The sequence below is a fragment of the Ochrobactrum sp. AN78 genome, assembly GCF_029909885.1.
In the GTDB taxonomy this organism is placed as follows: domain Bacteria; phylum Pseudomonadota; class Alphaproteobacteria; order Rhizobiales; family Rhizobiaceae; genus Brucella; species Brucella quorumnocens.
Window position 1 is genome coordinate 1 of sequence record NZ_JASAMU010000018.1, and the last position, 56,777, is coordinate 56,777.

Below are 56,777 nucleotides of genomic sequence, written 5' to 3' on the forward strand. Positions count from 1 at the left end.
CGATCAAAGGCTGTGGTTCCGTCATTGGCGACATCGCCGATGATCCAGCCCTGGCGCCCGCCATTGCCAATCTGCAGCGTGGCACCGGCATGGGTCTCGGAGCCGGCCTTATAGCTGTTATCGGCCGTGAGGATCGTGCGTCCGGCCACCACATTGACATGGGTCTGGTTGAGAATGGTCGGGTCAAACGCATAATCATTCTGCGTGTGGTTGAACACCAGATCAATCTGGCCCCCCGGACCACCGTCGGTATAGGTGCGCGCGTATGTATTGCCATGGGTGGTCAGCGTCGTATTGATGGCTGCGACATCCAGCGTTCCGGCCGCCTGCGCTGCATCACCCGCCGCAGCGCCGATATTGATGGTGGCTTTGACGCGGCTGGCGTTTTTTTCATTATTGGTGGTGACAAATTCACGGGCCTTGATGCTGCCACCATTTGACACCGTGATCGTATTGTTGGGTGACGCGGCGATACCAGCCTGCTCAAAGACAATTGCACCGGCCTTTACGCCGCTGGGGTTCCAGTTGCTATTGCGAATGTCGAGAATGGATCCCGGTCCATCAATGGTAAGCCTCGCATTGCCCACCATGGTAAAATTGCCGGCACCCACCTCAGGAAGTCTCGAGGAGAGGAGCGCCGTGCCATCGAGATTGAGCGCGCCCCCATTGCTGATTGTGATGATCTGCGGGACTGCTCCGACATGAGTATTGCCCAGGGCGGCATAGCTGGCATTATAGCTCGAGCCCGCGCCATCAATGGTCAAACTGCCGCTGGCCGGGCTACCCGTACGGGTAAAGCTCATGCCAAGGACAGTATCCTTTACCGTCGCACCGCCGTCGATCAATAGGGATCCCGCGTTGCCGTCGTCGTCGCCGACGATCTCGGTAAATGATGCGAAGGTATCATCGCCTGCCCATCGCACCACGGTCTGGGCACCGGTGACATGGATATTGCCGCCTTCAATGTGAAACAAGCTGACCGGAGTCAATCCAGCTTGAATACCCTTCGTCTCCACCTGCGCGCCGTCGGCAATGGTGATGCTGCTGCCGTGAAACACCGACAGCGCTCCGAGCGTGCCGGTGGTCTGCGCACCGGTGATCAATGCCGTCGATCCGAAATCAGCGACCAGGCCGCCGTTTCGCTGCGGACGGGTATTGTCCTCGTCGGTAAAGGCCGAGGTGATATTGCCACCATCCGAAACGGTGAGATCAGCATTGTTGAGCACGAAGCCGCCGTAATGAACAAGATCACTGACATGGCCGTTAAACTCTGTCTCTATGCTCGAGCCCATGCCGGAGACATCAATCGTCATGCGACCGCCTTCTCGCGAACCGAGATTATAGGTCGACGATTGAAGCGTGTTAAATTCATTGTCTGTCACAAAGACGAGCTTCGAGCCATTGCGGACTTCAATCGAGCCGGTGCCGGCACCGGTGCCGATCGCTTGCGGGATCCTGCGTGTTCCATCATCGAAATTAACGCGCAGGGTGCTGCCATTGTCCAGCTTGATCTGGCCGCTTGAACCGGCATTCTTGCCAAGCGTGAAATCCGACAGAACCATGATATCTACAGTCTGGCCGTCGGTGCGCTGATAGATGCCGGCGCCACTCTCGCCAATGGTCAGCGTATCATAGTCACCATCCACCGCCGTAAACGGCGAATTGGCGAGCGCCGGATCCACCACCAGATCGTCGGCCAAGACCGGGGCCAGATTGACCAGCAAAGCAACAATCGAGGCGCCGCTCAACAAGGCGAATTTGTGCAGTTGGCGCCTGTGATCGGAACCGGCAGTGTTGGGAAGCAGTGTGATTGACGATGGGCGCGTGTGCAGCATGAAATGTCCGTTGTCGGTTCTGAGAAAAACGGGTCAGGGTAAACTGGAAAAGGCTCAGCAGCTTATGCAAATATTAAGAGCGGGCAGTAAATGTTAGCCATAGTTAATATATATATGGCGATTCGTAAAGAAATAGCATATTTTACACTGTTTAAAAGTGAAAAAGTAGGATTAAGATTTTACTAAAGCGGCCTTCGTAAAGTATATATTACATATATATAATGTAATATTTTTGACTGATACGCCAACCCATAGATTTCGTGGTGCATTGCTCTGCGCGTTTGAGCCAGAGCAACCGAATTCCGTCGAGGAAATCCCCTCCCCGTGATCCCGGTGCAACGCGCTTCCTCGCCGCGAAAACTCCGCCTTCAATGCAGAACTGTAGAGGCGTGTCGTGGTCGCCGCCTGCTTTCCGCGAGGATGCTCCGCTCGGAATAGGCTTCCAATGAGGTGATTTACCTGACACTTTGGCGTGTCGCGCTTGATTGATGCTGTTTTAAAGTAATGACTAAAATATAAAAAGCATCAATATTATACAATAGGCCAATTTCCTGCGCCTTTATAGGGTTTATGCTTGTAGAATAAAATCTAAAGATCAGAAATTTAAAAAAGCCATGTTTATGACTTATTAAAATTACTTTCTCAAGCGAGGCTCTGCGCATTGGTCTAAGGATCGAGGGTATATTTAAAGTTATTTTACAAGGTTTCAGTGAGAGGCCGGTTGCAGTGTTGAAAAATTGTCAGTGCGAGCATTATATCTTTCATGTCGTGCGTCAGTGCGATTCCAATTATTGCTGCAGGAAGACCGAGGGAGCCGCCAAATCGGGCGACATCTTTGTTGAACTCAAGCAGGCCGCGCCGTATCATCGTGTCGAACCCTTATGGATCGACGGCATATCTATCCCGCGTGTCACCATCGAGAGATCGATCGCCCAAGGAAATCTGGACGGGTTGCTTCTTTCGGGAGAATGGGCCATCACCAAGCTGATGATCGTCTATCTTGAAGGCGTTATCGCCTTCGCCCAGGATGCCTGCGAGCAGCAGAGCCAGGCTATTGAGGCAGGATTCTTGCGTCTGCTCGCGGCAGCGGTGGGACGCCCGTCAACAGCACCGGTTCACTGATCATTCAAGCGGTCTTTGCAGCTCTGTTTCGCCGTGTGTCGACAGGGTGAACAATGTCGCGCCTAGTGGTGGCAAGTGCGTGAAAGTCAATGAGCTGACTGCAACTCCATTACAGCTCGCAGCTATTTTTGAGTGGATGCGGTATTGATAATCTGGGCCGCGTTCAGGACCTGCTCACGCATATGATCCTGCAGGTCAAACCCGCTCTTTACCGAAAGTCGCATCAACTCGCCGGATCGCACCAGTTCCTTGGGGCTCATGCCAAATTTTTCCCGAAACAGACGATTGAGGAGCTCGGGTGATTTGAATCCGCTGATATGGGCCAGTTGCTTGGCGGTAACATTGCTGTATTGCCCCTTCATCAGGCTCCGCAGCGCGAAATCGAGCCTCTTTTCCTTGATAAGGCTGGCTATGCCGTGATCCGCGCCGAAGATCCTGTAAAGATGGGCGCGGGAAATATGGAACCGTTTCTGGATCATCGCGACGCTGAGGCTGGTCGAGGCAATATTATTCTCAATGAAGCGGATGATCTGCTCTTTCATATCAACATTGACTGCATCGGCACCCATGGTTTGTTCCACGATGTCGGGGCTGCTGCGCAACGCAAGAGCAATCAGGTTGATGATTGCGTCCTGAGTTGAGGCGCCTTCTTCAGCGGAGAGTTCTGGCGCAATGTTGAGGACCCCCTGAAGGAAATGTGTAATGAGCCGGGTGGCGGGCGCATCCGCGCTCAAAACGATCCCGTGCAGGCTGCGCCAGTTTGCGTTTCGGTTGAACGCGTCCCGCGCCAGGATCGTTGTAATCCGTTGTCCGGCACTTGCGTGGCTATGGACGGATTGCGTGAGATCGATGATGACGACATCGCCAGCCGCAGCCGCAACCGACCGCCCCTCGAAATCGCCGCTCAGATCGCCCGAAGTGATAAATTGGATAAGGTAGAAATCGGAATTCTCGCGATCGATCTGATGTTTGTCGCGTTGATAGCTCTGTTCACTGAAGCTGGTGGTGCCAATGGTCAGGGGACCGGCACTATAAGAGAGGATTTCACCCCGCAGTGTCTCTGACGGATCGCCATTGGGCGTTGCGATCTCATAAATTGGGCGAATAACTGTTCGCCAGAAGTCATTTCTGGCTTCAGGAGCGATATCCGAGGTTGATAAATGAATCTTGGACATGCGACAACTCCCAACGACGAGAAAATAAAAGCGCTTTACCCAATTTTACATGGGAAAAGAATAAGTAATCCTATGTTTATAGTAGGGGAGCGATCCGTATATTGGCAAGTTATACATGCGTGATAGAGTAAATAATTAGTTGTGAGTTAAATATGGTAGCTTAATAAGCAATTTAGTTTTTCAGTATTAAATCTTACTAAATAAAGATATTATGATTTATAGCCGCATCATCTGATTTTCGTGTTGTTTTTCAAGGCTGTAGTTCAAGGGCTTGGTTCTTCTTTTTCTGGGCGGCGGTGGGGCGTCGCAATCTGTCGATTGCGACTCTCGGAGTTTCCCATACAGCATATGAGCATACTCTAATATCCGTATCGCGGATATTATGGCCAAATCATGGGGTTGCAACCACTTCTGTAAACAAAGCGGATCGTTAAAGCATCAATGTGCGTCAGACTCATGTGGCAGTTTGATATCATCCTGAAAGAAGCTGCGACCAATCACCCGCATATGCGGATCGACAACATAATCATGCTCGGGTTGCGACGCCACGGGTGGAGGTGATGATTTGGCAGCTGTGACCTCCGTTGGTTTGCCGAGAGCCTGGGTTGTTTTGGGTGCCTCTGCGATGACCGGTGCAGACGTTATCGGCTGCTCGGCTTGTTTCACCGCATGCAGGACGGCGGGGTGGGCTTTGTGACGAGAATGGGTCCGCGCTGGGGGCTGCTTGTCGTGATGGGAACGTTTGTTGCGATGGATGACAGGGGCGTGCTTGAGCGTTGGAGCGGGGGGTAAAAGACACGAGGCCTGCTTGCCAAACAGGCTTTGCCGATCATCGTCGGTTTTGAGCAAAACTTGGAGTTGGATTTCCTCTTGATGGATCCGTGCCGCCAATGAATGTTTGCGCCGCTGCAAGATCAGGCAGGATGCGGAAGGGTGCGTCGTATCGATATGCTGTTTTTGGCAGTTCAGCGCTGTTGACTTGACTTCACTTGCGACCAGGGCTCGGCGTCGCTTATTGATGCTGCCGCGCAGCACCTGTTCCTGACGAAGTCTGGCGAGGCGGTGTGGTGTTGAACAGGGTGGAACGGCTGCGGTGACGCAGCCTGTGAGCACCATCGTCAAACCAAGGATCGGCCAGTATCGCCAGGTCTTCTCCCTTTTCAAAATTGGCGTCACAGCATCCTCCTCCTTCAATGGGACGCACCGTCAAACAACCGTGCCGATGGGACACATGCCGCATGCAAGGGCGCTTCTCAAATTGGTTCCAAAGGCTGTCTCAACTCCTGCCGCGCCGCCGCGCAACTGCGTGACATTCCTGATCAGCAAACAGCGCGAAACCGCCAAGCCGCAGAGGCGTGCTGCACATCACACCAGAGAACGCTGAGTTGGACGGGTCAATGTCTAATCAAATCCTTGGCACCAATAAAAATGGGTCATGAAAAATTCGAGCATTACCGAATAGAGCGCGATACTATTCAGACAAAGCGGATTGCTGCAAGTTAAAAATGCCATGATATTCAATATAGGTTATAAAATCTTCTTTCAACGGAAGTATAAATTAGCCATTCTTGATATCCGGCTGATGAAGTTTAAGCTAGAATGAAAAGAGTGCATCCACGCTTTGCCGGGCATTTTCGTTCTGATCGACCTTGAAGGGGCGCGCTGGCGGCGAATGCCCGGCACGGGCCAGAAAACACGGGCCAGAAAACACGGGCCACAAAACCTGGGCCAGAAAAACATGTGGTCACCGAAAGGGGGAGAACCTTACGATGACCACATGCCTATGGAGGTCAAAAAACGAATGAAAGAACTAAAACAGCATAACCTTCGTACGTGGTTTGCACCCTGCGAAGATTGCGTCCTATTAATGCATGCTTGATAAAAACCAGTATTGATGACGCCTAGACAAGTTAACAGGAAATAGCCGATGATTTAAGTGGTAGGTTATATTAAAATGTCTCATTTAATACCCATATTTGTTGCAGGTGTTGGCTTTTGGGGTAGAAATCATCTGTGCCCTGACGGGGCGAACGCCTCACCATCTCTCCATCTCTCCATCTCTCCATCTCACCATGACACCGGCAGACCAAGGTCTCGGTGCGCCCGGACAGACGGCGGGGCGCGATGCTAACCCAGGCTCCGTATTGAGCAGGGAATTGGGAGATGTGGCACAGTCGGTGCCCATACGAAGGATGGCAAGTTCTCAACCTCGCCCGCCTGGGATTGCGCTCCTATTACAGGCTCGTCTCGGAGCGACTTCAAGTGAAACATCGGGGCAGGGCCAATCAATCGCAACTGTATGGGAGCCGATCACTCCTCTCGGATCAACGAGCGGAAACCCTGCGCAACTGCTTCATTGCACAGCTGACCCGATCAAGGACGGGCTTGCTTTGCCGTCTTTTGCAAAGGCGAGGCCAAATCTCCGGCCACAGACATTGCCTGGAAAACGACAACAGCGCTGAGAGGCCTCATCACCGTTCGATCAAGGTTTTGCGAGTTTGCCGTGAAGCACTTTATCTATCTTGACAGAAATAGGGCGCCGTCTTATTTGCAAGTCAGTCATCTATATCGTGATTGCTTGCATTTATTAGTCAAACGTAAATTAAATATATCTCGAATACTTCATTAATATTCCGATAAGCAAAGTCGAATTGTGCGACCGTGGCGATCCTTCATTGTGATCCAGTTGCCGCCTCCATTTGCGAATGATTTGAGATGAGCCTGCGAGGCAGATCCATGCGCCAGAGATCCTCTTTGGTTTTCAGAAAAACGTGGTGTTCGACGAGGCTGGCGCCGCTTGTCGTGATTTTGACGGTCAACGCCGGCATTGCCGCGCAGGCGCCGTCTCTTCAAAGTGCTGCCACGCCCGGCAATATTCCTGTTGCGGTGACGATCGCTGAAAGCAGTGCTTACCATCCCCCGCTCGCGTTTTCGGGCGCAATCGCGGCGCGCCAGCTGATCAATCTGTCGTTCCGCGTCAACGGCTTGATCCGGGAGCGCCGTGCCGAGGTTGGTCAGCATGTGGAAAAAGGACAAGTGCTGGCAATTGTCGATGCCTCTGAACAGCAGGCTGCTCTCAAGGTCGCGCAGGCGGGAAAAGTCGCGGCGGAGGCCAAGCTGGTTGAGGCGAAGGCGCGCTTTATCCGTCAGAAGCGTTTGCTGCAGCAAGGCTTCACCAGGCGCAGCGACTATGATCAGGCAGACCAGCAGCGCCAGACAGCGCAGAACATGCTCAGCAGTGCCAATGCCGCGCTGGAAAGCGCCAGACAACAGCTTTCCTATACGCAACTTGTTGCGCCGCAGTCCGGGATCATTACAACCCGCAATATAGAAACCGGACAAGTGGTTGCGGCGGCGCAGGCGGCGTTCGTCATTGCCATGGACGGGCCGCGTGATGCCGTGTTCGATGTGCAGGAAACGCTGATCCATCAAACGGATGTGGGCATGGCAGTGGGCCTGTCCTTGTTGTCTGATCCAACTGTGACCGCCCAAGGTCATATCCGGGAAATTGCGCCGATTATCGATAGCAAGGCGCAGACGGTTCGGGTCAAGGTCGAGATCCCCGCTTCTATGTCAAGAATGGCGCTTGGGGCCTCTGTTACCGGACGGATTGCGGTCGCGACGTCGCAGGTGGTGATGATGCCCTGGACGGCGATGACAAGTGATGGCGGAAAGACCGCCGTTTGGAAAATCGATCCGGAAAAAGACGTGGCCAACCTCGTGCCTGTCACGGTGCTTGCCTATGAGAAGGGGCGGTTTGCGGTCTCCGACGGGATTGCAGCGGGGGACAGGGTTGTGAGTGGCGGCGCGCAATTGCTGCGACCGGGCGCTGCTGTCACCATCATGGAGACCAATGAGCAGGGATCGGCACCACAATGAAATCGACAACGGCAGTCACTCAGGCTCAGGTGTTCGGCACACTGATGCTCGCCACCACTTTGATAGTGGGCGGTTGCGGGCGCAATGAGGCCGCAGATCGCAAAACTGACGTCGCACGTCCCGTAATTTATACGGTTGCAGCGGCAACGCCGGTCGCTGAAGCGGGGTTTTCGGGAACCATCGAACCGCGCTACGCCACCGATATGGCTTTTCGGGTGCTGGGGCGGGTTGTCAGCCGTCCGGCAATGGTCGGGGATCGCGTTCAGAAGGGGCAGGTCATGGCGACGCTTGATCCAACCCAGCTGGATCTTGCGGTACAGTCCGCGCAAGCCGATCTGCAAACTGCGAAGGCGCAATATACCAATGCGCTTGCCAACGAGAAACGCCAGGCCGCGCTACTTAAAAGCAGGAACGTGGCTCAGGCCGATTATGACGCCGCGCGTCAGGCCCGGGACAGTGGCGGGGCCGGTGTCGAAAAAGCCAAGGCGAGCCTGAAGAAAGCCCAGGACCAACGCAACTATGCCGTGCTGCGCCCCGATTATGATGGGGTGGTTTCGGCTACACAGGCCGAAATTGGCCAGGTGGTCGCTGCGGGGCAGACCGTGGTGACCATTGCTCGCCCGGATGTCCGGGAAGCGGTTATCGATATTCCCGATCATCTTGATCAGTATCTTGCAGTGGGGACCCGGTTTCAGGTTACACTTGAAGCCGACCCAGCCGTCACGGGCGAGGGGACGGTGCGCGAGGTGGCACCTGAGGCGGATGCTCAAACCCGCAGCCGTCGCGTCAAGCTGAAACTCGATCAACCGCCACAGGGGTTTCGCCTTGGCGCGATGATAAACGCACGGGCGGTGATGCCGGCCCAGCGGGCGGTGACACTGCCGCTTTCGGCGCTTGTCGACGAGGGCGGGAAGACCAGTGTCTATGTGATCGATCCGCACAGCAAGCTTGTGTCGCGAAAGATCGTTTTGGTGGATGGACGCGATGAACAAAGTTTCACCACCAGCGGGATCGCCGCGGGCAGCTATATCGCCATTGCCGGTGTTCATGCGCTCAAAGAGGGCCAGACAGTGATGCTCAGTGAAAAAGGATCCGCGCGGTGAAGAAAGGTTTCAATCTCTCTGACTGGGCGCTTAATCATCGCTCTTTGGTCTGGTATTTCATGCTGGTCTTCCTGGTGGCGGGCTTGGTGTCCTATTTGCATCTGGGGCGCCAGGAGGATCCGGATTTCACCGTCAAGACCATGGTCGTTCAGGCCAACTGGCCGGGGGCCTCGGTGGACGAAACCCTCAACCAGGTCACGGACCGCCTGGAAAAGAAGCTGCAGGAACTCGACACGCTCGATTATACGCGATCGGTGACAACGGCCGGGAAGTCGGTGGTGTTTGTGTTTCTCAAGGAGACAACGCGCGCCAAGGCGGTCGACAAGGCCTGGACTGAGGTGCGTCATCTGTTGACCGATATTCAGAACACGCTTCCCCAGGGCGTGATGGGTCCCTATTTCAATGATCAGTTCGGCGATGTTTACGGCAATATTTACGCGTTTAGCGGTGACGGGTTCAGCATGCGACAGCTGCGTGATTACGCCGAAAATGCCCGGAGCCAGATTCTCACTCTGCCCAATGCGGGCAAGGTTGAGCTGATCGGTGCGCAGGACGAAGCAATCTATCTGGAATTCTCGACCCACCAGATGGCGGCACTCGGTCTTGACAAGCAGGCTGTGATGAAGGCGCTGCAGGACCAGAATGCAATCACCCCATCGGGGGTTGTGGAAGCCGGGGCTGAACGCATCAGTGTGCGTGTCGGCGGTCAGTTTAATTCGGAAGCCGACCTGCGCGCGGTCAATCTGCGCGTGAATGACCGTTTCTTTCGCCTCTCCGATGTCGCGACGATCACCCGCGGCTATATTGACCCGCCGCGTTCGATATTCCGCGTCAACGGCCAGGATGCGATCGGGCTTGGCATCGGCATGAAACCCAATGGCAACCTGCTGGAATTTGGCGCCTCGCTGGACAAGATGATGACGCAGGTGACCGGTGAACTGCCGATCGGCGTGACGGTGACGCGGATCGCCGATCAGCCGCAGGTCGTCAAGGAAGCGGTTTCCGGCTTCACTGAGGCGTTGTTTGAGGCGGTGGTGATTGTTCTTGCCGTCAGTTTCATTTCGCTCGGCATGAGGGCGGGTTTTGTCGTCTCGCTTTCGATCCCGCTGGTGCTGGCGATTACCTTTTTGACGATGCAGATCATGGATATCTCGCTGCAGCGCGTGTCACTGGGGGCACTGATCATTGCCTTGGGTCTTTTGGTTGATGATGCCATGATCGCTGTCGAGATGATGGTGGCGCGCCTGGAACATGGTGATCCCATCCACAAGGCTGCGACCTATGTCTATTCCCACACGGCCTTTCCGATGCTGACAGGCACGCTTGTGACCATTGCCGGGTTCATACCGATTGGCCTCAACAATTCGCAGGCCGGTGAATATACCTATACATTGTTTGTGGTCATTGCGGTGTCGCTGCTGGTGTCCTGGATTGTGGCGGTTCTGTTCGCCCCCTTGCTGGGTGTCACGTTCCTACCGAAGAAAATGCAGGCGCATGCCGCAAAGCCGAGCAAGGCATTCGAGGCTTTTTCGACGGTGCTGTTGGCGGCGATGCGGCATAAATGGGTGACAATCGCCACCACCATTGCGCTGTTTGTGGTCTCGGTCGTGGGGATGGGATTCATCCAGCGCCAGTTCTTTCCGCAATCTGACCGGCCGGAGTTGGTGTTGGATTGGACCTTGCCACAGAACAGTTCTGTCACCGAGACCAGGCGACAGATGCAGCGCTTTGAGCAGACGATGCTCAAGGATAATCCCGATATCGATCATTGGAGTACCTATATCGGTCAGGGTGCCATCCGCTTCATTTTGTCATTCGATGTCCAGCCCGCCAATCCCTATTTCGGTGAAATGGTCGTGGTGGCCAAGGATCTTGAGGCCCGTGATCGTCTGAGGGAGAAATTCAACGCCATATTGCACCGGGATTATGTCGGCACCGATGTCTATGTGAAATTCCTCGAACTGGGACCGCCGGTTGGCCGGCCGGTGCAATATCGCGTATCGGGTCCCGACATTCAGAAATTGCGGGCGATCAGCCAGCAATTTGCCTCCGTTCTGGGCGAAGACAAGCGTCTGGATGTGGTTACTTATAATTGGAACGAGCCCGGACGGGTAGTCCGTGTCGATGTCCTGCAGGACAAGGCGCGCAAGCTCGGAATATCCTCCAAGGATATTGCCACCACGCTCAACGGCATCGTTGGCGGTGTCGCCATCACGCAGGTGCGTGACTCGATCTATCTTGTCGATGTGGTTGCGCGCGCACAGCAGCAGGAACGCGATTCCATTGACACACTGCAAGGGTTGCAGATTGCGACCGGTCAGGGAACCTCGGTGCCGTTGGCGGCGATTGCCAATTTCCGTTACGCGCTGGAACAGCCTCTGGTTTATCGGCGATCGCGCATTCCGACCATTACAGTGGCGGCGGCGATTGCCGATGCCACCATGCCCGATACAATCGTCAAGGATCTGGCGCCGAAAGTGCGGGCGTTCACAGCGAAGCTTCCTGTCGGTTACGCGATCGCCACCGCAGGAACCGTGGAAGCGAGCGGCAAGGGACAAGGGCCGATTGCGGCGGTGATTCCACTGATGCTGTTTGTCATGGCCACCGTGTTGATGGTGCAGCTGCAAAGTTTCCAGCGTCTTTTTCTTGTGGTGGCGGTGGCTCCGCTTGGCTTGATCGGAGTGGTTGCCGCGCTGTTGCCGAGTGGCAAGCCGCTGGGATTTGTGGCGATTCTGGGTGTTCTGGCGCTGATTGGTATTCTCATCCGCAATTCGGTTATTCTCATTGTCCAGGTCGAGGAGGATATCCATGGCGGCTTGCATCCGTGGGACGCGGTCATGAAGGCCAGCCAGCATCGCATGCGCCCGATTGCCCTGACTGCCGCTGCGGCCAGCCTGGCGCTGATACCCATCGCGCGTGAAGTCTTCTGGGGGCCGATGGCCTATGCCATGATGGGCGGCATCATCGCCGGAACAGCGATCACGCTATTGTTTCTGCCAGCCCTTTATGTTGCTTGGTTCCGCATCAAGGAACCGGTCGCCGCGCAATCAGAGGACATTGCGCGTCACCCAGCTGTTTAATGCAGACGAGACGATCCATGAGCAAGACGAAGAACAGAATGAAGTAAAATAACGTTATTTAGAAATATATATTATGCTAGCAATAATGTAAGTTAAATGTATAGTTGTTAATAGTTCTCGTTGTTGCATATGTGCTACATACTTTGTTGTGAATCAGTCATATAACTGCGCTGCAAATTCGAATACTTAAGGAGTGATTTGATGATTAAGAAAACCCTGCTCGGCGCATCCCTTTTTGCGATGATGGCAGTCTCGGGTGCCCATGCAGCGGACGCAATCGTGTCCCAGGAGCCTGCACCTTATGCAACCAACGCTTTTTCATTTGGCGGCGCCTATATTGGTGGCGAAATCGGCTGGGGTTGGGCGCAGTCGAAGCTGAGCGCGTGGGACTATGACGGTTCGGAGAAATTCAACTCCAACGGTTTCCTGGGTGGCGTATATGCCGGCTACAACTTCGATATGGGCAACAGTGTCATTCTCGGCATCGACGGCAACTTCGATTACAATGATCTGAAGAAGTCGCATGACTTTGATGGTGGCAACCAGCTGCCAGCTGCATCGAGCAAGTCGGAGCTTGAGTGGTCGGGTGCGGTGCGCGCGCGTGCCGGTTATGCCATGGATCGCTTCATGCCTTACATCGCAGGTGGTGTGGCATTTGGTGATGTCAAGACCAGCTACTCAACCGGTGGCTACGACTTCAACAACTCCAAGACCAAGACCGGTTGGACCATTGGTGCGGGTCTTGATTATGCAGCAACCGACAATATCCTGCTGCGTTTTGAATATCGTTACACCGACTTTGGTCACAACGACTTCGATTTCCAGGATGTTTCCCTGCGTAACTCGGTCAAGACCAATGACATTCGCGTCGGTGTCGCCTACAAATTCTAATCGGCTTCGCCGTCTTAAAAATACCAGCCGCCGGAATTCTTTCCGGCGGTTCCCCTTTGCCGGGGGGGCAGCTGAAGGGCCAGCTTTGCGCGGGGTTGCCTGTTTGACATTGAGCTTCAATGGATTGTTGAATGGTGCATCCGCAGACACATGTTCTCAAATGTCATCAAACTCTTCTGTGATAGGGTGGGCTTCGCGTGCCGGATTTTTTCATTGTGCTGGAGATCGCGGCGCTCGGGATCGTTGTCATGACCGCCAGCCTTGCAGCCTTTATCTATCTGAATGCAAGATAGTGGCCGCGTTCTCGAGGCCGCGCTTTGTATCAATGATGTTCGTGATGATGAGGCTGCTCCGACGCGCCATTCGCGCCACAGTTCATCTGCGACAAACCCAGTTGATCGCGGATGCAGAAACATCCGCTTTTCGCGTTCCCATCTGCGAGCGCGGGCAATGCGTTCCAAGCACTGGAGCCATGTTGCGCGTTTCCTAAGCATTGAGTGTTGCCGTGTCCTTCAGAGCCTTCCATCGTCTCGTCGCGCATCTCGCTGAGCGACTACCCAGTTCCTATTTCGAAGCCAAGCTGGACGCCTATCTGTTTGAACAAAGTGATGAGGCAATCGCCCGCGCCATGGAGCGGGTACATTATTATCATAGGGCCGGTCACAGGTTCCCCGCCTGGCATGCCGAGATGGGTTCCTGGCCCAAACCATCCTGTCCTTATTCCGACGACCTCACAGTCTATCGGCGATATTTCGCGCCACAAAGCAAGATCAGTTATCGCGTGGCGCCAGACAGTCGCCCTGGTGATTGTCCGACAATCGTCAAGAGCAGATCGGTCCATACTCTCAGCGAGAAGGCGATCTTGTTCAAACTGGATGCTGACCGCCTGTACCCGCGCATACGCGATGCAAAGCGTTTTACCGATAAGATCGCACTGGCGGCCAATGCCGGACAAAGCCGGGATTGTGCGCATCACCAAGCGCGGTGCAGCGCGCCCGCCGGCCCATTCGGTTCCCCCTGTTATCTCCGCAAACCCACATTGTCGCGCAGGCAGTTGCTCGGGTTCAGATATATCCTGTTTCACCAGAACCCGGCCTGTACCTGCAATCCGAAATGGATTATGTCGAGCCAATCGCTTTGCATGATGCCCGAGCCCGCCCATGAGACCTGGTTCATGGAGGGCTGCCTGCGTCCAAACTACCATTTCGTGCCCGTGAAACAGGACCTGTCCGACCTCACGGACAAGGTGTCCTATTATAACGACCATCCTTTGGAAGCGAAAGAAATCATCCACAACGCCAATATCTTTGCATTGCGATTTGACGATCGAGCTAGTGAACGGCTGATCGGATTTCTTGTGTTGATCAAATACCTGTTTCTCAGTGGCCAGATCGAGATATCACCGCGACTGAAAAGCTTTATATGTGATGAGCCAAAATCCGGCGCCTTCTGGTAATCGCGGCTCTGGTTGGGTGCCGATATAAACTGTGCCGTGGACACGGGTCCATCATGAACAGATATAGTGGATGGGGGTGGTGTGGCAGCGACAATCAAGCCCGATGCCGCTCTACAACGCAGGTCGTTCTCCGGGCATAAAATTGCCCGGAGACGGGGAGTGTCACCGGGCAAAAGCATTCGCTAGGAGGAGACAACTGCAACCTGAAGGTTCGGGGTTGGGTGAAAGCACTCCCTGCTGCAATTGTCCTTCACACTATACTTCATTTTTTTAAGTTGTGCAACTCGAAAAATGAATATAGATCATTACTAATACTTAAAAATATAATATAGTCCATTTTTACTCTTCACCTCAGAAAAGATGAAGCAGGACCGTCATGCTACTTGCGGTATCGCCCCTATCGCAAGGCGTATCGTTTGGACCCGTTAGGTAATGACGAAGCGGATTGAGAAGTCAACCGATCCGCTTCGTCACACGGGCCTGCGCGCAATGATGTTCTCTCGACGCAATTTGCGCTAGCGACGACGCGATCCCCAACGATTTCCCGGGCCTTCAGCAAAGGGGTGGTGATATCCTGGATGGTCACGCCACCCTGGTCGATCGCCCCAATGTGGGCGCGGTGGACCCCATCCTGACTGGCAGTTCCGTCCGATGCAGCCATTGTAATAATTGGGACCGCCACGCCACCCCGCATAGGGTCGTGGTCCCCAACCCGGGCCCCAGCCACGACCCCAACCGGGGCCATCATAATAATTATTGTTGTTGATCGCGGAGCCAATGGCAATGCCGGCGATTAGGGGAATGCCGATGGCTGCGGCGGATGTGCCGAAATTATCATAGGTGCTATATCCGCCGGAGGTCCGGACCGCAATATAGCGTGAGGACGCCCAGCCATCCATGCCCGCATAGCTGACCCGGCACCAGCCATAGCCGCTCGTACATCCCGCAACCACGACGCCGACACCGTTTGGAATGCGACCCATCGTCATATATTGCGTCCCCGGACCGGTCCGCAAGTTTAGAGTTGTGGTGACGATCGCACTGGCTGCATAGGCATTGGTTGAAAGAGTAATTGCTAATATGCCAAGTGATGTTGCAAGGGAATGCTTCATAATATGACCCTCGTGCAGTTGCATATCAAATATAGCATAATATTTAGGGCGAAGAGAAGGCATAAACATTTGCACTAACTGCAGTCATGAATTCGACAACTCTAATAAAGTAATATATTAACAATATTGAATGCTGTATTATAGGCTTCGCAAGATCAAATCAAGCTGATCATATTGGTTAAGTGCAGCAATCAAATCGCTGCCTGCGGGCTTTGCAGGTGCGATGGTGCGTTGCGAAGCGGTGGCGACAATCGCTACCGCAATCAAAGACAGTGCGATGGCTGGCGGCGTCTGGACGATCTGGACCGGGGCTTGCGATCAGAACATGTTGGCATTCCGATCTGCGCGCCGCGCATACGTGCGCGACCGCGACCTGGAGCAAGCGTTGATGAAGGTTGATCACCAAGGCGTATGACGCTTCAGTCGTCTTCGCTGCGGGCAAGGTCTTGCTGGTGCAGGTGCAAATGCGCATAAAGTTCCGGCACATAAATTGGCAGCAGGGCACCATAGGTCATCACCAGCGACTGCAGGAAATCCCGTTGGCGATACTCCGCATGCGCTGGTGTCTGTGCCGACTCGGGTCGCTGCTTTAAGAGTGAGACGATCGTCAATATCAAAAACCCCAGACTGCCGATCAATAGCAGGCAGGCAATCAAAGCGAATGGATGGTTCATCTTTTGCCTCCTCTGGCATTTGCTGGTGCTGATGATCAAACGAAAGGCCCCATCGGCACAATACCAATGACGTGCAGGGCATCCTGTGCCGGCTAGTAATACTCACCAATATGTAGGGGGTGCAGGAGCGGAATTGTTGAACGATCGCGCGGGACTATGTCGCGATACCCTTAAGTAAATTTGGCTCAACTTCATCCCACGTTGTTGCTATTGTACTCATTCTGGTTTCATGACAAGTAATGGGTTGTGTTCGTACCCTCCCAATTCACGACACATCGCCCGGATGCTCGGATTGCCTCCGAATTAATGAGCATCCGGGCCTTTTTGGAAGCCCTCTGCCAACTTCAATCAAGCGGGTTGCTCCATCTTTAAAAAGCGGGGGGGCTGTGATGCGGGGAGCTGATGAGGCGCCACGTGTTGTTTCCGCAGCCTCTGCCAGTATCAACCGACAATCAGCGCTGCTCCAGAGCCAACAGGCTGTATGTTGCCCATGCCGGGTCACGCACTCGCGGCTTGCGGATATGTTTTCTTAAGCATTTGGATCTGGGTGGCAGTGCCTTTGAAGGTCAGTGCGCCCGTGCGGTTTCTCGCATCCCTTTGAAAATTCGTGGATAGCCTGCGGGCCGGGGGGGGCGCAAGGTGAATCAATGAAAAAATGCGGGTTATGCGTTCGCTGAGCAGTCATGCAGTGGGTGTTCACCATGTCTACACAAACAGCGGTCGCTAAAGCAACGAGGGGTTGATGGGGTAAATTTCGTGGGCTGACAAAAAGGCCGTATCGGTACGGTAATGTACAGTTCAAGTGAAAAAGGAGAAAGACTCGTATTTCGATTTCTGAAATGCTATTATGTGACAGTATTTACATTAGGGATTTTTTAAATGTCCTATAGCGATTTAAGTACGTTTCAGTGGATAGGTCTCGTGTTAATTTACGTAGTTATTATATACCTGATTGCAATCGGTCATCAATCGCGGGGGACTATGTAAGTTTTGAGCGCTTATACAGTATCTTGCGTGCGGTGCGGCGTGTCGCGGCTTCTTCCTTCATCGGGGGAAAAAGCTGCTTTCGGAGCGTGAGATCGAAGTAGCGCTGTTGCGAAGAGACAAATCAATATTTCCGATTATTTGCTTTTTCCGCGCATATATTCCCGATCGACGCGTTAAGAAGCAGCGCCGAGGCACTCTTTCCGCGATATCTGTTGCAAACTAAGTATAGACATGGAGTGATCATCACTCCGCTTAGCAATGACACTTGATTTTTGTTTTTTGTGAAATACAATTGTACAGATGGTCGCTGGAATCAAACCGGCTTTCAGTGAAGAATGTAACAGCCTGCGACGTGTGGGGGAAAGACATGAACCGATTGTTCCTGTCGACGGCGCAAATGGATCCGGATTTCAGGAATGAGTTCTGGCGCACGCTCATTCGACCGATCTATGAAATCTCATCCTTTGACGGGGATACCAAGGCCCCGCTGGAAGGCAAGATTTTATCATTTTCAACCGGTCCCCTGACCATTGGCGCGACAGCCCACAACCAACAGCGTTATCAGCGCGACAAGCGGCTGATCGGAGTTGGTGGGCTGGATTTCTATATGATCCAGATGTTGACGGGCGGCAGTTTGGTCGGAGATTTCGACGGGCGGGATGTCAAGGCCTCGTTGGGCGACATTGTCATTATTGATTTGGCCCGCACCGTGAAAAGTGAGGCGACCGCCGGGCGGCGTATCACCACCACCTTGCCGCGACATGCGCTGCAAAAGGCAGTTGGCTGGCAAAATCTGCATGGGGTTGTCTTACGCAAGGATGTGGGGTCAACCCGGCTGATAACGCAGTTTCTTGGCGCCACACTGAAGATTGCGCCGCAATTGACGGTGGACGAAGGGGCTGCAGCACAGCAGGCGCTTATCCATCTTTTTGCCGCTGCGATAAGGGGGTTGTCGACCCATCTCACTGCCCCTGAGGCTTCGGTGCATAGCGTCAGCCTCAAGGAAATGATCATCGCCTATATCGACCAGCACGCCATGTCGCCGCAATTGACAGTGACTTCCATCATCGACCGATTTAATATTTCCCGCGCGCATCTTTACCGCCTGTTTGAAGCGGAGAATGGCATTTCCAGTTTCATTAAGGATAAGCGCCTTTCGGCGGTGCTGCGGGCGATATCGCGCGGCGAATTTCGCTTTCTGTCGACCAAGCAGCTTGCCTATCAATCCGGCTTTGAGACTCCAGAAGCCTTTAGCCGACAGTTCCGGGCGCGCTACGGTGTCAGCCCTCGGGAGATGCTGAAGTCGGGTCCGGCCGCCGCGCAGGCGATCAGCAGCGAGTTTGATCTTCACTCGCATCTCCGGACGCAGGTCCTGGCTGCAGCTGGCGCAATCAACACCGCTCATGCCGGACGACACCAAAGAGATTTTTGAGGAGAGGGGCGGTGATCCGCAATGCGGTTCGATCGCCTGCGGAGGGGAGCGCGGCGCACTGATCGGCTTTTTGCGGCTCTGGCGTGCGTAGGTTCAGTCTTTCTTCTCGGCCCGGCAAAGATAAAATTTGCCTGTATATTTTTTACATCTGAAAAGAAAGCCGTGACATTGAAGCCGCTATTCGATAAGTAAAAGCACAAAAGAATACTTGTATATTAGATATATATATTAAAGAATGCTAATATACCAACATTTATACAAATATGGACCTGCGTTTGACATTCTTGTTGGAGATCAGGCGCTGATCTATTCATTCACCATTCCAGAAAGAATTTCTAATCATGACCTCCAGAAAATTGCTTGGAATCGCCGCCTTAACTATCCTTGTAGCGGCAGCGGGCGCGCTGTATGGCTGGCATCGCCACCAGGAGCGGTTCAGTGCGCAGACGGATCTCAACATCAAGAATTTCGTCACAAAGGGCCCGTCCTGGTATACCAGTGGACATCGCGTGGAAACAGTCAAAGCCGACCCCCAGTAATCGCAGGGCTGGTCGCATGCTTTTTGACGACAGCCTTTGAGGGGCTTATCAAACGAAAGCCTGCGGGCGTTTCCATTGACGAGGACCGGTCCTGTCTGTTGTGAGACTGGTGACAGAAGACCTGTTGTCCTCAGCAATACACATTCCTGTCTTCAGCCGAAGCCTTGGAACGAGTTTAAAAGGCGGCAAGTACAACTTGCCGCCTTGTTTATGATGGTCGCATCATCAGCGTGGGTTTTATCAGGCCTTGTATCTTTCAACGCCGCCCATCCAGGTTTCACTGACCTTGATCTGGCTGATCTTGACGTCCGGTGTTGTGGGATCTTGTTCCAGAATAGCGAAATCTGCGAATTTGCCGACCTCGAGCGATCCGATCTGGTCCTCCATGTGGCATTGCCATGCGGCATCGATGGTAACGGCGCGCAAGGCCGCGTCAACGGGGATACATTCCTCGGGGAAAAACACATCGCCGCCTTCATTCATGACGCGGGTCACCGCGTCCTCGACGTAGCGCAGCGGCTCGATCGGGGTGACATTCCAGTCCGAATGCAAAGAGATTTTCAGGCCAGCGGCAAGCGCCGATGCGCAAGGGTCATAAAAGCGGGCACGATCGGGGCCCAGGATCCGATCGCGAAATGCCTTGCCCCACCAACGGACATGGCCGATCAAGAAGGACGGCGATACCCCCATCGCCTTCATACGTTGCATCTGGTCGGGGTGAAAGACACTGCAATGTTCGATACGGTGGCGCAAGGGCGTGTCGGAGGTCTTGCCCAAGACGGCTTCATAGGCATCGAGAACCATATCGATGGCGGCATCTCCATTGGCATGAACGCCGACCTGCCAACCGCCCTCGTTGGCGCGGCGAATGACGTCGGTGACCTGTTCGAGACTGAAATTCAGCGCGCCACGTGTTTGCGTGTTGAGATAATTTTCGCGCTGGAAGCCGGTTTCGGCCTGATTGGAGCCGTCTGCCCAGGCCTTTATGCCATCGACACGGAATATGTCGTCGCCACGGCCGGGCGTAATGCCCTGGGCTTCCCATTCGTCCATGATCGTGGACACGAGCATGCCGCGATAACGGACCGGCGACTGACCGTCGGCGAACACCGCGTCAAGGATCTGCAGGTCCTGGGCGCCTGCCATAATGCCGATGCCGCAATCATGCAGCATGGTACAACCGACTGAGCTGGCCTGTTTGAGCAACCGTTGTACCCGGTTGACCATATCTTCACCGCTGGGCGAAGGCATGGCGCCGAGAAACTCCTGCTGCGCTGCCATTTCCTCAAGCCGACCGGTCAACTGGCCATCGCCGCTGCGCACGAAGCGCGCACCGACCGGGTTGGCGACATCCTGGTTGATGCCTGCGGCCTTGAAAGCGGCGCTGTTGGCATAGGCGATATGGCCGTTGCTTTCCTGCATGAAGAAGGGATTGTCAGGGGCGAGCGCGTCAAGTTCGGCAAGAGTGGGTATCTTGGCGCCGGAGGTGATGCTGGCATCAAATTGCTGGGCGCGCACCCATTCCCCTGGCTTTGCCTTTGCCACGCCAGCACGCAGTTTTGCCCAAACGCTCGCATAATCCGGTGTGGTTATCGGGCTGACGTCAATCCAGTCTTCAAAGGCGGTGAAGACGAAATGCATGTGCGGATCAATCAGGCCGGGCATCAGACTGCGACCCTGAAGGTCGACGACCCGCGTTGCTGATTGCACGATAGCCTCGACGTCCTTGAGGGCGCCGACGGCGAGGATGCGATCGTTGCGCACAGCGATGGCCTCGGCACGCGCATTGGCACCGTTCATTGTCAGGATCGGGCCACCCTTGAAAATGATGTCTCCAGCCTCTGCGGTTGTTGATTGCTGCGCAAAGGCCAGCCCGGGTGCGCTGCAAGCAAAGGCCGATGTTGCAGCGGCCTTGCCGAGAAACTTTAGAAAATCACGGCGCGAAGCCATTGATTGCAGGTAAGAGACCATTCCCGGATTACAGGCTATACACATCCAAACATCCTTTGCGCTCGAAAACGCTTTGTTGTCCCAACGGAGACTTAAGCTTGGCGCAAATATATACTCTAATATTATTATTGGAAGATGAATATTAAAATGAATAATATACATTATATATTAGTAATAGCGATAATAAACAAAAATGAATAAGAATAAAATTTTATCTTTCTGATATTTTTCTTGTTTCGTGATGTGTTTGCTGATCCAGCACTACGTCCAATGCTTCGCTGCGATGCTGTTCGCCACATTCGGCGAAAGGTGCCGGGACCTGACGGTGTAGCGACCGTCGCGATCCAAGTATCGCGAAGAGAAGCACACTTCCATAGCTTGGGTGACCGCAATGGCTGCTTCATTTGCCGCAATCCGGAATCGTTGCAACGGCGCATACCCATTGCCTTATGCAGTCGGCCAACCGAAGCCCGCGGCATGCTTGGAGTATGCTCGGGCTTAATGGCTCACAATCAATTGGAGTTGTAAGGCAGCATGCCACGTGAATGATGGACTTGCGGTCAAATGACAGGGTCGATGAATGCGGGGCGAAGTGGAATGCAACGTCTCGGTTAAAGAAACATCTGTGGCACCCAATGTTAACTGGTCGCGACCGGGTCATCCGGCGAGCGACACAATATAAGAAAGTAAGAGTGTTGAAGTATCCAGATATCTTAGGCTTGTTCCTGTCCTGTGGTTTCTTTCTGGCAGGGGCGGTTCCGAGCGTTGCGACCACCTATTCGGTTGAATATGCGCAGACAGGTGGACTTCAAGTGAGGACGGACCGCGGTGCGCACGCAGCGGCGACAACGCTTGTTCTGCGCGGCGTCAACAATGGGTTGCAGCCGCAGGTGGAGGAGGTCTCCTGCGATGGCAAGATGCTTGACCGCAGCAGTGCCGGAACATGGCAGGTGTTTGCCGGGTGCCGGCAACTGCGCTGGACCATTCCATTGGACAAACCTGGCTTGAGCTTGCCAACCGCGCAGCGCAGCCTCGCGCTGGAAACCGGCATATTGTTGTCGGAAGGCTCGTCATTGCCGCGTCTGTCTGACGCGAGCAAGCCGGAAATCATCAAGCTTCCCCCAGGTCGGGTGTTTCCCTTTACGGTCGGTGGAAAGCTGCAACTGCCAGCTGTTGACCAGCCCTTTCTGTTCACTCTCATCGGTGACGTGCCGATGATTGAAAAGACAAGCGGACAAATCAGTCTGTTTGACTTTCTCGATCAGACCGATGCAAAAAGTCGGATTGCTGATATGAGCCTGCATCTTGCTGGTCTGCACTGGCTGACAACGCACCTTCACGCCAAGACGGTACAGAATTTTTCAGTGCTGTGGACGGGAATCCCTCAGGACGGGCTGACATTGAGCGGCCAGACCGGCAAGGGTCTGCTGGTGGTCAATTATGCAAACGGCGAGCATGCAGAGCGGTTTGGAGAAGCAATGCGCCTTTATGTGCCGTTGCATGAGGCGGTGCACCAATTGGCAATGTCTGATCAGCGACGACCGCTTTGGTATGATGAGAGTTTGGCAAGCTATCTGGCAGCGCAAGCGACTTTGACAGTCACGCATAATGCGCCGGGCGCTTTGGCGATGTTTGAGCGGTTTAAAGCTGATGGCAGCCGCATGAAAGGCGGGCTGATCGCCATTGACCAGCATATAACCGACAGCGGCGATACGGGCGCTATTGCCGCGTTCTATACCAAGGGCGTTGCCTTCTGGGACGCTGTCGACGCAGCCCTTGGTTCTCGCGGCGAAAGGCTTGCAGACTATTCCGCAGCTTTGGTGCGCGCCAACGTCACCGACAATGCTTTGCTGCCCGATTTTATCCAGTCGACGCTGCATTTGCCGCAAGATGTCTGGCGGTCGCTTGAGGGAGCCTATCTTCTGTGATTTAGGTCTTGTGACCCCGGATTTATCGCAGTTGGAGCGACCTTTGTGCGCCCGAGAGGGCACGGCGCTCTAACTGCCCGAAGCGCCAGGTCACTCTATGCTCGGCTTTAAGTCCGAAGCTGCAGCCCCGTATCACGCTCTCTGTTATCGAACGCATTCACATGATGCGAACGCAGCCATAGGTCTTCGCTTCAGCGAGACCCCTGTCCGTCGAGCATTCATTCGAACCACACGCAGAACAATTGCCGGTCGAGGTAAGCCGTGTTCCGTTCCAAATCCAATTTTTGCAACCGAAATTGAAAACCTGCTCGTCGTTTGCGGACTAAGTGCCATATTGAAACGATCCCTTGTTGGATATTCATCCATCCTCTATCGAATATCCATTCATTCCACTTTCTTACGCGACAAGAATTTTTCCTCAGCGATTGACCCGCCTTATGGTGCAAATTTTAGCAGATTGCTAAAGGCCTTATCTCGGGACGTCATGATGCTGCGCGCTCTGCAACGGTTGCCCATGGAGGACGCTTATCGTTCACGAACTGGTTGTTGCGGATCGGGTGTCATGGGGGATGCCTGGCAGCGTTCAGCTGTGATGGGTCCTGCGTCAGCCGGGTGTCGCGGCCCGCTTGAGAGCCGTGTTTGGTCCATGGATTTCCAGCGGCAAGCAATCGGCATTGCCAGAAAGCCAGTGCCAGAAGGCCAGTGCCAGGGAGCAAAGACCTTCCCGGCTGCAATCTGTCTGTGGAATCTTAGCGCCGACACGCGCCAGAACAAAACACAAAGGCCACTGCCGAGCGCTTCTGGTGAGGTAGAGTTGAAAGGATGAAGCGCCCGGCTGTTGTGCGCCAATGAAGCGACATGCGATCTTGCACATGTTTTACGGCTCGCAACAATCGCAAGAGCGAGGGAGTTTCATGAGCGAGGAGACGGATAAGGCGCCTGCTGCGTTTGGCGAAGGCCAGTGTGGATTAGACAGCATGATTGCTAGCGGCGAAGCCAGCCGCGCAGACCGCAATAGGGGATAAGGGAGGACAAGAGCAGGGCAAAAAATGAAACCATGACCATACGCGCATCGCCAATCCGCACGGCAATCTCTCCGGGCTGGTCGACATAGGGCAGCATGGTTCTGAAATCGATCGCACTGCTCAAGAAGGCGAGAAATGCCAGACCGACGACTGTCCAGAAAGCTTGAAGACGTTGCCTGAGGGAAAGAAATACGGCGATCCAGCCCAACAGCATTGGCAAACCGATATTGCACAGGAACGTCACCATGCGTCCAATCTGCGGGGCAGCGGCGGGTTCGGCAACTCTCCCCAGGGACACGGCTGCCAAGCAAAGGACAAGGATGGCAAGATGCAGAAGCGCCAGCGGAGCCAGCACCAGGGCAGTTTTCGGATAGGATGCGACAAGCGAACGGAGTTTCGGCTGCGCGATCATCGCCTGCGCTAGGTGCCTGGGTTCGCCCATCCTCTGAAAGGCAATTTTTTCCGCCAGTATGCGGCTTTGCCCTTGCCGTTCGAGTTGATCGCGGACATCAAGAAAATGCTGTGTCAATTCATGAAGGTAGCGTTTCACATAACTGGATTTGATCCCAGCGAGGAGGAGTTCTTCGCGTAATCCGTCAAAGGGGGTCGTCATTTGTTCCTCGCTCGACGTTCTTGACATCTATTGGCCCGATCCGACGCGGATGTGTGAGGGCTGCTGCTGACGGTTCTTCAAAATGTAAAAGCCGGTTCCGTCGGATCGGGGGAACGACAGCGGACAACTCACTGCGAAAGGACAGCGCCGAACGCATGTCGCAGAATTGTCCTTGCCTCCCCTTTACGGTCATGATCCCTCAAAACAAGCAATATTGCGCGGGACTATTTCACAGAGATGAACAGTCCGTTGCGCGGTCATCGTGGAGCGCATCCTAGCTGTTTATCGTGAAGCGATGCTGAGACCACGCTGAAGCGAAACTGAGTTTTGTCGCCATGAGCCTGGAATTGGCGGCAAATGCCGTTTCCCAGATTCTGCATCCTCCCCCACGAAAATGATACACCCAAGAAAGGAGGACCCATAAAGTTGTGGCCTGAAGTTGTGATGGTCTTTGCTGCGAAAGCCGTCCATCTTGGCGCGGCTTTGGCGCTGAAAAGCTTCTTTTCCGAGGCGCGACGAAACCTGCAGCACTGCATCTTCACAAAGAGCGGCAGGTCCGATGATAAGATCTTGCGATTGGAACAGGGTAGGCAGTGCGCATATTGCTGGTGGAAGATGATCTGGTGCTTGGTCAAGCCTTGTCGAAAGCGCTGGAGAAGCGATCCTATGGCATTGACTGGATGCAGGATGGTGAATCGGCCTTGCACGCTGTTCAGGTCCTGGACTTCAGACTGGTTATCCTCGACGTCAACCTGCCGGATATTGATGGTATCGCGGTGCTGCGCGCCCTTCGGCTGACAGGGAGCACCATACCAGTCTTGCTGTTGACGGCGCGTGACTTGTCCTCTCAACGCGTGGAGGGCCTTGATGCCGGTGCGGATGACTATCTGGTCAAGCCCTTTGATCTCGAAGAATTGCTGGCTCGGATCAGAGCGCTTCTGCGGCGCCAGGAGGGACGCGTTGAAACCGTGCTCAAATGTCAGCGTCTCGAAGTGGATACCGGCGCGATGGTCGCGCGGTTGGAAGGTCAGACTGTCTCCTTGCCTGCCAAGGAGTTTCGCGTTTTGAAACTTTTAATGGAACGTGCGGGACGATTTGTTACCAAACGGGATATTGAATATGCTCTCTACAGCGCCGAGGCCGGGGTGGAAAGCAATACGACCGAAGTCATCATTTATAATCTGCGCAAGAAACTGGGGGCCGAACTCATCACCTCGATGCGAGGGGTCGGCTACATGATCGAGCGATGAAAAAGCCAACGCTCGCCTGGTCGCTGATCATTCGGGTTGCTCCGACGAGCTTGCTGGCTCTCGTCGTCATTGGTGCTCTGGCATTTCAGAGTGCGACTTATGAAATCAATCGCATCTATGACGCGCAGCTGATCACCGATGCGAACACGCTGTGGAGCCTTCTGCAGAATTACATCCTCAAGCACGACTTCAACCCTCCGCGCCAGTTCAATGATCCAGACCTGACAATGGGCGATCAAATGGCGCTCAACACCAATCTTCGGGATTTCGCGGATGCGCGGATGTTCCGCGTCTGGAAAGGCCATCATCTTTCGATCATCTCTGCCAGCGCTTTCAGTCCTGATCAGGCGATGTCGGTTCTGGGGCTCTCGACAGCGTTTTATGATGGTGAGCCGTGGCGGGTCTACACGCTGAAGATTTCCACAGCTCCCATTGTCATCGAAGTCGCCGAGAAGACGATGCTGCGTCGTCATCTCGTCGCCAAGATCCTGCTTAATCTGATCCTGCCTTTGATCGTATTAATCCCGATCATCACGGTTTTAATATGGATTGGCATTCAGAAAGGTCTGGGCGCAGTGCATGGATTTGTGCGGCAGATCCGTAACCGTTCCCCCGATGATCTGTCGCTGATTACCACCGAGACATTGCCGCGCGATCTACTGCCATTTGGGGAATCGGTGAATCTGCTTTTGAGCAAGCTTGATCGATCTCTGACCGCTGAACGACAATTTGCGGATCATGTTGCACATCAATTACGGACACCGCAAGCCAGTCTTCGCCTGCTGCTTCAGATGCTGCAGCAGGCGGAGCAGGAAGAAGAGAGGACGATGATCCTAAACAATCTTGTCCGCAGTAATGATAAGGCGCTTCGCCTTATCGAGCAATTGTTGCAGTCCGGACGGGTCAACCATCAGGACCTGACAATCAGTCCGGTCAATCTTTATGACGTCGCCGCATCGATTCTTGCCGAATTGGGTGAGACGATCCGCAGCAAGGCACAGGATGTGGTGCTTTCAGGCTGTGAAAACGCTTGGGTGGACACCGATGAAGCCCTGTTGCGCCTGCTGTTTGAGAATATATTCGAGAATGCTGTGAAATATTCCCCGACATCGGGGCGTGTCCAGGTGCTGATTGGCGGTGCCGGCGATAATACATGGCTGGTTCAGGTTTGCGACACCGGTCCCGGCATCCCCGCACATCAGGCCGAGGCGGTGTTTCAGCGCTTTTTCCGCATCCCGGGTTCCAAGAGACCGGAGGGAACCGGACTGGGTCTGACGATCGCAGCCGATGCAGCCAAGCGACTGTCAGCAGCGATCGCGCTGGGCGTTCCAGCCTATGGTTATGGGCTGCGGGCCGACATCCGTATTCCCGCCAGCGATGAAGGATTTTAGTTCTGCCCGACGCATTCCATTTGCAGCGATCGTCAACCGGCAATTCTGCCAGTTCGAAGATTGCCGGGGATTGTGCGTGAGGGCGCGCTCAGCGCTGGCCGTTCCACTCGGTTTCGATTGGACTGGAGGCGCGCAGGATCATTTGTGCCAGGCGTCTGTTCTCCGCCTGCAACTGTTTGATCAGCAATTGCTTGAGATCGTGGTTTTCCTTCTCCAATTTGGCCAGATCCTCGTTGAAATCCGCCGGGAGCTGGTAGAATCCGACCAAGGGCTGTCGTGGCGCTTGCCCGCGAGCGTGCTGGACCGCTCTGGGCTTATCATTGCGCACTTTTTTGGGCAGGCGGTCGGGCTCGCTTTTTGCTGCAAAGGCTTGGTCGACCGACACGGGCTGGCGAACGGCAAGCGGTGCGACGCTCACGTCGCTGCCGGCAGCCACCGGCACTGGCGTGGGAGCTTTGTCTGACAGGTCGGACTGACCCGAAGCAGGCTTTGGCTGCGGAGTTGGCTTCGCCGCGATTGTTGTATCTGCGACCGAAGCAATGCCGGGGCTGTTGTCAGCACCTTCTTTGGGCGTGGGTTTCGCCGCTCCGTCATGCTTTGATGGCACAGCAAATTCGCTGTCGGTTTTTTGGGCTTGGCGTGGCGGCGGCGCTCTATCGATGGCGGGAGCAGGCGGCATTGCTGCCAGGATGCGACCGCCGGCCATTGCTGGCGCAGCAACCGCATCTGCTGCTTTTGCGACCGGCTTTTCTTGCGCACGCCCTTGAGGCGTGTGTGTTTGTGTATCGGAGGCTGCTGCGGTGTCATCCTCAACCGCGCGTGCGATTTCCTTGATATTGATATCCCCCCAGAGCGATTTCACGTTCTTGCGCGCGCGGCGATTCTTATATTCTACGATCAAACGTTTGCCGGGAAATTTCATAGGGTCGCTTCAATCCTGGAGCCGATGAGGAGGGGTCATTATCCTTTTAATCTACTCCCAGTGACAGTGTGATTCAACCCTGTGGCGTGCGTGCTCAATGCTTCCCTGGATAAGTCTGAACGCGATCACATCTCACTTTAGGTGGTTGTGGCGTCGAGGTGCCACCTGCCTTCGGGGCTTCGCCTTTAAAGCCTATAGCGCTGACTGGATAGGGCAGTCGCGGATGGCTGCAGCGCTTCTGAGAATGGGTGTTGGGGCTTTTTCAAGAGAGGGTCAGGAAATTGAAACGAGGGGAGTGGCAAGGCTGGAAACTACGGAAAATTTGGTATTTATCGTCTTCCAACCTTGCCGGAGGAGGGGTCGTTCATTCTCCACATGCATCTATTGCGATGCATGCAAGTATAATATAGATTAATATGCTTGCTTTTTCAAGATCTATTTGTGATAATCTAAATATTATATAATCATTATATAATAATATACTTTTATTTTATGTTGTGTCGACCGCAACATGGAGAGACCATTGCGGCGTTTGCTCGTATTTTTACGCCGCACGACGCCACGTCGCGCAATCGCCGTCGTGAATGGCTACTGGGTTTTTCCGGCCGCCTTGGGAAAGAATGCAAAATTGGCGATCTGCGCATTGATCTTCTGCCGATCCATGGCGAGATGTTCCTGTTCCCGACTTTTGAGCCAGGTGGCGATATGGAGCGGGGTTTCCCCCTGGGCGCTTGAAGATGCGTGCTGGGCGAACTGAGCAAATAATTGATCGAGGCTCAGTTGTACCTCACTGGCGGCAGTTCCGCGCAATTCGCAGAGAATCGCGAGGGCTGCACAAGCGAGCTTTTCGGCAGCCTCAACCCGGGCCACAAGGTTGAAGATCATCTGTTGATGAAGCTGTTCGGTGGGTGTCATCAGCACGCTCCTCTTTATCTGCCCTTAAGAATGGAATTGTTGTGTTAAGGCCTGTCACTCAGTTGGTGGTCTTAGATATAGTCCTTAATGAAAGCTGCGAAACACCTTCTTATTGGGGGCATATTTGAACTGGATGCCGTCGCAGACACTTGATCAGCTGCCCTTGCTGTCGGAGACGTTATGACCGGTCCGCAGCCTTTGGCAGTGTGCTCAGTCAAAATTCACGATGCGTCCGTCACTATACTTCAAGGATCGCAGACAGACGCTGGCTTTGACCGCCTGTTTGCGCAGGTGATAAAGCGTTTCCATCTCCATAATGGATGCTTGAAATCCGTGCGTGTCGTGTGGTGCCAATGTTAAACCCCGATCAATATAGGATGAAAACAACATGTCGCCTGCGGCATCTTCGAAAACGATAGAGGCGTTCATCAGGGTAATTTTTTGCGCCACATTGGACTGAATGATTGTTGCCAAACGCGCGGTTTTGGCTCCTGCTGCAACAATGGACCAGTCTTTGATCGTCAGAATAGTTGAATTACAGGCCTGTGCGGTACCCGTTGAAAACAGCAGGGCGACCATGAGTGCCCCTGACAGGGATTTAAGGTGATAGTTCATAAGTGATCTCTTTGAAAAATGCGACAAAGACTAAGCCGGGAGCGCTGCGAAAAAACATCCCAATATATCGCGAGCTATTACGCCGGGGCAGTGGCGGCGCCGCACAGATGATGGGGCTTAGCGAAAGGATCACAGTTTGGGCCGACCGAACCCTTGATCAGCCGCAGGCTATCTGCATCGAGGCATTGCGAAGCCCAGCGCGGCAAAGGCGCGAAGGCTGCTCCGGACAGTTGTGTAAACGTGGCAGCCAACCGAGTCCGGAGCAAAGCGCTTGAAAGGGCAGGAGACAAGCGCAGGCTAATCCATCACGATTGCCGAATGGTAACAACACCAATTTGGAGGGAGGATATCAGCGCAGGAGAACGGGGCTGGCCGCCCCGGATTGATGGCCGGCTTTACGGGGCCAATGACGCCTGACGCAGGTCTTGCTGCGCTTTGCGAAGAAAATCGATTGCGGCTGATTGCGGTTGCGGAGGTTTTAGGGTCGTGGAGAACCCTTAAGCGGCGCAATCCTGTTGAAACTGAAAGCGGCAACGCTATCTAGCGCTGAGAGGAAAACAATAGGTGGCCCGATGAAATACCGAATACTCGTTCTGCTTTCTCTCCTTGCGCTGGTTGGCTGTGCCGGTTACGCCAAATCTGTCAACAGACAGGCGGGAATTGTCCCAGTCCGCAATTTCGATGCAACCCGTTATCTTGGCAAGTGGTACGAACTTGGCCGCATTGAGAACCGCTTCGAACGCGGGATGACCGACACAACGGCACAGTATTCGCTTAACCGCGACGGCACGATTAGGGTTGTGAATGGTGGCTATGATCCGGCAAACGGGAAGTATCGCGAAGCGATTGGCAAAGCGAAGTTCATTGCGGCAAAGGATGTCGGGGCGTTGAAGGTTTCGTTCTTCCCACCCTTCTACGGCGGCTATAATATTGTTGCATTGGATGACGATTACCAATGGGCAATTGTCGTGGGCCCCAACCCGAATAAATACTTCTGGGTGTTGTCGCGTCAGCCCAAACTCACGCAAGGCCTTAAGAACCGAGTTTTGGGCGTCGCGCGCGACCTTCATGTGGACGCAAGCAAAATATTGTGGGTACCACAGCAAAAAGCGCGATAGCGATCACGGCGCCGCCGGCGCGGTTACCGCACCACCAATCGCCTCGTTGGGTCAGCGTGCAAATCCGGGTGTCACAGATCAAGCCCTGATGCAATTGCCCAAAGGAGGCTGCATGGTCATCATCATCTGCGCCCGCGACAATCAATGCGAGCGGTTTGGTGTTTCGCGCCTCGACGCAGTGGTGTCAGCACCAGCAAGGACAATCGACGCGTAAGCTGAGGATTGCTCTCGCAGAGGCGCTATTGGATCGAGCAGGCAAGTGTAAGGGCGGGTATGTGGGTTATTCGCGCATGCCCACCCTTTTTGATTGCCGTGTCGAACCGCGCTTAGCGACGGCAGCGACCGAGCAGCATTCCAGCCAGCACCCCCAGAATACCAACCGTTGCCAGCGTCGCGGTTGTCGCTCCGGGATTTTCACGTGCAGCGTTGAGAACTCGTTCCCCGTGATAGCGCGCATTGGAGGCAACATCGTCAAAGGCTGATGCGGCTGATGACAACGCATTGTCAGCCTTATCGGTCGCAGATCCCAGTCGATCGGCAAGCTGCGACGAGAGACTGCTCAGCTGGCTACGAAGTTCGCTGATCTGTTCGGCGACAGTGTTTTCTGGTTCGTTTGCCATTGAGACTATTCCTTCTAAATAATTGGTGGGCAGCGAAGACTGCGATGCGCGAGAAAAACGCAGCTCATGGCTTTTGGTTTCAAAGATTTAAAAAAGAAAAGCGATCGCTCGGGCTCAAATGCGACGCCGTTTGGGCGCCACGAAGATCACACATCCCAACAGCTTTGATCCAGAAGGCTGGAATCGCTTCAGGGTGAAGGGCCGGAGTCGCATCGCTTTTGCGAGGATGCGGTTTTAAAGGATCGCGCGTTGGGAATTCGGTGATTTGGGCGGGGATTTGACCCCGCCCAGTTGATTTTAGCGGCAGCGTGCCGTGTAAATCCGTCCATGTCGATCGCGATACTGGCAGCTGCCATTGCGCAGATTTCGAACAAGAAGACCACCGACTGCGCCGGCCCCAGCCCCGATCAGAGCGCCCCGACCACCCCCGGCAATACCGCCAATGGCGGCACCGGCAACGGTGCCAACGCTGAGGTCTTTTTCGGTCGATGTACATCCAGAGATTGCCATCAGTGCAACCAAGCACAGTCCAATTTTACGCATTTGAAGTCCCTCCAATCCACAGGATGTGAATGACGAGTGAAGTAAGGAGGCTCGGCTAACTGTCAAGAAACACAGCTAAGAATAATCGGGATCAGCCGCAACCTGCAGCCTATTCGTGGTATCGGAGTTGGGACCAAGCGATATTGGAGCAAGTCGACCGTGTGCTTATACCCTCAATGACAATCATATCTGAGACGCCGTGCCGCTCGCAACCGGTAGCGGAAGCGTCCGAAAGCTCTGTGTGAAAACCCGTCGCGAGGCCCTGGTATGATGCGATCCCTATCAAATTTCGAGGGTTGAATCGTTTCGGGCCCGTGGCCTGATTGCGCGCAGCCACGTGGGCTTGGCGCGCGCATCGGTTTTTTCACAATGAGAGCAGCATGGGAATTGTATTCGCATTCATGCAACACCACCCGGATGGTTCGTGACCGCATACGGGTCTGACGGGCCCGTTGCAAAATGGCATTTTGCGCAGCAATCGCCAAAGCGCGGTCCGCTTGCCTCGCCGACTGAAAGTCGACAGTCATGATCGTTATAAGGTTGCCGCTCGCGTCGCAATTGACTTCGAATCTTGGCGATGCACGCTTGTCCCTGGCGTCTGCGGTATTTCCGCCCCCCCCACCACTTCAGCATCGGTTGCTGAACGGGCGGGAGTTGTGAACATTGTGACGATCATCGTCGCTACGCGTGAATATCTTGGCAACTTTCTCCTGAGCGATCATGGCCTTTCAATGTGGCAACCACCACAACAGAAAGCAGGCCAGAGCTGTTGCGATAATGGCTCCGACAACCAGGAGTGTTTGATCAGACAAAGCGACGTCGAGAAACATCATTTGCGACGGTGCTCCGCAATGACCATGAAAATAATTAACGCCACAAGCGCGCCAGAGAGCGCTGTAACCAACCAACCCATTCGCCGTTTCCTCCCCTGCATTAACTCGGCATGCGGGAGAAAGTTTCAAAATACTGTTATATCAGGAAGAGGCCGGGTGCGTGTGGCGAGACAGCTATCGGTTACTGGCCAGGGGCGGGAAGAGCGTGTCGGCGATCAAGGCAGTCTGGCAGGGTCTCACACTATCCGTGGCGGCGGATTTAATCAGCAACGCAAATAAGGAAGGGCCGTATGAACACCCGGCTGTTATCGTTGCGGTATCGCGATCGCTCGGTGATGGGCGATTTCAAAGACGTGTCGGTTTCACCAGCGGCGGAAATGGCGCCGCAGCACAGAATTCATGAGAATATGGCGGTTATCGGCGCAGATGCTGTGCATATGTGCACCGCTGACCGGCTCGAAGGCAATCGGATCAAATACAAAAGCCGATCATTCACCAGGCCATCGCGACCATGTTCACTCTGTTGAGGTTGGTATTGTTACCGATATTGAAACTGATGGGCGGGTCGGAATCCCGGCCAATGCCGATGTGCCTGTTGCGCTTGAAGAAAAAGATTGGGAAAGCCGGTTGATCTGGAGCGAACGAAAGGCGCATAATTGTCGCGCGCCGGCGGACGAGCGGGAGTTTGCCGAGCGAGAAAGCTGCTATAAGTTGTCGATGTTCGAACAACGCGGCCGGGTTTTCAGATGGTTCCAAGCTTCTTCAGACGACATTTCGCAGGTTTTACGGCCTGTGTTTTTGGCTTGCTGCTGTTGCCGTGGATTCTGGGCGTGCCGGGTAACCCAACCCCGGTGCAGGAGTTCGCGTGGTCTATGGGACTTGTAACAATCATTGGCTATTTAGTGATGTATCAATGTGCGCGCTCATCGGATGGTCTCAAGTTCTTTAACCGCCCCTCGGTCCGCTCGCGATTGGACGGATGGCTGTTTGCCGCCTCGGTGGTTGTCTTCCCGATCTTGTCTGGAACGTTGACTTTCCTGCTATTGGGGAGCGGCTGATCTGAACGGATTGCCGGATCCACCGCCTGATCTGCCGCCTGATCTCACAATGTGGTGCGGTTCGTTGCGTGAGAGAAGTGCTTTCGCCTCAAAACGGTGTTGAGAACAGGCGTCGCGCGTCAAAAAACTGATTTGTCTCAGGCCGGTCATTTGCTTCGACGCCCATTGTGAGTATCTGGTTTTAGGCGCCGACGAAACAAAGCTGCAGATCCGACAGGGTGTCTGCTCTTCCGGCATTGTTCAGCTTCGTGATTGTGCCGCCGCATCGGCGCCTGAATGGCCTCAAGGCGGTGAAAGGCATCTTGCCATGCGCGCCTCTTTTTGAATCCATGATACGAACGGCGATTTTGTTCCGGGAACAATATGCGCGGTATATTGTTAGCGAAGACGCAGAGCAAAGAGAGTGAGACGATGAAACCAATCAATCTTATGTCCATCGCTTTGGTTATGACGATCGCCGCGACGCTTTCTGTGTCCAGCATAACACTCGCACAGGAGTCGGGCGCGCCGAACCAGTCTGGTGGCCAAGAACCCGAAGTACCAGGGACGTCTCCCTCAACGTCTCAAAAGCCTGTTGAGCCCAAGAGTGAGAATCCCCCACCAATGCAGCGTGAGCGCAAGAAAGAAGCGGAATCCAAGGCTGAAAAGCAGCGCAAATGCGCGCCCGGAATGGACGCGAAGGCATGTCGAGAGCATGGCGTGAAAAAATAGGCGGCTTTAACGCCATTTCTCCGTGTCTACGCCGTTGATTTCCTCCTTCGGCGCTTGCTGGTGAAGCGGCTGGCCGATTGCGTTGGCAGCGTGGCGTTCAGGTTTTGGATTTATGCGCAGGCTTGCCCTTTTGTTTGGTAGAGGCAAGTTCCTTGAGTTCCTTTTCGCTCATTGAATGCTGCATCTGCTTTGAGGCCCCGCGCAGTTCACGCTTTGGCTTATCGCCGCGTTTGGCCGCAAGTGCAGTCCCGGCGGCTTGTTGCTGAGCTTTTGATTTCGCTGGCATCTTCGTCTCCTTTATATCAACTTCATATCGACCGGTTGTTCTGCGACACCGAGGCAGATAATGCTGCCGCTTATGACGCCCAACCCAGGCAGAACGCATTTGTTCCCACACTAAAATCAGGCAAGTGACTGCTGCTGTCGCAGGGCCTATGTGTGTATGCCAAACTTGGCTTTATGGCCGGGCCCCGCCTATCAAAAAAAGCGCGGCGTGATCTCGATCGAGCCCAGGGCAAGGTTGTGCGGTTTGAGTCACATGGCTGAATTGCCGCTACAACAATAGGGCGTTTTGACGTGGGGCTGGCAACGCTTGTGTTACATCAGAGGGGGTGAACAAAAACCACTCTCGCGGGTGATACGGCGGCGTGCAAGGGACGGCGATACTTGGTGAACCCAGTTGCGGTGATAACGCGTAGCCGATATGCTCGGTGCTGTCGGTATCACCAACCGGCGGGCAATGATTTTGATCGTGGATCGGTTGACCCCATCATTGCGCTTAAAGGCGCGAAACAAATATCTTTACAGAGGATCGCAGCCAGATTCTCGGATTATGAGCATAGAAAGAGGATTTCTTTGCACGCATTTTTTGCGCGAGATGCCAGTGCGGTCGCCCCACAACTCATTGGATGGCAACTCTTTATCGGGGGTATTGGTGGGACAATTGTCGAGACAGAGGCCTATAACAGGTGCGATCCGGCCTCGCACAGCTTCCGCGGCCCCACCCGCCGAAACCGGGCGATGTTTGGTCCGCCCGGTTGTGCTTATGTTTACCGGATCTATGGATTACACTGGTGCCTGAACTTCGTCTGTTGGGACGGTTCTGCCGTTCTGTTAAGGGCATTGGCTCCGGAAAGTGGCATTGAAACGATGCAGCAACGACGGCGGAGGAAGGATCTGAAGGCGCTCTGCTCGGGGCCTGCCAAGCTTGCCCAAGCACTCGCAGTCACAGATGAGCTGGATGGGGCCCCGCTCGATCACTGGCCATTCGAGCTCATCGGGTCAGAACCTTCTGACCGGATAGAAGCGGGACCACGGATTGGGATCAGCCGCGCGCAGGATGTTGCATGGCGTTTCTGGCTGCGCGAAAGTCCCTATGTCAGTCGACCGGCATTGCGTGCGCCTTCGCAAAATTGATGCATAGGGATTCCATCCCGGGCCGAGTTATCGTTGTCTGCCCGGGTGCCAGCACGTGGGTTCTTTGAAATCATTCGGCTTTTTTGCGGGACATCCTATTTGAAACCAGGATAGGGTTTGTCTCTCAAAGCCAATGCCAGATGGACACAATTTGTCGCCAGCAGGCGGGTTGCGGTGACCACCGTCTCGGGGATTTCATCGAGATCAACGAAATTGGTGGACTGCATGGCCTCGCCGACCCAATAGGTGACTGCATTGGCGGGCAATGTGAAACCAACATCATTGAGCGCCTGAAAAACTTCGGCCGAAACATGATGCGCCCCGTCTTCGTTGCCCACCACGACGACAGCCGCGACCGTTCCGTAAGATGGCATGCGGTTTTTGTCATCGGTTTCCGACAAGAATGCGTCCATACGCTCCAACGCCCGTTTGCAGACACTGGATGGTTGGCCGAGCCAGATCGGCGTGCCGATCAGAAGAATGTCGGCTTCGATGATTTTGCGACGCAACTGGGGCCATTGATCGTCTCCACCTTCATCCGAGCTGACGCCCGGCGCGATGGTGAAGTCTGTCAAAAGCACATGCTCGGTTACAACACCGAACGGATCGAGTGCAGTGTCAACATAGGATAACAGCCTTTGTGTCGAGGACTGCTTCTCAGAGGTTTTCAAGGTGGCATTGAGAGCGAGGGCTTTCAACGGCTTTTGCGATGGGCTGCTCATGATTGATCCTTTGTTGGCTGCTCCAGCACAGCACGTGCTTGTCGGACGCTGTGTGAGTGTGACGGACCGCAAAGCGGACATCGTATCGATCCGCCAGTCAGCGCGCATTTGCCTGATTGCAGATCGGCGCTGTCGACGATGACCTAACCGCAGCAAATCCAAAATGTTTCACGCTTCACACGCGGCATTGGTCGCACCTTCTAACGACATGCCGCTGAACGTCCTTTTTGAGCGGGCAGTGACAGCAAAAAACAGCTCTCGCCAAGAGATTTGGGAACCTTGAACCAATCGGCAAGTTAGGCGCGCATATCTTGAAGGGAGATGAGCGAATGCCAGCCAAAAAAAGCCAGCCAGCAACCGCCACGATTCACGACCAGAAACTCGAAAGAGGGACCGGAGGAGAGCTTCATCAGACTGTCCGTGAAGGCAAGGCGCGACTGACAACCGCCCAGGGCGCACCAATAGCCGACGATCAGAACAGTCTCAAGATCGGGGCGCGCGGCCCGGTTCTCATGGAGGATTTTCATTTCCGGGAGAAAATTTTTCATTTCGATCATGAGCGCATTCCCGAGCGCGTGGTGCATGCGCGCGGTTATGGCGCGCACGGCTTTTTCGAGAATTATGCGTCGCTGGCTGCCTATACACGGGCGGATCTTTTCCAGCGTGCCGGCGAAAAAACCCCGGTTTTCGTCCGCTTTTCCACGGTGGCAGGATCGAAAGGGTCATTTGATCTGGCGCGGGACGTGCGCGGTTTCGCCGTCAAATTCTACACCCAGGAAGGAAACTGGGACCTTGTCGGCAACAATATACCGGTCTTCTTCATTCAGGATGCGATCAAATTCCCTGACATCATTCACGCGGTGAAACCGGAGCCGGATCGCGGTTTTCCGCAAGCGCAGTCGGCGCATGACAATTTCTGGGATTTCATCAGCCTGACGCCGGAATCCATGCATATGATCATGTGGGTGATGTCTGACCGCGCCATACCGCGGTCCTTCCGGTTCATGGAGGGATTTGGGGTGCACACGTTCCGTCTGGTTAATGCCAAGGGCGAATCCACCTTCGTGAAATTCATCTGGAAGCCAAAGCTTGGATTGCAGTCGGTGCTGTGGAACGAGGCAGTCAAGATCAATGGCGCGGACCCGGACTTTCATCGCCGCGACCTGTGGAATGCCATTCAGGCCGGTGATTTCCCGGAATGGGAACTCAATTTGCAGGTCTTCGACCAGGCATTTGCCGATAGTTTTGATTTTGATGTGTTGGATCCCACCAAGATTATTCCTGAAGAGCTTCTCGCCCCGATACCAGTTGGCCGGCTGGTTCTGGATCGCATGCCGGATAACTTTTTTGCCGAGACCGAGCAAGTTGCCTTCATGACGCAGAATGTACCCCCGGGTATCGATTTTTCGGACGATCCCCTGCTTCAGGGCCGAAATTTCTCCTATCTCGACACGCAGCTTAAGCGGCTTGGCAGCACAAATTTCACGCATCTGCCGATCAACGCCCCCAAATGTCCGTTTCATCATTTTCAGCAGGATGGACACATGGCGATGCGAAACCCGGTGGGCCGGGTCAATTATCAGCCCAATTCATGGCAGGAGGAGCCGCGAGAGGATCCGCGGGCCGGTTACACGACCTATCCGGCGGAGGAAAGCGGTGGCAAGCTCCGGCTTCGCCCTGAAAGCTTTGCAGATCACTACAGCCAGGCCCGTCAGTTTTTCATCAGCCAGACCGAGACGGAACAGCATCACATCGCTGCCGCTCTGACGTTTGAATTAAGCCGATGCGAGAATGTGACGATCCGGGAGAGAATGGTTTCACACCTGCTCAACATTGATGAGGGTCTGGCGACCAAGGTGGCAGACAAGCTCGGCATTGAGGCGATGCCACTTGCCGCAGACACCGCGCTTATGCCGCGACAGGACCTTGAGCCTTCTCCTGCGCTCAGCATCATCAAAAACGGTCCTGCGAGCTTCGCGGGGCGGAAGCTCGGTGTGCTGGTGGGTGCAAGCTGTGATGCTGACGTGTTCCACACGCTCAGAGAGAAGTTTGAAGGCGGCGGTGCCGTGGTTGAAGTTGTCGCGCCGCAAGTGGGTGGTGTCGAGGCACAAGATGGCAGCCTCATATCTGCGAATTATATGATTGATGGCGGCCAATCGGTGCTGTTTGATGCGGTGGCACTTGTGCTTTCGCAACAGGCGGCGGAGCGCTTATGTGGTGAAGCGACGGCGCGGGATTTTGTGGCGGATGCCTTTGCACATTGCAAGTTCATCGCTTTCACGCAGGGCGCCCTGCCGCTCTTGCATCGTGCCGGCATTGATCCAGATCTGGATGAAGGGCTGATTTTCCTTCAGGACGACAGCGCGATCCATCAGTTTTACGCAGCCTGCGCAAAATTGCGCGTCTGGGCGCGTGAAACCGCAGTCAAACTGTGACGGCCCATACGCCTTCCGCCCTTGCGCATTGCAGGGCGGGGGGCGTACCGCTTTGGTGCCGTCACCTTTGAACGCCAATATCGAAACCCTTTTTTGGTTCGGTACGGATCAATCGGTACGTTTCAAGGCCCGGCTGAGGCGCGCGCGGGGGCCGTATCGGAGCATCTAACGTGTCGGCGCGGCGATCGCTGGCTGAAAATGAGAAGCCTATACCCGCATTTGATGGCGATTACTTGTACGTGAAGTCGGTGGTGAGACCAGGACTAATCGAGAGCAGGTAAAAGCGCAGCGAATGTGACGCTGATTGGAGACAAGCAAGGGGCTAGGCAGATAGAGACACATAAGAAAGTTGAAAGTCGGGGTAGGTGTTTGATTTGTCGAAGAAAAAGCGGCGGGCCGCGACCGATAGTGGTGATTTCTACGTTTCCGCCATAACCCTCTGAATTGCGCTCTCCCCCCAACGAGGTGCCGGTCTTTCGCGTAGCACAGGCAATCATCAAATCGCGTCTCGTGCCGGGTGCCGAAATCCCATGTCCATGCCATGCTCACAATGCACAGCGTAGACGAGAACGGTTTCGGCCCAAAGGTCCGCGACTGAAACCGCACCGAGATGGTGGACCGGTGGCGCGAGCGCTGGGCGAACTCGACATGGATGCCCGATTGATCATCGCAGCCTTGAGGCGCAGGGCATCATCGGATTGGAGCCGCAGAGCGAGATCGGCGCACCGTCACAGCGAACCGAGGGGGATGGGCTGAACGTAGCGGATCGCGTCGAACTGCACCGCGAGATTGCCCGCAACAGTGGCGCGCGGATCATTGCCTATCCTCATCTGGCGCTGGACGCTATCACGCATCAGCAATCGACCTTCACCCGGCGCGACATGGCAATGTTCACGCCCCGTGACATGATCGAGGCTGAACAGCGGGCGCACCGCGCCGCCGAACAGTGCGGTCTTGTTCGGTCCGGCGAGCATGCGATCGGACGCGACTTTGGCATTGTCGTCGGCTATGCCTGGACGGGAAGAGCACCATGCTCGGCGTTGCCCGTGAGGCTTGGGCACCCGTTCCCGGCGTACCAAACGACCGCCTACCGCATCGGAGCAGCTTAAGGAATTGCTGGGCTGTCTGTGGCAGTTCCCCGGCAGGCCGCCCAAGCACGACCTCACCACATGGACCGTGACCGACGACTGGTCCGATCCAGTTCCGGTCACGGGAGCCGAGAACGAGGTGTTCAATGGGTTGGTTTGGCGACCTGTTCGATGTACTGTTCGGCCCCGACAGCCGTGAATGCGGCCACCCCTCAGTTGGGAGGAAAACCCTGGAACAGGACGACGTTTGCGAAACACGTCACTCCACAGTCTTTAAACGGTACGAGCGCCGATCGAACGCCTCGCTAACGAGTTCGTATCAAAACCCAAGCAGTCGAAGCGATCATTAAAGGCTTGGAACTGCAGGCGCTTAAGGATGCGCCTCACCTCATTGAGGTGATCGGGATCTTCTGGGCTGACTAGGAGATGGACGTTTACGAAACCCGACTTCGCGGCCACGTCCAGGCGCAGCTCGATGTTCGGGAAGACCAGCTTCACTTCGGGCAAGCGGCGGGCAGCCTTCTGCTTGAGGAACTCCTCGTAGGTGTCGGTGTAATAGGCGGTGACCGCAACCACCTCGACTGGGGGCGTGAGCGCTTCGAGCGACGAGAGGTAGACGTCCCGGGGATCGGCAGCCCCGAACTGATTATTGAGGATGCTTCCAGGGGCATGAATATGCGGCTCCCAGCGATGCCATTCCGAACCGCGATTGATCATACGCCCCCTGCGCTTCTTTTTTCTTTCCCAATCACCGACGTAACTGCGTTAAATACGGACTTGCTTAGGAAACACTCTGGACGTCCGGCGAGTCGAGAACAGGACTGAACGACATATTCCCGAGTGAAACTTGAAAATGATGGCATCTCAACTATATTGATATCATAAATGTCAATCTGCAGGAGACGCTATCAGATGCCGGTTGTCACCATTCGCAACCTGTCCGAAGAGACCCACCGCGCCCTCAAGGTCCGCGCGGCACATCATGGCCGCAGCGCCGAGGCGGAAATGCGCGACATTCTGGAAGCGGCGGTTCGTCCTGCCAACCGCATCCGTATCGGTTCCGCAATGTCGGCCTTGAGCCGCGACGTCGGGCTGACCAACGCCGATTTCGAGGCGCTGGAACAAACCCGCGACCGGAAGCCCGCCGAGCCAATGAGCTTTGCATGATCGTCCTCGACACTAATGTCGTTTCGGAGGCGATGAAACCGGAGCCGGCTACAGCCGTGCGCGACTGGCTGGACGAGCAGGCTGCAGAGACCCTCTATCTCTCCAGCGTCACTGTCGCGGAACTTCTCTTCGGCATCGGCGCGCTGCCTGATGGGCGACGAAAGGAAAAGCTCGCCGCCGCACTCCACGGCATGCTTGGTCTCTTTGAGGGCCGCATCCTGCCCTTCGACACCGAAGCTGCCCGTCATTACGCAGAGCTGGCGGTCGCGGCGCGCAAGGCCGGCAAGGGCTTTCCGACGCCAGACGGCTATATCGCTGCGATAGCCACCGCTCATGGTTTTGCCGTCGCCACGCGCGACGCAAGCGCCTTCAAGGCAGCGGGTGTCTCCATCATGGACCCGTGGACGAACGGACACTAAGCACCGGGATAAAACCCGTCTCCGAAAAGGACACTCCATGCTCAAGGTGATCGCCCAGGATTTCATCAAGCCGGAAGCCTTGGAAATCGTCATGCGGCTCTACCGCGAACTGGTCGAGAAGACCCGCGAGGAAGAGCTTTGCATCGCCTCTGACCTGTTCATCGACCAGAAAGATCCCGGACACTTTATCTTCATCGAGGAATGGCCGGATCGGGCGGCGCTGGACGCTCATTGCCGCACGGAGCATTTCACGCGCCTGGTCCCGCAGATCAATGCCCATCAGAGACAGGATGCGACCTTCATTCTGATGGATGAGTTTCCCGCCTGAATGATCTCACCAGTCCCGCCTTGCTGAGGCGTATTTCCTGATCGTCGGACTGGCTCATTTACGAGTTTGCGTATTTACGAAGCGATGTTGGGGGAAAGCCTTCCCTCTGGTCGGCACTGGCGTTGCCGACGCACCCCGATCAGCGGGGAGCCCCGCAACGCCCGCTGAGAGTAAGAGTGCGGACGGGTGTCAATCGGAACGGAATATTCCACGCCGAAACACAATTTGAACCCACGGTAGAGTTACCACCACGCCGCATTTCGCGTGCGGAGTCTGAACCTGTCCTGACATCTTTCCGCGTGAGAATATTTACCCATTGGTCACCGAAATGACGCGTCGGCGTCTCGTCGCGCGCTTATGCCCAACGGAAATATTATTGTCATGATCTTGGGTTGTGGCAGCAGTGTGCCGGAAGAGGCGAAACTGCAATTTATGTCGATGAGTCATTTCGACGGAATCGATCGCCGGCTTATTGCGGTATTTGAATGAGCCATCTCGCAAGTTAACAAGCGAAACCGACAAAGCGGTTGACCGAATCGGCGCTGTTCGGAATCCTCTTTTCACATTGAAATTGGAATTCCTTGATGACTGAAAGATTTCACATCGCGGAGTGGTATGGTCGTCCGTTTATGGATCTAACTGATCTCGAACGGGTGCGGCTGGCGCAGCATAAAGTCGGCTCTCACAACATGAAGAAAGTTGACGTTGAGCGTTTGATACAGCTTCAGGAGAAGGAGTCGATGGGCACGTTGACGCCTCGAGAGCAAGCTCGTCTCGATGTCCTGACCGAAAAGCTGGACCAGCAAAACAACGGCGAACAACCGTGCCCTTTTCGCACCGACATGGCTCACCCAACCTGCACAAAGCCGGGAGGCGTCTGCTCATTGCGCCTTTATACCGATCATTCCGGATATTTTCGTCCGGTTGACGGTGAGCGTGGTCTTATCCGGGCTCTCTGTCCTTATCGCTTCCAGCAAGGGAATACTGCGTTCAAGCATATTGGGAACAGCTTGCTTGGCGATCCGACGCCCACACAGGCAGGTGAGGTGGGCTTCCTTGAATCGACAGGCAATCTCGACAGCGCGCCTGGCGAGGATGTCGGTAGGATCGATATGATATTGGTCGCCGATAATCAGCCCGAAGGCACTGAGCTGAAGTGGTGCGCAGTAGAAGTTCAAGCCGTGTACTTTTCAGGGCGCGAAATGGCAATAGAGTTCCGAGACATTGAAGATCGGCAGGGTAAGGCAGCAATGCCTGTAGAATCCCGCCGGCCCGATTATCGAAGCAGTGGGCCGAAGCGCCTCATGCCGCAGCTCCAGATCAAGGTGCCAACGCTGAGAAGGTGGGGCAAGAAGATGGCAATTCTGGTCGATGTGGCCTTTTTCAAATCCATGGGAGAGATGAAGAGGGTGGAACACCTGTCGAACTGCGATGTGGTTTGGTTTCTCGCAGATTTCGTCCGGGAGCCAGGCGAGAAAGTCTTCCGACTGGACATCGTCGATGAATTCGGGACCACTCTCGAGAGCGCGATTGAGGGTCTGACAGGTGGCGAAGCGGTCGCACTCGAAGCGTTTGAGGCTCGCATCCAAAGGAAAATTCCGCACTGAACCTTGAATAATTGACTATTTATTGATACTCACGAGAGAAAACAAAAGTAGAACATGCGCGGGAAGTGAACCGATGAAGCTGACAGCGATCGACCTATTTTGCGGCGCCGGCGGACTTTCTGCTGGACTGGAAATGGCAGGTTTCAAGGTTCTCGCAGGCGTTGACCTGTTCGAGGCCGCCGGTCAGACTTTTGAAAAAACTCACAAACACGCAAAATTCCTAGGAAAGCCGATCGAGGACGTCACGATAACGGAACTCCAAGAGACGACAGGTCTTAAGACCGGCGAGCTGACAGTGCTTGCTGGCGGCCCGCCGTGTCAGGCTTATTCTGTCTACAATCACCAGCGTGGAATGCACGATACGCGTGCGACGCTTTTTCGTCAGTATCTCCGAATCGTCGAGGGCATGCAGCCCGACTGGATCGTCATGGAGAACGTGATGGGTATCTATTCTATAGGCGGCGGTGAAGCTGTGCGGGCGATCAAGGCAGAGCTTGGTGCGCTCGGTTATGACGTCGCGGAAAAGGTCCTGAAGGCCGAGGATTTTGGCGTGCCACAGGAGCGCCGCCGCGTCATCTTCATCGGTAATCGTATCGGCGCACCTATACGTCATCCGACCCCGACACACGGCAAGGATCTTTTGCCTTTCACGACGATCAAAGACGCGATTGGCGATCTTCCGCCGCTCGAGAATGGCGAAGATCCAGGTTCCGTCGCATATTCCGCACCGGCAAGGGGCGACTTCCAGAAATTTATCCGCGGCAAGCAAAAGATCGTCGCGAACCACAGCAGCCCGAAGCTTGGGAAGCTGAACGTCGAGCGCATGTCTCATATTCCACCAGGCGGCTCATGGCGCGATATTCCATATGATTTGCTTCCCGCTGGAATGCAGCGCGCGAAGCGTTCGGATCACACCAAACGTTATGGCCGCATGACTTGGGATGGTCTCTCTTGCACGGTCCTGACGAAGTGCGATGTCCATTGGGGTGCTTATATCCATCCGGAGCAAGACCGCGCCATTTCTGTGCGCGAGGCTGCCCGCCTTCAGGCATTTCCCGATTGGTTCGAGTTCCAAGGCTCACGCACTGACCAATATGTTCAAGTCGGCAATGCTGTGCCTCCGCTGGTGGGCAAAGCCATAGGAGAGACGATCTGCAAGATCATTGACGAGACCAAGTGGACAGCAATCGCGGCTGAATAGCCGACATCTTATCCACACGGTTATATGAAGCGTCAGCCGCCTCGCGGGCGATTTGCCATTTTCGCATTTTTGCGCGCTTGCAAGGCTTATGAGCGATTGGCGAGCAAGGCTGCTCATCTGGAACATCATATATTTCAAAGAGGACAGTTCGCGACGCTGCGTCTCATGAAGGTCGGCTCGAGAGAAATCCCCCAACGATCTACGCTGATGTTAAGGCCGGAAAATATCGAACAGTCACTGATGCTGGGTTGCCGCTGGACTGAAAACAAAACGCACACGTCTGCATGAAATGAAGAACGCCTGGGGAGAGGGCCAGTCAGGTTGAGCAGCGCGAGTTCTTGAAATGGCTCGGCGCGAGCAGATCTGTTTTAAATCCAGTTTCTGCTGCGCCAACACCTCTAGCGTCAATAGTCGTAAGTGGATGTATGGTTTCGCTGGCTGTCGTTCGGATTGATGAAACCATGTCTAGACGCCGTCTCAAAATAGGGGACGTGATGGCCGAGATGGGTTTCGTGCATTTGAATGCATCCTTGGGAAGGGCACTAGCAAGAGGCACGCAACTTCAGTCAAATTTAATATTGGCACTGGAAAAGTGGCAGGCTGCATATACTCCTGTGTAATTAAACGTGTTTAGTTACGACGCGCGCCCCATAAACTTTTCATCAGTGCACCATCACAGTCTCACCGATTGGAGAAAGTTTCACAGAGCTTGATTCTTGAAGCAAGCTTAGTTGTGAAATGTCGTGTTAGATCCGCGCTCATACCATGCACGACCGATGCCCGCCGCCCTGTCTCTGCCACCATGGTGATATCAAGGCCTGATCGAGCGATTCATCTCGGAGATATCCCGTGTTGGGCGCAGACCTATTCACCCTTTGCCGCGATCAGCGGTATGCGTGAAGATAGCGAAGGATCGTCAAGGCTAGTGCTGCGACCGCGAACCCGAGCCAAATCTACCTGCTTGACCAAGATGCGAAGTGAGCGAGCGCAATCATCTGCGCGGAAACGAGTATGCCGATGCCAACGCAGAAATACGGCGCGGGTGCGCCATCGCGCTGGTGCCGGTCATGAATGAGCCAATGGGAGGCCGCTATCATTGATAGTGCGCTGTGGGCGCCCGAAAACTTTGATGCTTTCATGTTTGCCATGCAGAGGAAAAGGCGGTCGGTCGGCTCCCTTTTTTGTGGTGGCGGATTCCCATGGGAGAGGGATTTAGCCGATGCCCTTCCCCCCGGTGGCGCCATAGACTTCTCCATTGATGAAGCTCGCCTCGTTGGAAGCAAGGAACACGTAGATGGGAGCCAGTTCGACGGGTTGACCCGGTCGACCGAAGTCGCTGTCTTCACCGAAATGCACGACCTTCTCGTCGGGTTGTCCACCAGAAGGCTGCAACACGGTCCAGACGGGTCCGGGAGCGACTGCGTTCACACGCACGCCCTTTTTGATGAATTGTTTGGCCAACGCTTTGGTATAGGCGACGATTCCGGCCTTGGTTGTGGCATAATCGAGCAGAATCTCGGAGGGCTGGTATGCCTGAATTGATGCGGTCGTGATCACAGCAGCACCGGCGGGCAACAATGGGGCTGCGGTTTGAGCCATCCAATGCAGCGCGTATAGATTGGTCTTCATGGTTTTGTCGAAATCCGCGCTCGACAGCTCGGAAATGTCGTCACGGAACTGCTGCCGCCCGGCATTGATCACTAAAATGTCGAGCCCGTCGAGCTCGCGCGCAGCCTGAGCAACCATATCGCGGCACCAGCCCTCATCGCTGATATCTCCGGGCAGGGCAACGGCTTTGCGGCCTTCAGCGCGGATGAGCGCGATGACCGACTGCGCGTCCTCTTCTTCCTCCGGGAGATAGGATATTGCCACATCGGCGCCCTCGCGGGCAAAAGCGATTGCTGCGGCGCGCCCAATGCCGGAATCGCCGCCAGTGATCAGAGCGCGTCGTCCGGCCAAGCGATTGCAGCCCTGATAGGATTTTTCGCCGTGATCAGGCTCAGGTTGCATCTTTGCGGCAATGCCGGGTCTTGCCTGGTGTTGTTGTGGGAAGGGTGGGGCGGGGTAAAGGGTTCGCGGATCTTTGAGGCTGTGATTATCGGACATTGTCTCTTCCTTTGCGAATGAGGAAGAAATGGAAATTCACTTCGTTTCTTCCAATAGGAAAAAAGCGGGCTTTCGCCCGCTCTCTCACTTACAGGTAACGACTGCGCTCGCGCTCGATTTCCTCGGGCGTATAAGGATCAGCATCAGCGTCAAAGCGCTGCCAGCCTTCCTCGGTGTAGAGTTTGCGACGCGTCGCAACATCAACTCTGTTGGTGCCGGCCAGGATGGCATCAGCTTCCGCAGCGCGTTCATCGGCGACGCGCGCAGTCACCAAGGAACCGCCACGACGCACGCTTTCAGCGTAAACATGCGCGTCGTCTTCCGACACACCGCTTTCGGTGAGCGCACCAATCAGGCCGCCCGCCACACCGCCAACCACGGCTCCACCCACAGCGCCGGCCAAGGTGGCTGCGAGCCAGCCGGCAGCAACCACGGGGCCGACGCCCGGAATAGCCATGATGCCGAGGCCGGTGAGAAGACCGCCAGCACCACCCACGGCGGCACCGATACCGGCGCCAACACCCGCTCCAGAGCCGGCATTGCTTTCTTTTTCATTGTGATGGGAGACGATCGAAATATCGTCGGACGGGAAGCCCGCGCTCTCCAGACGCGCAACAGCGTCTTGCGCCGCGGAATAGCTATCAAAAAGTCCAGTTACAGTTCGCATATTCTTCTCCCTTGTTCATGAAGGTTTTTGTGATGGGGGACCGGATTACATCGCCTTCTTGGTGACATTGCCCTGGTAATCAAGCTGAACTTCCAGCTTTTCAGTGCCCTTCATCGCCGAGGCTTCCCAGACGCCATCGTCACGGAGTTTCAGAGCGGTGACATCCTTGTAACCTGCTTCTTCGATACGGCTCTTGGCCTGATCTTCGGTGAAGCTGTTGGCGCCCTTGACGGGTGCATCCGGGTTGTTGCTGTCAGGGGTCGAGACTGCCGGGGTTTCCGGTGAAGTGGCACCACTATCCTGTGCAAAGGCAAAAGACGGCGCGACAAGGAAAGCGCCAGCAAGCGCTAAAACGCTGATTTTCATGGTTTTTCTCCACTGATGAAATGTCTACACTTACCCAACTCCGGCGTAGGGGTTAAGTTCCCAAAAAAAACTCCCACCTGGCGAAAGAATTCTTGATGGGATGCATAGGAAGGGTCGACCGGGAACATGTTGCAGGCGCCGAAGTTTCAGATGTGTCTGGTCGCGATGATGAGGTGTTAATTATGCGTTCCACGTCAACCATTCCTTCCTCCAATATCCACCCCGATTTTTTTACAGGTCTGGCGCGCGGTCTGGGCGGTGCGCTGTTATTTGCCCTGCCGATGCTGATGACCATGGAAATGTGGGAGCTCGGTCTTTACGCCAATCCTATGCGGTTGTTGTTGCTCTGCCTGTTGAACATCCCCTTGCTGATCGGGCTCGCCTACCGCATCGGTTTTGAGCGTATGTCCTCGTGGTCACAGACGCTGCGCGATGCGGCCATCGCCTTCGCGCTCGGTATTGTGCTGAGCGGAATGATCCTTTGGCTGTTTGGACTGTTCAGCACCCAAATACCGCCAGACCACATGATCGCGATGACTGCCCTGCAAGCCGTCCCGGCCAGCATTGGCGCCTTGCTGGGACGCAGCCAACTTGGCATGCGGTCGGAAGAGGATGACGAAGAGGTTGGAGAATATGATGGAGAGAGCGGCTATTTCAACGAATTGTTCATGATGATCGTGGGAGCGATTTTTTTGGGGTTGAATGTCGCCCCCACCGAGGAAATGATCCTGATCGCTTATCGCATTGTCCCGTGTCAGACAGTGCTGATCGTGCTTCTGTCGATCGCCATCATGCATGGCTTTGTTTATAGCGTTCATTTCAAAGGCGGTCATCGCGTGCAAGACGGGGCGCCGTGGTGGAGTTCTCTGATCCGTTTCACGCTGCCGGGCTATGTACTGGCATTTGCGACCAGTGCGTACACATTATGGACATTTGAACGGCTGGATGACGCCTCTGTTGCGCAAATGGTGACGACGATCATTGTGTTGTCGTTTCCTTCGGCGATTGGTGCGGCCTCGGCCCGTCTGGTTTTATGAGGCAGCGACATGAATGAGCGCATCAACGAAAAAAAGTCTGAACCAGCGACCGTTAAAGTCCACTGGAGCGAGTGGCTTGCGGGTGGCCTCTCCGCTTTGCTAATTGCCACACTGCTCGGTTGGTTGGGGTATCAATGCTATCAATATCAACCAGACAAAGCCGATTTCCGTGTCGAAGTGACGGGCTATACTGCGGTCGAAAATGGCTATCGCGTTGCTTTCTCGGTTTTCAACCTGACAGGAACGAGTGCCGCGCAGGTGCGCGTTGTCGCAACTTTGGGCCAACAGCAGGGCGGCGCGGAACAGGCCGCTGCGACGTTCGATTATGTCGCATCGGAAGCGCAGGCCTCCGGCGCCCTGTTTTTTGCGATTGATCCGCGCAAACACGACCTGAAGCTGCGTGTGGTGAGCTATATTGATCCCTGAATATTGTGGGTGTTTTTCGCTCGACATAGCCTGCGCCGACATGCCGTCTGCGGAACGCAACAGTGTTGGGTGAACGCCTGACACAGCTCGCCCGACCGAAGCCGGTGGGGACACGTCATCAACAGACTGGCCATTGAAGGACAGCGCAAACAGATCGCCATGCACCGCGCATGCTGCGATGCGAGGCGCTGGGGCAGCGGTTAATTTCCTTTGGAACAAAGCAACTGGCAAGGGGTTGGGGTTTTGAGAAAAATGAGGAGAAAATCATGACGATACGATCCCTCTCGCAGGCCAACAGCGATCCTTCCAATTCACCGCGACCCGAGCAGCCGACGGAAATCCCCGATATTCCCCCGGCGATAGTGCCTGAGCAGCAGCCAGATGTTCTTCCAGAACCGCTCGGACCTGATATTCCCGACCGTCCCGATCCCGCGCCCGATGTTCCGATGCCGGAACAAATGCCGCCGCCCCCTGACAGTCCGGGTCAGCCGGCCCTGTCATAGCAAAAGCGAAATCGGTTTGATGCCGTTACGCCTTCGCGGGGACATCCGTCCACCGGACTGATTTCTGATCCCGCTCCGATGGGATAAGGAAATGCGTAAAACAGATCTTGGTGCGTTGGGTGGAACAGCGCCCTCGCACGCTTGAGCGGTTGCGATAACATGAAAGACCGTTGACCAACTCATGCGAGCGCTCGGTCGATGAGGCGCCCGGTATCCACCAACATCCACCAGGCTCTGATTGCATGCGCGTTGCGATCATTGGGTTGATGCTGTGGGTTACCACGCCGCAATCAGTTCCTGCGTCGACGCAAGTTCCAGTTGTTCTGCCAGTCTTTGCTGACAGAGACCGAGGATCGCATCGTGGCCGGAATCGGAGGTGCTGCAGACGGCATCTGTCACCAGAATAACGCGATAGCCACGATCCACGGCGCCAAGAAGGGTCGCAAGCACGCAGAGATCGGTTTCCGCACCACTGACAATTAAGGTGTGAATACGTTTTTTGTAGAGGAGTTTCTGTAGTAAACCCTGCGTCCACGGCGAGTAAACGCCCTTGTCCAGAACATGGGCGGGCGGGACGAAGCGTTGCAAGGGTTCAACGAGGTTAAGCAGATCGCGGTCAAGCTGTTCGAGCGTTACATTCTGCCATTTGCGGTAATAGCGTTTCCAGGCGCCGACGGCATCCTGTGGGGACTTCGGTGGGATAAAGCGCGTGAAAATTGTCTTATCGGCACACATCTCGCAAAGACTGACAATGTTGGGCAAAATTGCCTCGGCCCAGGGCACATGCCACGGCGCTCCGGTTCCAAACAGTTTTTGCATGTCGATGCAAAGGTGCATGCTTCCAGCACGCAGGCTTCCTTTGGTGATCCCTGTTTCAGCAAGCATTTTGATCTCGCGCTCTCTTGTCAAAAATCTGGCGACCGGCTCAAATGATCGGCGATTGTCACGGTCATCTGGCAGTCTGTTCACCCATCAAACTCCGCCTCCCTGTTTTCGTTCCCATGCTTTCGGCTTTCCCGGTCGTTATAAGCCGTGCAACGCAGGCGAGATCACCCATGTACGCTATCGTACGCTTGACGCAGCTGTGGAACCAAAGAGCCGGTCGGGCCTTAACTCAAAGGCGGGGCAGGAGAGAGATGATGTTATCGCAGCCTAATTTCGAAGATGAGTTGATGCAACTTCTACCTGCACTGACGCAGTTCGCGCGATCCTTATGCCGCCAATCTGCGGATGCGGAGGACCTCGTTCAGGAGACCTTGGTTAAGGCCCTGAAAAACCGGGAAAAATACCAGCCCTATGGCTCGCTCAAATCCTGGCTGTTTACGATCATGAAGAATAGCTTTTGCAGCCGGTTCAAACGCGCGCGTCGCGAAACACCCTTGGGGGATGAACGGGGCCCGGTGATCAACGCTCCACAGGAAATGGCGATCGAACTGCAGGACGTTGGTCGCGCTTATACCAGGCTCTCGGAGAGCCATCGCAGTGTCATTGAAATGGTTGTGTTCAACGGCTTAAGCTACGAGCACGCCGCCACACAGAGCGGTTGCACCATAGGAACGATAAAAAGCAGGCTGTGTCGGGCCCGTATGCAATTGGAGTCGGACTTGAATTCCGCGTCGTAACGGGACGTTTATTCGGAAAATAGCTTTTTCTCCTCCGGAGCATTGCCGTTTGCGGCGAGGACGTCTGCGGCCTGTTGCGCCGGCTCTATCATGCCGACTGCCAGATCGCAGATTGTCGATGAATCACGCAGACCACTTTCATAGAGCCGTAAAATCCGCTCAGCCAGGATGCTTTCGTCGAGTTGCGTGCTGGATAGCGTCAGAGAAGCGAGAGCAACGCAGTTTCGCAGAAAGTCGATTTCATCTGGCGCGTATATTCTGCTCGCTTGGTTAAAAAGGGGCACGGCAAACTCCTCGCTGTTATCATCACACTTTCGGTGATCGGAAATCAGCATACCGGATCTAGCGGTGCGATCTTTTTTGGTCCGCTAGTGTACAAAGCCTTTTGTAACCTGTGCCAGCGAGGATGGCTGTCAGCGGAACAAAAGCTGGCGCGTTTGGTTTCGTCTTGAGGGTGGCAAAACAAGGCTAAGTTAAAATGACATTTCCGCAGCTGCACACGATGGAAAACCGGCTCCTTTCCCTGCTTTCGCAAGAGGATTACGACACGATTGCTGGTCATGCGCGCTTTGTTGAACTTCCACGCGGACATGTTCTCGCCCAGGCAGGCAAGGAAATCGAAACTGTTTATTTTCTAACCGCAGGCATTGGCTCGGTGATCGTGACGACGAAAGAGGGACACCGCGCGGAAGCAGGGCTGTTCGGCCTGGATGGCTATGTGCCGACTTCAGCCGTCGCGGGCGTTGAGACCAGTTCCTATGATGTCATCATGCAGGTGGCGGGACAGGGCTATGCGGTTTCCTATCATCGGTTTCGGGAACAGATGGAGACGAGCCGCAGCTTCGCCCGGGTGATGATCCGCGCGATCGAAGCTTTTTCGGTGCAACTCGCTTCGACAGCGGTGACCAACGCTATCCACGAAATCAATCAGCGTCTGGCGCGCTGGTTGTTGATGTGTGATGACCGCATCAAAGGCTCCGAAATTGCGCTGACCCACGAGTTTCTTTCCATCATGCTTGCTGTGCGACGGCCAAGCGTCACGACATCGCTTCATGTACTGGAGGGCTTGGGACTTATCCGCTCCTTGCGCAACAATATCGTGATCCGAGATCGCAAGGCGCTTGAGGCCTATGCCGGAGGGAGCTATGGTTGGGCAGAACAGGAATATCGCCGCCTGATGCAAGATCTCGGCACATAAGCCAACGTTCAGCCTGCATAAGGCGTGGACCGGCGTGGGATAGGATGTAGTCCGCAGGTGATAGCCAATAAGGGTATAGAGGTAGAAAGCACTCAAATGATTGCTCGACCCTCATCAACTCTGCGTGGATGAAATAGACACCGATGAGATGAAGTGCTGTCAGCCCTCAGGTTGGCCCCGGGCGGAGACAAACCGCGTTCCCATGCCACGCGGTAGGTTTGGCGGAGCCCCGGGAATTCGATGTCACGTGCGGTCGGGGGGGCAGAGTGCGCGCAGGCGGGATGGGGTTGCGGCTTAAGCTTACTCTTGCGCAAATCTGCCGAAGCGAAAAACGCCTTGTGGGGTCGTCAGAGCTTTGTGCCGAAGAGTTCACTATATTCCTCCTCTGGCTTCCCATAGGCTTCACCTGCAAATTCCTCCAGTCCTTTTCTGTCGCGAATGGTAATGCGTCCTCGTTCCGAGCGAACCAGCTTCTTCCCCTCCAGCATATGCAGGCTGGTGGTGATGCTTGGTCGCCTGACGCCAAGCATCAAGGCGATAAAATCATGCGTGAGGATAATCTCGTCGCCATCGGTCCTGTCGTGAGTCATCAGCAGCCAGCGGGCCAGACGCGCATGAATGTTCAAATTGACATTGGCCCAGACCGTGTAGGAGACCTGTGAGGAAAAACTCTGAAGATAACGGGCCAGCAGGTTGGCGAACTGGCTGTGGCGCTCAATGTGGCTGCGCGCGGTGCGCGCCTCCATCCGGTGGCCATGGCCTCCGACCTGCATCACAATCTGGTGGATGCTTTTTTGAGCGCCGACCGCGAGCGAGGTCGGCCCAAACCCTTCGCGACCGACCATGCCCGCTTCAGCAAGTTGCCCGCTGGGTGACACTGTGATGACAGAACCGATGCCGCTACACAGAAAATAGAGATAATCGACCGTTTGGTCCGCGGCGACAATCACCTGACCGCGGTCCAGGTTCACGGGCTCAAGAGAGGGAGAAATCTGGCAAAATATATCGGGGGGCAGGCTGTTGAGTATTCGGTTCTGCAATTGTCTGACGCCGTCCATGTATCCTGCTTTTAGGCATGGAGCGCGCTCCGCACGGCATCGCCCCCTCGATTCTGTTTGATGGAGAGCAATCTATAACACCCTGATCCGGCGTGGTTTTTCTGTACGATAGCAGACAAACGGGCGCCAAGCGCGCGGGCGTCGGGGTGGCGTTCGCGCAAAATCAGGACAAGGGTGCAAAGTAGCCGCGGGTTCAAAAAGCCGTGGGGCCATCCATGGTTGCATTTTTGCCGATCGCGTCGGTCAGTGCACCAGATGAGATCGACCGAACAGCGCGGTGGCGATGGTTGCAAGATCGTCGTCCATGGCGCTGAGCACGAAGCCTGCGAAGCGACGTCCATCGAGGCTTGGATGGGCGGCTAACGCGAATATGAAGGGGATGTGATAGGCTTCCAGCGCGGAAATAACAGGAAGGACTGCTTCGGGTTCTAATGCGACATCCAGTATGACCGCGTCGACCGTTTCGCTCACTAGAAAACTGAGGGTATTTTCTGGGGTATCGACGGGGCCGAGGATAGAGGCGCCGAGCGCCATAAGCTTGGTTTTCGCTTCCTCGGTCAGAAGAAAGCCATCCTCAAAAATCAGTATTTTCTTGTCGCGAAACAGATGCGACGTGCCAAGCTTTGAATGAACCATTACAGCGAGTTGGCCATGATTGGATGAAAATTACAAGTCATGTGCGAGAACAGTTTCACGCAGGCGGTGTTTTCTAGCGATGTCCGTCAACCATCGCCTGCAGCTTGTGGCGAGCACGATGTAAGCGGCTTTTGACGGTGCCCACAGAGCAGTCACAGAGCTCAGCGGTCCGTTGGTAGGACTTGCCTTCAAAAACCACCAGAACGAGAGCCCGTTTATACTTATCCGGCAAAGTTTCGAGCGCCAATTGAACCTCATGCGCTTCGAGCGCCTGTTCCTGGGACGCTTTGACCACCATGTCCTGCGAAATACAATCCGTTACCCCGGGCGCCTCGCGGGTTTGGATCCGAATACGCGTGCAGAATGTGTTGCGCATAATGGTGAACAACCATGATTTGAGCGGCGCATAGGGGGCGTATTTGCGGCGATTGGCTATCGCTTTGACAAGCGTTTCCTGGACGAGATCGTCGACGTCCTCTCTTTGATTGTAGAATTTGCGCGCGAATGCCCGCAGCGCGGGGATCATCGCAACGAGTTGTTCTGGTTCAAGCACATAGTCGGTTGCGCTCTTATCAGGGGGCCTCACATACATTGCTCTAGCCTTTCCGGGCAAGGCCCGGTTCGGGCAGTCGATGCTGCCCTTTGGAATTTATGCGTTCCTGTGGATTTTTTGACCGGCCGTCGCATGCTGCGCTCGGATGCCGCCAGGTGAGGACGCGTGATTGTGTTTGTTGCCATCGCAGCTGCTAGCCTGCTTGCCGGTAAGCTTGTGGCTGCTGCCCTGGCTATGATTCTGTGCCATTGTTTTTCCTCCCAAACTCAATATTGGATCATGAAATATGTCGCGCGTGATTGAGACTAACCCCGCGGTGACCGGGATGTTCCGGAAATGCCACTGTAATATAGTTCACGATTAGCGGTGGGGGGCATTCGGACAGCAGCCGACGACCGGTGTCGCGGGACGGTCCAGGCAAGACAGTCGCCGCAACAGGCTGTTATAGAACCAAATGACGGTCTCGGAAAAGCTGCGTGGACGAGCCGACAATGCAGCAGGGGCCAGCAGGGTGAAGAGATGGATGTTGTTTCCGCCTTCAAAGTCTGTCCCCGCAAAGTCTGTCAATCCGGCAAGCGCAGGGGCGGGCACCGCTCTGAATTGGGCTCGTTCGTCTTGCTATGATGGCTGAAGACTGCGGTGCGCTAATGGAAAGACGATCGGCGAGGCGGAACCGGTTGAACGAGCCAAGCGGTAGGAAATGGGCGTGAAACCAACGGCTCAGGGGATCGAGCGCGCGTGGCAAGCCTTCCCAACCAAGTCAGGCATCCGGGAACAACGGACTTATGGACGACCGGTGGCGGAGGGTGGCGTCTGTGAGGGCGAGGAAGCGGGCGGCTTTGCGTTATCATCCATAAAACCACGACCGGGACGCATCTGCCCATAGAATTCAACAGCCCCCCAGACAAGCACTGCGAGGATAAGGCTTATCACAAGAACAAGCAGCACGGGCCGGCCGCGGGGACCCTGACGGGCTTTGTTCGGATCGATTTTCTTCATCTGCCGAGCCCTCTGGTGCGGCGATCGCGTTCGATTTCTTCAAGGGTCAAGGGCGGCATGGTACGATCAAAGGCGATCCACCCCTCCGCCACATAAATATCGCGGCGCTGGTCGATTTTGACACTGCCCCACTCATTGAGCAGCGCTTCAACTTTGGCCACCTCTGGTTCGGCACAGCGAATGAGCAGCAAGGTGCTGCCGCGACGCAGTGCTTCACTATATGTATCAGCCATGCGCTCGGAAACGTCATTTTGCTGCAGTGTGTTGACGAGGCTTTCCGGCTGCGACCCATTATACGTCGAACCAGCCACGCCGACCAGCGACGCGGTGACCCAGCCGATGGCCGCCACGTCACCAATGCCCGGCAAGGTCAGAATGCCCAGGGCGTCAAAGGCGCGACTTTCTCCTGGAGGCGACAGTGCCGCCGCAGCCTGGTCCGGGCAACC

Annotated in this window: 52 protein-coding genes and 3 pseudogenes (1 of these 55 running past the window's edge); 29 read left to right on the plus strand and 26 right to left on the minus strand. The window is 54.9% G+C overall.

What is annotated here, in order from left to right; genetic code table 11:
* Positions 1–1,835 (minus strand): annotated as a pseudogene (locus QBD00_RS22130) (hypothetical protein); the annotation flags it as partial.
* 726 nt (positions 1,836–2,561) lie between these two features.
* Here QBD00_RS22130 and QBD00_RS22135 point away from each other — a divergent pair.
* The gene (locus tag QBD00_RS22135; protein ID WP_318580553.1) at positions 2,562–2,957 is read left to right on the plus strand and encodes a hypothetical protein; all 396 of its coding nucleotides are present in this window, start codon (positions 2,562–2,564) and stop codon (positions 2,955–2,957) included.
* 122 nt (positions 2,958–3,079) lie between these two features.
* Here QBD00_RS22135 and QBD00_RS22140 read toward each other — a convergent pair whose 3' ends face one another.
* On the minus strand, positions 3,080–4,132 hold the full coding sequence (locus QBD00_RS22140) for a helix-turn-helix domain-containing protein (protein ID WP_191793947.1): 1,053 nt from the start codon (positions 4,130–4,132) through the stop codon (positions 3,080–3,082).
* 438 nt (positions 4,133–4,570) lie between these two features.
* Positions 4,571–5,326, minus strand: coding sequence for a hypothetical protein (locus QBD00_RS22145; RefSeq protein ID WP_318580554.1), 756 nt, complete (start codon positions 5,324–5,326; stop codon positions 4,571–4,573).
* Between the two features lie 1,542 nt (positions 5,327–6,868).
* On the opposite strand from QBD00_RS22145, the gene QBD00_RS22150 reads away from it, so the two are divergent.
* The 5 genes from QBD00_RS22150 (at position 6,869) to QBD00_RS22170 (ending at position 14,541) form a co-directional block, all read left to right on the plus strand.
* The gene (locus tag QBD00_RS22150; protein ID WP_318580555.1) at positions 6,869–8,011 is read left to right on the plus strand and encodes an efflux RND transporter periplasmic adaptor subunit; all 1,143 of its coding nucleotides are present in this window, start codon (positions 6,869–6,871) and stop codon (positions 8,009–8,011) included.
* Entirely contained in the window at positions 8,008–9,114 is a 1,107-nt protein-coding gene (locus tag QBD00_RS22155; protein ID WP_191793949.1) for an efflux RND transporter periplasmic adaptor subunit, read from the plus strand. Before QBD00_RS22150 ends, QBD00_RS22155 begins: the two co-directional genes overlap by 4 nt.
* Positions 9,111–12,194, plus strand: coding sequence for an efflux RND transporter permease subunit (locus QBD00_RS22160; protein WP_318580556.1), 3,084 nt, complete (start codon positions 9,111–9,113; stop codon positions 12,192–12,194). Before QBD00_RS22155 ends, QBD00_RS22160 begins: the two co-directional genes overlap by 4 nt.
* 201 nt (positions 12,195–12,395) lie before the next feature.
* Entirely contained in the window at positions 12,396–13,085 is a 690-nt protein-coding gene (locus QBD00_RS22165; protein ID WP_191793951.1) for an outer membrane protein, read from the plus strand.
* Between the two features lie 505 nt (positions 13,086–13,590).
* The gene (locus QBD00_RS22170; protein ID WP_318580557.1) at positions 13,591–14,541 is read left to right on the plus strand and encodes a glycosyl transferase family 90; all 951 of its coding nucleotides are present in this window, start codon (positions 13,591–13,593) and stop codon (positions 14,539–14,541) included.
* Positions 14,542–15,056: 515 nt separating this feature from the next.
* Here QBD00_RS22170 and QBD00_RS22175 read toward each other — a convergent pair.
* The gene (locus QBD00_RS22175) at positions 15,057–15,653 is read right to left on the minus strand and encodes an SH3 domain-containing protein (protein ID WP_191793953.1); all 597 of its coding nucleotides are present in this window, start codon (positions 15,651–15,653) and stop codon (positions 15,057–15,059) included.
* A gap of 223 nt (positions 15,654–15,876) precedes the next feature.
* Between QBD00_RS22175 and QBD00_RS22180 the strand changes: the two genes are divergently transcribed.
* On the plus strand, positions 15,877–16,068 hold the full coding sequence (locus tag QBD00_RS22180; protein ID WP_191793954.1) for a hypothetical protein: 192 nt from the start codon (positions 15,877–15,879) through the stop codon (positions 16,066–16,068).
* Between the two features lie 4 nt (positions 16,069–16,072).
* Here QBD00_RS22180 and QBD00_RS22185 read toward each other — a convergent pair whose 3' ends face one another.
* Positions 16,073–16,327, minus strand: coding sequence for a hypothetical protein (locus QBD00_RS22185; RefSeq protein ID WP_318580558.1), 255 nt, complete (start codon positions 16,325–16,327; stop codon positions 16,073–16,075).
* 1,354 nt (positions 16,328–17,681) lie between these two features.
* Between QBD00_RS22185 and QBD00_RS22190 the strand changes: the two genes are divergently transcribed.
* Positions 17,682–18,746 carry a helix-turn-helix domain-containing protein gene (locus tag QBD00_RS22190; RefSeq protein ID WP_191793956.1) on the plus strand — a complete coding sequence of 355 codons (1,065 nt, stop codon included), beginning with the start codon at positions 17,682–17,684 and terminating at the stop codon, positions 18,744–18,746.
* A gap of 341 nt (positions 18,747–19,087) precedes the next feature.
* Positions 19,088–19,285, plus strand: a complete 198-nt coding sequence (locus tag QBD00_RS22195) for a hypothetical protein (protein WP_191793957.1) — start codon at positions 19,088–19,090, stop codon at positions 19,283–19,285.
* 240 nt (positions 19,286–19,525) lie between these two features.
* On the opposite strand, the gene QBD00_RS22200 is transcribed toward QBD00_RS22195, so the two are convergent.
* Positions 19,526–21,280: an amidohydrolase gene (locus QBD00_RS22200; RefSeq protein ID WP_318580559.1), complete on the minus strand. Its 1,755-nt coding sequence runs from the start codon at positions 21,278–21,280 to the stop codon at positions 19,526–19,528.
* Between the two features lie 647 nt (positions 21,281–21,927).
* On the opposite strand from QBD00_RS22200, the gene QBD00_RS22205 reads away from it, so the two are divergent.
* Positions 21,928–23,163 carry a hypothetical protein gene (locus QBD00_RS22205; RefSeq protein ID WP_318580560.1) on the plus strand — a complete coding sequence of 412 codons (1,236 nt, stop codon included), beginning with the start codon at positions 21,928–21,930 and terminating at the stop codon, positions 23,161–23,163.
* 604 nt (positions 23,164–23,767) lie between these two features.
* Here QBD00_RS22205 and QBD00_RS22210 read toward each other — a convergent pair.
* Both QBD00_RS22210 and QBD00_RS22215 read right to left on the minus strand, forming a co-directional pair.
* A complete protein-coding gene (locus QBD00_RS22210) occupies positions 23,768–24,037 on the minus strand; it encodes a hypothetical protein (protein WP_151095678.1) in 270 nt (89 codons plus the stop codon).
* Between the two features lie 110 nt (positions 24,038–24,147).
* Complete coding sequence (locus tag QBD00_RS22215) at positions 24,148–24,801, minus strand: hypothetical protein (protein ID WP_151095681.1); 654 nt, start codon at positions 24,799–24,801, stop codon at positions 24,148–24,150.
* A 593-nt stretch (positions 24,802–25,394) separates the two neighbouring features.
* On the opposite strand from QBD00_RS22215, the gene QBD00_RS22220 reads away from it, so the two are divergent.
* Positions 25,395–26,051 (plus strand): response regulator transcription factor, encoded by a 657-nt coding sequence (locus tag QBD00_RS22220; RefSeq protein ID WP_151095684.1) that lies wholly within the window; start codon positions 25,395–25,397, stop codon positions 26,049–26,051.
* On the plus strand, positions 26,048–27,442 hold the full coding sequence (locus QBD00_RS22225) for an ATP-binding protein (RefSeq protein ID WP_318580561.1): 1,395 nt from the start codon (positions 26,048–26,050) through the stop codon (positions 27,440–27,442). Before QBD00_RS22220 ends, QBD00_RS22225 begins: the two co-directional genes overlap by 4 nt.
* An 88-nt stretch (positions 27,443–27,530) precedes the next feature.
* Here QBD00_RS22225 and QBD00_RS22230 read toward each other — a convergent pair whose 3' ends face one another.
* From QBD00_RS22230 to QBD00_RS22240, 3 genes are all read right to left on the minus strand, one after another.
* Positions 27,531–28,364: a hypothetical protein gene (locus QBD00_RS22230; protein ID WP_318580562.1), complete on the minus strand. Its 834-nt coding sequence runs from the start codon at positions 28,362–28,364 to the stop codon at positions 27,531–27,533.
* A gap of 588 nt (positions 28,365–28,952) precedes the next feature.
* Positions 28,953–29,279 (minus strand): hypothetical protein, encoded by a 327-nt coding sequence (locus QBD00_RS22235; protein ID WP_151095693.1) that lies wholly within the window; start codon positions 29,277–29,279, stop codon positions 28,953–28,955.
* A 210-nt stretch (positions 29,280–29,489) separates the two neighbouring features.
* Entirely contained in the window at positions 29,490–29,894 is a 405-nt protein-coding gene (locus QBD00_RS22240; RefSeq protein ID WP_151095695.1) for a hypothetical protein, read from the minus strand.
* Between the two features lie 572 nt (positions 29,895–30,466).
* Here QBD00_RS22240 and QBD00_RS22245 point away from each other — a divergent pair.
* Positions 30,467–31,012 (plus strand): lipocalin family protein, encoded by a 546-nt coding sequence (locus QBD00_RS22245; RefSeq protein ID WP_151095698.1) that lies wholly within the window; start codon positions 30,467–30,469, stop codon positions 31,010–31,012.
* Between the two features lie 326 nt (positions 31,013–31,338).
* Here the strand turns inward: QBD00_RS22245 and QBD00_RS22250 are convergent, their stop codons facing one another.
* Both QBD00_RS22250 and QBD00_RS22255 read right to left on the minus strand, forming a co-directional pair.
* Positions 31,339–31,632 carry a hypothetical protein gene (locus tag QBD00_RS22250; RefSeq protein WP_151095701.1) on the minus strand — a complete coding sequence of 98 codons (294 nt, stop codon included), beginning with the start codon at positions 31,630–31,632 and terminating at the stop codon, positions 31,339–31,341.
* Positions 31,633–31,929: 297 nt separating this feature from the next.
* Positions 31,930–32,175 carry a YMGG-like glycine zipper-containing protein gene (locus tag QBD00_RS22255; protein ID WP_151095704.1) on the minus strand — a complete coding sequence of 82 codons (246 nt, stop codon included), beginning with the start codon at positions 32,173–32,175 and terminating at the stop codon, positions 31,930–31,932.
* A gap of 1,123 nt (positions 32,176–33,298) precedes the next feature.
* On the opposite strand from QBD00_RS22255, the gene QBD00_RS22260 reads away from it, so the two are divergent.
* From QBD00_RS22260 to QBD00_RS22270, 3 genes are all read left to right on the plus strand, one after another.
* Entirely contained in the window at positions 33,299–33,535 is a 237-nt protein-coding gene (locus tag QBD00_RS22260) for a DUF2171 domain-containing protein (protein ID WP_318285429.1), read from the plus strand.
* A 219-nt stretch (positions 33,536–33,754) separates the two neighbouring features.
* The gene (locus QBD00_RS22265; protein WP_151095707.1) at positions 33,755–34,066 is read left to right on the plus strand and encodes a hypothetical protein; all 312 of its coding nucleotides are present in this window, start codon (positions 33,755–33,757) and stop codon (positions 34,064–34,066) included.
* A gap of 411 nt (positions 34,067–34,477) precedes the next feature.
* On the plus strand, positions 34,478–34,777 hold the full coding sequence (locus QBD00_RS22270) for a hypothetical protein (RefSeq protein WP_151095710.1): 300 nt from the start codon (positions 34,478–34,480) through the stop codon (positions 34,775–34,777).
* 97 nt (positions 34,778–34,874) lie between these two features.
* Here the strand turns inward: QBD00_RS22270 and QBD00_RS22275 are convergent, their stop codons facing one another.
* The gene (locus tag QBD00_RS22275; protein WP_151095713.1) at positions 34,875–35,063 is read right to left on the minus strand and encodes a DUF3008 family protein; all 189 of its coding nucleotides are present in this window, start codon (positions 35,061–35,063) and stop codon (positions 34,875–34,877) included.
* A 563-nt stretch (positions 35,064–35,626) separates the two neighbouring features.
* Between QBD00_RS22275 and QBD00_RS22280 the strand changes: the two genes are divergently transcribed.
* Positions 35,627–36,193 carry a DNA-3-methyladenine glycosylase gene (locus QBD00_RS22280; RefSeq protein ID WP_151095779.1) on the plus strand — a complete coding sequence of 189 codons (567 nt, stop codon included), beginning with the start codon at positions 35,627–35,629 and terminating at the stop codon, positions 36,191–36,193.
* A gap of 95 nt (positions 36,194–36,288) precedes the next feature.
* Here the strand turns inward: QBD00_RS22280 and QBD00_RS22285 are convergent, their stop codons facing one another.
* On the minus strand, positions 36,289–36,915 hold the full coding sequence (locus tag QBD00_RS22285; RefSeq protein WP_191793961.1) for a flavodoxin family protein: 627 nt from the start codon (positions 36,913–36,915) through the stop codon (positions 36,289–36,291).
* 329 nt (positions 36,916–37,244) lie between these two features.
* Here QBD00_RS22285 and QBD00_RS22290 point away from each other — a divergent pair, with 329 nt between their 5' ends.
* Entirely contained in the window at positions 37,245–39,350 is a 2,106-nt protein-coding gene (locus QBD00_RS22290; protein ID WP_318580563.1) for a catalase, read from the plus strand.
* Between the two features lie 520 nt (positions 39,351–39,870).
* Positions 39,871–40,407 (plus strand): annotated as a pseudogene (locus QBD00_RS22295) (Ti-type conjugative transfer relaxase TraA); the annotation flags it as partial.
* Positions 40,408–40,732: 325 nt separating this feature from the next.
* Here QBD00_RS22295 and QBD00_RS22300 read toward each other — a convergent pair.
* Positions 40,733–41,155: pseudogene (locus tag QBD00_RS22300) on the minus strand (ATP-binding protein); the annotation flags it as partial.
* A gap of 195 nt (positions 41,156–41,350) precedes the next feature.
* Here QBD00_RS22300 and QBD00_RS22305 point away from each other — a divergent pair.
* The 5 genes from QBD00_RS22305 (at position 41,351) to QBD00_RS22325 (ending at position 45,160) form a co-directional block, all read left to right on the plus strand.
* Positions 41,351–41,605 carry a FitA-like ribbon-helix-helix domain-containing protein gene (locus QBD00_RS22305; RefSeq protein WP_318580564.1) on the plus strand — a complete coding sequence of 85 codons (255 nt, stop codon included), beginning with the start codon at positions 41,351–41,353 and terminating at the stop codon, positions 41,603–41,605.
* On the plus strand, positions 41,602–42,024 hold the full coding sequence (locus QBD00_RS22310) for a type II toxin-antitoxin system VapC family toxin (protein ID WP_151095724.1): 423 nt from the start codon (positions 41,602–41,604) through the stop codon (positions 42,022–42,024). The genes QBD00_RS22305 and QBD00_RS22310 overlap by 4 nt, the downstream gene beginning before the upstream one ends.
* A gap of 37 nt (positions 42,025–42,061) precedes the next feature.
* On the plus strand, positions 42,062–42,352 hold the full coding sequence (locus QBD00_RS22315) for a putative quinol monooxygenase (RefSeq protein ID WP_318580565.1): 291 nt from the start codon (positions 42,062–42,064) through the stop codon (positions 42,350–42,352).
* A 629-nt stretch (positions 42,353–42,981) separates the two neighbouring features.
* The gene (locus QBD00_RS22320) at positions 42,982–43,959 is read left to right on the plus strand and encodes a NotI family restriction endonuclease (RefSeq protein WP_318580566.1); all 978 of its coding nucleotides are present in this window, start codon (positions 42,982–42,984) and stop codon (positions 43,957–43,959) included.
* A 73-nt stretch (positions 43,960–44,032) separates the two neighbouring features.
* A complete protein-coding gene (locus tag QBD00_RS22325) occupies positions 44,033–45,160 on the plus strand; it encodes a DNA cytosine methyltransferase (RefSeq protein ID WP_151095731.1) in 1,128 nt (375 codons plus the stop codon).
* Positions 45,161–46,372: 1,212 nt separating this feature from the next.
* On the opposite strand, the gene QBD00_RS22330 is transcribed toward QBD00_RS22325, so the two are convergent.
* The 3 genes from QBD00_RS22330 to QBD00_RS22340 form a co-directional block, all read right to left on the minus strand.
* Positions 46,373–47,266, minus strand: a complete 894-nt coding sequence (locus QBD00_RS22330; protein WP_151095734.1) for an SDR family oxidoreductase — start codon at positions 47,264–47,266, stop codon at positions 46,373–46,375.
* Between the two features lie 88 nt (positions 47,267–47,354).
* Positions 47,355–47,933, minus strand: a complete 579-nt coding sequence (locus QBD00_RS22335; RefSeq protein ID WP_151095737.1) for a general stress protein — start codon at positions 47,931–47,933, stop codon at positions 47,355–47,357.
* 45 nt (positions 47,934–47,978) lie between these two features.
* Positions 47,979–48,299, minus strand: coding sequence for a PepSY domain-containing protein (locus QBD00_RS22340; RefSeq protein WP_151095739.1), 321 nt, complete (start codon positions 48,297–48,299; stop codon positions 47,979–47,981).
* A gap of 182 nt (positions 48,300–48,481) precedes the next feature.
* Between QBD00_RS22340 and QBD00_RS22345 the strand changes: the two genes are divergently transcribed.
* The 3 genes from QBD00_RS22345 to QBD00_RS22355 all read left to right on the plus strand — a co-directional run bounded on the left by QBD00_RS22345 (position 48,482) and on the right by QBD00_RS22355 (position 50,265).
* Entirely contained in the window at positions 48,482–49,336 is an 855-nt protein-coding gene (locus QBD00_RS22345) for a TIGR02587 family membrane protein (RefSeq protein ID WP_318580567.1), read from the plus strand.
* A gap of 9 nt (positions 49,337–49,345) precedes the next feature.
* Positions 49,346–49,762, plus strand: a complete 417-nt coding sequence (locus QBD00_RS22350; RefSeq protein WP_151095745.1) for a TIGR02588 family protein — start codon at positions 49,346–49,348, stop codon at positions 49,760–49,762.
* 266 nt (positions 49,763–50,028) lie between these two features.
* Positions 50,029–50,265, plus strand: coding sequence for a hypothetical protein (locus QBD00_RS22355; protein ID WP_318580568.1), 237 nt, complete (start codon positions 50,029–50,031; stop codon positions 50,263–50,265).
* 276 nt (positions 50,266–50,541) lie between these two features.
* On the opposite strand, the gene QBD00_RS22360 is transcribed toward QBD00_RS22355, so the two are convergent.
* Complete coding sequence (locus QBD00_RS22360; RefSeq protein WP_151095751.1) at positions 50,542–51,150, minus strand: cysteine hydrolase family protein; 609 nt, start codon at positions 51,148–51,150, stop codon at positions 50,542–50,544.
* Between the two features lie 254 nt (positions 51,151–51,404).
* On the opposite strand from QBD00_RS22360, the gene QBD00_RS22365 reads away from it, so the two are divergent.
* A complete protein-coding gene (locus QBD00_RS22365) occupies positions 51,405–51,887 on the plus strand; it encodes a sigma-70 family RNA polymerase sigma factor (RefSeq protein WP_151095782.1) in 483 nt (160 codons plus the stop codon).
* An 8-nt stretch (positions 51,888–51,895) separates the two neighbouring features.
* Here QBD00_RS22365 and QBD00_RS22370 read toward each other — a convergent pair whose 3' ends face one another.
* Positions 51,896–52,222 carry a hypothetical protein gene (locus QBD00_RS22370; RefSeq protein WP_151095753.1) on the minus strand — a complete coding sequence of 109 codons (327 nt, stop codon included), beginning with the start codon at positions 52,220–52,222 and terminating at the stop codon, positions 51,896–51,898.
* Positions 52,223–52,365: 143 nt separating this feature from the next.
* On the opposite strand from QBD00_RS22370, the gene QBD00_RS22375 reads away from it, so the two are divergent.
* On the plus strand, positions 52,366–53,085 hold the full coding sequence (locus QBD00_RS22375; protein WP_151095755.1) for a Crp/Fnr family transcriptional regulator: 720 nt from the start codon (positions 52,366–52,368) through the stop codon (positions 53,083–53,085).
* Between the two features lie 347 nt (positions 53,086–53,432).
* Here QBD00_RS22375 and QBD00_RS22380 read toward each other — a convergent pair whose 3' ends face one another.
* The 5 genes from QBD00_RS22380 to QBD00_RS22400 all read right to left on the minus strand — a co-directional run.
* Positions 53,433–54,143, minus strand: a complete 711-nt coding sequence (locus QBD00_RS22380; RefSeq protein WP_210318524.1) for a Crp/Fnr family transcriptional regulator — start codon at positions 54,141–54,143, stop codon at positions 53,433–53,435.
* Between the two features lie 243 nt (positions 54,144–54,386).
* Complete coding sequence (locus QBD00_RS22385) at positions 54,387–54,779, minus strand: transcriptional regulator (protein ID WP_151095758.1); 393 nt, start codon at positions 54,777–54,779, stop codon at positions 54,387–54,389.
* Between the two features lie 73 nt (positions 54,780–54,852).
* Entirely contained in the window at positions 54,853–55,371 is a 519-nt protein-coding gene (locus QBD00_RS22390; RefSeq protein WP_151095761.1) for an RNA polymerase sigma factor, read from the minus strand.
* 744 nt (positions 55,372–56,115) lie between these two features.
* Entirely contained in the window at positions 56,116–56,331 is a 216-nt protein-coding gene (locus QBD00_RS22395) for a hypothetical protein (RefSeq protein ID WP_151095765.1), read from the minus strand.
* Positions 56,328–56,777 carry the 3' portion of a hypothetical protein gene (locus QBD00_RS22400; protein ID WP_151095768.1) on the minus strand. It continues 165 nt past the right edge of the window, so the window shows 450 of its 615 coding nt (coding positions 166–615); the start codon falls outside the window, past its right edge — the gene reads right to left on this strand; its stop codon occupies positions 56,328–56,330. The genes QBD00_RS22395 and QBD00_RS22400 overlap by 4 nt, the downstream gene beginning before the upstream one ends.

Excerpts from the sequence above, each read along its gene's own strand:
- QBD00_RS22225 (WP_318580561.1), top strand. The coding sequence starts at position 26,048 with ATGAAAAAGCCAACGCTCGCCTGGTCGCTGATCATTCGGGTTGCTCCG.
- QBD00_RS22270 (WP_151095710.1), top strand. The coding sequence starts at position 34,478 with ATGAAACCAATCAATCTTATGTCCATCGCTTTGGTTATGACGATCGCC.
- QBD00_RS22185 (WP_318580558.1), bottom strand. The coding sequence starts at position 16,327 with ATGAACCATCCATTCGCTTTGATTGCCTGCCTGCTATTGATCGGCAGT.
- QBD00_RS22310 (WP_151095724.1), top strand. The coding sequence starts at position 41,602 with ATGATCGTCCTCGACACTAATGTCGTTTCGGAGGCGATGAAACCGGAG.
- QBD00_RS22385 (WP_151095758.1), bottom strand. The coding sequence starts at position 54,779 with ATGGTTCATTCAAAGCTTGGCACGTCGCATCTGTTTCGCGACAAGAAA.
- QBD00_RS22265 (WP_151095707.1), top strand. The coding sequence starts at position 33,755 with ATGGTTCCAAGCTTCTTCAGACGACATTTCGCAGGTTTTACGGCCTGT.
- QBD00_RS22175 (WP_191793953.1), bottom strand. The coding sequence starts at position 15,653 with ATGAAGCATTCCCTTGCAACATCACTTGGCATATTAGCAATTACTCTT.
- QBD00_RS22230 (WP_318580562.1), bottom strand. The coding sequence starts at position 28,364 with ATGAAATTTCCCGGCAAACGTTTGATCGTAGAATATAAGAATCGCCGC.
- QBD00_RS22330 (WP_151095734.1), bottom strand. The coding sequence starts at position 47,266 with ATGTCCGATAATCACAGCCTCAAAGATCCGCGAACCCTTTACCCCGCC.
- QBD00_RS22250 (WP_151095701.1), bottom strand. The coding sequence starts at position 31,632 with ATGGCAAACGAACCAGAAAACACTGTCGCCGAACAGATCAGCGAACTT.
- QBD00_RS22210 (WP_151095678.1), bottom strand. The coding sequence starts at position 24,037 with ATGTGCAAGATCGCATGTCGCTTCATTGGCGCACAACAGCCGGGCGCT.
- QBD00_RS22215 (WP_151095681.1), bottom strand. The coding sequence starts at position 24,801 with ATGACGACCCCCTTTGACGGATTACGCGAAGAACTCCTCCTCGCTGGG.
- QBD00_RS22165 (WP_191793951.1), top strand. The coding sequence starts at position 12,396 with ATGATTAAGAAAACCCTGCTCGGCGCATCCCTTTTTGCGATGATGGCA.
- QBD00_RS22350 (WP_151095745.1), top strand. The coding sequence starts at position 49,346 with ATGAATGAGCGCATCAACGAAAAAAAGTCTGAACCAGCGACCGTTAAA.
- QBD00_RS22340 (WP_151095739.1), bottom strand. The coding sequence starts at position 48,299 with ATGAAAATCAGCGTTTTAGCGCTTGCTGGCGCTTTCCTTGTCGCGCCG.
- QBD00_RS22235 (WP_151095693.1), bottom strand. The coding sequence starts at position 29,279 with ATGACACCCACCGAACAGCTTCATCAACAGATGATCTTCAACCTTGTG.
- QBD00_RS22305 (WP_318580564.1), top strand. The coding sequence starts at position 41,351 with ATGCCGGTTGTCACCATTCGCAACCTGTCCGAAGAGACCCACCGCGCC.
- QBD00_RS22245 (WP_151095698.1), top strand. The coding sequence starts at position 30,467 with ATGAAATACCGAATACTCGTTCTGCTTTCTCTCCTTGCGCTGGTTGGC.
- QBD00_RS22325 (WP_151095731.1), top strand. The coding sequence starts at position 44,033 with ATGAAGCTGACAGCGATCGACCTATTTTGCGGCGCCGGCGGACTTTCT.
- QBD00_RS22150 (WP_318580555.1), top strand. The coding sequence starts at position 6,869 with ATGCGCCAGAGATCCTCTTTGGTTTTCAGAAAAACGTGGTGTTCGACG.
- QBD00_RS22370 (WP_151095753.1), bottom strand. The coding sequence starts at position 52,222 with ATGCTGATTTCCGATCACCGAAAGTGTGATGATAACAGCGAGGAGTTT.
- QBD00_RS22320 (WP_318580566.1), top strand. The coding sequence starts at position 42,982 with ATGGATCTAACTGATCTCGAACGGGTGCGGCTGGCGCAGCATAAAGTC.
- QBD00_RS22200 (WP_318580559.1), bottom strand. The coding sequence starts at position 21,280 with ATGTGTATAGCCTGTAATCCGGGAATGGTCTCTTACCTGCAATCAATG.
- QBD00_RS22255 (WP_151095704.1), bottom strand. The coding sequence starts at position 32,175 with ATGCGTAAAATTGGACTGTGCTTGGTTGCACTGATGGCAATCTCTGGA.
- QBD00_RS22360 (WP_151095751.1), bottom strand. The coding sequence starts at position 51,150 with ATGCTTGCTGAAACAGGGATCACCAAAGGAAGCCTGCGTGCTGGAAGC.
- QBD00_RS22390 (WP_151095761.1), bottom strand. The coding sequence starts at position 55,371 with ATGTATGTGAGGCCCCCTGATAAGAGCGCAACCGACTATGTGCTTGAA.
- QBD00_RS22315 (WP_318580565.1), top strand. The coding sequence starts at position 42,062 with ATGCTCAAGGTGATCGCCCAGGATTTCATCAAGCCGGAAGCCTTGGAA.
- QBD00_RS22365 (WP_151095782.1), top strand. The coding sequence starts at position 51,405 with ATGTTATCGCAGCCTAATTTCGAAGATGAGTTGATGCAACTTCTACCT.
- QBD00_RS22180 (WP_191793954.1), top strand. The coding sequence starts at position 15,877 with ATGGTGCGTTGCGAAGCGGTGGCGACAATCGCTACCGCAATCAAAGAC.
- QBD00_RS22355 (WP_318580568.1), top strand. The coding sequence starts at position 50,029 with ATGACGATACGATCCCTCTCGCAGGCCAACAGCGATCCTTCCAATTCA.
- QBD00_RS22190 (WP_191793956.1), top strand. The coding sequence starts at position 17,682 with ATGAACCGATTGTTCCTGTCGACGGCGCAAATGGATCCGGATTTCAGG.
- QBD00_RS22345 (WP_318580567.1), top strand. The coding sequence starts at position 48,482 with ATGCGTTCCACGTCAACCATTCCTTCCTCCAATATCCACCCCGATTTT.
- QBD00_RS22290 (WP_318580563.1), top strand. The coding sequence starts at position 37,245 with ATGCCAGCCAAAAAAAGCCAGCCAGCAACCGCCACGATTCACGACCAG.
- QBD00_RS22275 (WP_151095713.1), bottom strand. The coding sequence starts at position 35,063 with ATGCCAGCGAAATCAAAAGCTCAGCAACAAGCCGCCGGGACTGCACTT.
- QBD00_RS22285 (WP_191793961.1), bottom strand. The coding sequence starts at position 36,915 with ATGAGCAGCCCATCGCAAAAGCCGTTGAAAGCCCTCGCTCTCAATGCC.
- QBD00_RS22375 (WP_151095755.1), top strand. The coding sequence starts at position 52,366 with ATGACATTTCCGCAGCTGCACACGATGGAAAACCGGCTCCTTTCCCTG.
- QBD00_RS22140 (WP_191793947.1), bottom strand. The coding sequence starts at position 4,132 with ATGTCCAAGATTCATTTATCAACCTCGGATATCGCTCCTGAAGCCAGA.
- QBD00_RS22380 (WP_210318524.1), bottom strand. The coding sequence starts at position 54,143 with ATGGACGGCGTCAGACAATTGCAGAACCGAATACTCAACAGCCTGCCC.
- QBD00_RS22335 (WP_151095737.1), bottom strand. The coding sequence starts at position 47,933 with ATGCGAACTGTAACTGGACTTTTTGATAGCTATTCCGCGGCGCAAGAC.
- QBD00_RS22240 (WP_151095695.1), bottom strand. The coding sequence starts at position 29,894 with ATGAACTATCACCTTAAATCCCTGTCAGGGGCACTCATGGTCGCCCTG.
- QBD00_RS22260 (WP_318285429.1), top strand. The coding sequence starts at position 33,299 with ATGAACACCCGGCTGTTATCGTTGCGGTATCGCGATCGCTCGGTGATG.
- QBD00_RS22155 (WP_191793949.1), top strand. The coding sequence starts at position 8,008 with ATGAAATCGACAACGGCAGTCACTCAGGCTCAGGTGTTCGGCACACTG.
- QBD00_RS22395 (WP_151095765.1), bottom strand. The coding sequence starts at position 56,331 with ATGAAGAAAATCGATCCGAACAAAGCCCGTCAGGGTCCCCGCGGCCGG.
- QBD00_RS22195 (WP_191793957.1), top strand. The coding sequence starts at position 19,088 with ATGACCTCCAGAAAATTGCTTGGAATCGCCGCCTTAACTATCCTTGTA.